This window comes from Brevibacterium mcbrellneri ATCC 49030, from assembly GCF_000178455.1.
Classification (GTDB): Bacteria; Actinomycetota; Actinomycetes; order Actinomycetales; family Brevibacteriaceae; genus Brevibacterium; species Brevibacterium mcbrellneri.
Window position 1 is genome coordinate 1 of record NZ_ADNU01000027.1, and the last position, 48,708, is coordinate 48,708.

The 48,708-nt window shown below is 57.6% G+C and carries 42 protein-coding genes and 1 tRNA gene; 15 read left to right on the forward strand and 28 right to left on the reverse strand.

What is annotated here, in order from left to right; genetic code table 11:
• Window positions 1-940: ABC-F family ATP-binding cassette domain-containing protein (locus tag HMPREF0183_RS04730; protein WP_040348119.1), on the reverse strand; the 940-nt coding region annotated here is incomplete at its 3' end.
• Window positions 924-1,571 (reverse strand): ribonuclease H family protein, encoded by a 648-nt coding sequence (locus HMPREF0183_RS04735; protein ID WP_005883359.1) that lies wholly within the window; start codon window positions 1,569-1,571, stop codon window positions 924-926. The genes HMPREF0183_RS04730 and HMPREF0183_RS04735, both read right to left, overlap by 17 nt.
• A gap of 51 nt (window positions 1,572-1,622) precedes the next feature.
• Here HMPREF0183_RS04735 and ypfJ point away from each other — a divergent pair, with 51 nt between their 5' ends.
• Window positions 1,623-2,498 carry a KPN_02809 family neutral zinc metallopeptidase gene (gene ypfJ / locus HMPREF0183_RS04740; RefSeq protein WP_005883361.1) on the forward strand — a complete coding sequence of 292 codons (876 nt, stop codon included), beginning with the start codon at window positions 1,623-1,625 and terminating at the stop codon, window positions 2,496-2,498.
• A 34-nt stretch (window positions 2,499-2,532) separates the two neighbouring features.
• Entirely contained in the window at window positions 2,533-3,384 is an 852-nt protein-coding gene (locus HMPREF0183_RS04745; protein ID WP_005883363.1) for a carbon-nitrogen hydrolase family protein, read from the forward strand.
• Between the two features lie 43 nt (window positions 3,385-3,427).
• Here the strand turns inward: HMPREF0183_RS04745 and HMPREF0183_RS04750 are convergent, their stop codons facing one another.
• From HMPREF0183_RS04750 to HMPREF0183_RS04785, 8 genes are read right to left on the reverse strand one after another with little or no spacing between them, the layout of a single operon-like run.
• Window positions 3,428-3,763 (reverse strand): metal-sulfur cluster assembly factor, encoded by a 336-nt coding sequence (locus HMPREF0183_RS04750; RefSeq protein WP_005883364.1) that lies wholly within the window; start codon window positions 3,761-3,763, stop codon window positions 3,428-3,430.
• Between the two features lie 40 nt (window positions 3,764-3,803).
• Window positions 3,804-4,250 carry a Fe-S cluster assembly sulfur transfer protein SufU gene (sufU, locus tag HMPREF0183_RS04755; protein ID WP_005883366.1) on the reverse strand — a complete coding sequence of 149 codons (447 nt, stop codon included), beginning with the start codon at window positions 4,248-4,250 and terminating at the stop codon, window positions 3,804-3,806.
• The gene (locus HMPREF0183_RS04760; protein WP_005883368.1) at window positions 4,244-5,488 is read right to left on the reverse strand and encodes a SufS family cysteine desulfurase; all 1,245 of its coding nucleotides are present in this window, start codon (window positions 5,486-5,488) and stop codon (window positions 4,244-4,246) included. Before HMPREF0183_RS04760 ends, sufU begins: the two co-directional genes overlap by 7 nt.
• Entirely contained in the window at window positions 5,488-6,237 is a 750-nt protein-coding gene (gene sufC / locus HMPREF0183_RS04765; RefSeq protein WP_005883371.1) for a Fe-S cluster assembly ATPase SufC, read from the reverse strand. Before sufC ends, HMPREF0183_RS04760 begins: the two co-directional genes overlap by 1 nt.
• A gap of 15 nt (window positions 6,238-6,252) precedes the next feature.
• A complete protein-coding gene (locus HMPREF0183_RS04770; protein ID WP_005883374.1) occupies window positions 6,253-6,555 on the reverse strand; it encodes a non-heme iron oxygenase ferredoxin subunit in 303 nt (100 codons plus the stop codon).
• Window positions 6,552-7,691, reverse strand: a complete 1,140-nt coding sequence (gene sufD, locus HMPREF0183_RS04775) for a Fe-S cluster assembly protein SufD (RefSeq protein ID WP_005883376.1) — start codon at window positions 7,689-7,691, stop codon at window positions 6,552-6,554. Before sufD ends, HMPREF0183_RS04770 begins: the two co-directional genes overlap by 4 nt.
• 20 nt (window positions 7,692-7,711) lie before the next feature.
• Window positions 7,712-9,112, reverse strand: coding sequence for a Fe-S cluster assembly protein SufB (gene sufB, locus HMPREF0183_RS04780; protein ID WP_050775347.1), 1,401 nt, complete (start codon window positions 9,110-9,112; stop codon window positions 7,712-7,714).
• A 32-nt stretch (window positions 9,113-9,144) separates the two neighbouring features.
• A complete protein-coding gene (locus HMPREF0183_RS04785) occupies window positions 9,145-9,870 on the reverse strand; it encodes a helix-turn-helix transcriptional regulator (RefSeq protein ID WP_005883380.1) in 726 nt (241 codons plus the stop codon).
• Window positions 9,871-9,990: 120 nt separating this feature from the next.
• Between HMPREF0183_RS04785 and HMPREF0183_RS04790 the strand changes: the two genes are divergently transcribed.
• From HMPREF0183_RS04790 to HMPREF0183_RS04810, 5 genes are read left to right on the forward strand one after another with little or no spacing between them, the layout of a single operon-like run.
• Window positions 9,991-10,911 (forward strand): ABC transporter ATP-binding protein, encoded by a 921-nt coding sequence (locus tag HMPREF0183_RS04790; protein WP_005883382.1) that lies wholly within the window; start codon window positions 9,991-9,993, stop codon window positions 10,909-10,911.
• Window positions 10,908-11,675 carry an ABC transporter permease gene (locus HMPREF0183_RS04795; RefSeq protein ID WP_005883384.1) on the forward strand — a complete coding sequence of 256 codons (768 nt, stop codon included), beginning with the start codon at window positions 10,908-10,910 and terminating at the stop codon, window positions 11,673-11,675. The genes HMPREF0183_RS04790 and HMPREF0183_RS04795 overlap by 4 nt, the downstream gene beginning before the upstream one ends.
• 1 nt (window position 11,676) lies before the next feature.
• A complete protein-coding gene (locus tag HMPREF0183_RS04800) occupies window positions 11,677-12,618 on the forward strand; it encodes a COX15/CtaA family protein (protein WP_040348124.1) in 942 nt (313 codons plus the stop codon).
• A 9-nt stretch (window positions 12,619-12,627) separates the two neighbouring features.
• Window positions 12,628-14,352, forward strand: a complete 1,725-nt coding sequence (locus tag HMPREF0183_RS04805; RefSeq protein WP_005883388.1) for an ABC transporter ATP-binding protein — start codon at window positions 12,628-12,630, stop codon at window positions 14,350-14,352.
• Window positions 14,349-16,133 carry an ABC transporter ATP-binding protein gene (locus tag HMPREF0183_RS04810; RefSeq protein ID WP_005883390.1) on the forward strand — a complete coding sequence of 595 codons (1,785 nt, stop codon included), beginning with the start codon at window positions 14,349-14,351 and terminating at the stop codon, window positions 16,131-16,133. The genes HMPREF0183_RS04805 and HMPREF0183_RS04810 overlap by 4 nt, the downstream gene beginning before the upstream one ends.
• On the opposite strand, the gene HMPREF0183_RS04815 is transcribed toward HMPREF0183_RS04810, so the two are convergent.
• Entirely contained in the window at window positions 16,130-17,122 is a 993-nt protein-coding gene (locus HMPREF0183_RS04815; RefSeq protein ID WP_005883391.1) for a heme o synthase, read from the reverse strand. The genes HMPREF0183_RS04810 and HMPREF0183_RS04815 overlap by 4 nt on opposite strands.
• A gap of 170 nt (window positions 17,123-17,292) precedes the next feature.
• On the opposite strand from HMPREF0183_RS04815, the gene tkt reads away from it, so the two are divergent.
• The 3 genes from tkt to HMPREF0183_RS04830 are packed head-to-tail and all read left to right on the forward strand — an operon-like array spanning window position 17,293 to window position 22,042.
• On the forward strand, window positions 17,293-19,371 hold the full coding sequence (tkt, locus tag HMPREF0183_RS04820; RefSeq protein WP_005883394.1) for a transketolase: 2,079 nt from the start codon (window positions 17,293-17,295) through the stop codon (window positions 19,369-19,371).
• 29 nt (window positions 19,372-19,400) lie between these two features.
• Window positions 19,401-20,525 carry a transaldolase gene (tal, locus tag HMPREF0183_RS04825; RefSeq protein ID WP_005883396.1) on the forward strand — a complete coding sequence of 375 codons (1,125 nt, stop codon included), beginning with the start codon at window positions 19,401-19,403 and terminating at the stop codon, window positions 20,523-20,525.
• Window positions 20,522-22,042, forward strand: a complete 1,521-nt coding sequence (locus tag HMPREF0183_RS04830) for a glucose-6-phosphate isomerase (RefSeq protein WP_005883399.1) — start codon at window positions 20,522-20,524, stop codon at window positions 22,040-22,042. The genes tal and HMPREF0183_RS04830 overlap by 4 nt, the downstream gene beginning before the upstream one ends.
• A gap of 42 nt (window positions 22,043-22,084) precedes the next feature.
• Here the strand turns inward: HMPREF0183_RS04830 and secG are convergent, their stop codons facing one another.
• From secG to HMPREF0183_RS04880, 10 genes are all read right to left on the reverse strand, one after another.
• Window positions 22,085-22,330 (reverse strand): preprotein translocase subunit SecG, encoded by a 246-nt coding sequence (gene secG, locus HMPREF0183_RS04835; RefSeq protein WP_005883401.1) that lies wholly within the window; start codon window positions 22,328-22,330, stop codon window positions 22,085-22,087.
• 25 nt (window positions 22,331-22,355) lie between these two features.
• Complete coding sequence (gene tpiA, locus HMPREF0183_RS04840; protein WP_005883402.1) at window positions 22,356-23,135, reverse strand: triose-phosphate isomerase; 780 nt, start codon at window positions 23,133-23,135, stop codon at window positions 22,356-22,358.
• A 26-nt stretch (window positions 23,136-23,161) separates the two neighbouring features.
• Window positions 23,162-24,382, reverse strand: a complete 1,221-nt coding sequence (locus HMPREF0183_RS04845; RefSeq protein ID WP_005883404.1) for a phosphoglycerate kinase — start codon at window positions 24,380-24,382, stop codon at window positions 23,162-23,164.
• The gene (gap, locus tag HMPREF0183_RS04850; RefSeq protein WP_005883406.1) at window positions 24,383-25,390 is read right to left on the reverse strand and encodes a type I glyceraldehyde-3-phosphate dehydrogenase; all 1,008 of its coding nucleotides are present in this window, start codon (window positions 25,388-25,390) and stop codon (window positions 24,383-24,385) included.
• Window positions 25,391-25,465: 75 nt separating this feature from the next.
• Window positions 25,466-26,449: a DNA-binding protein WhiA gene (whiA, locus tag HMPREF0183_RS04855; protein WP_005883408.1), complete on the reverse strand. Its 984-nt coding sequence runs from the start codon at window positions 26,447-26,449 to the stop codon at window positions 25,466-25,468.
• 11 nt (window positions 26,450-26,460) lie between these two features.
• Entirely contained in the window at window positions 26,461-27,465 is a 1,005-nt protein-coding gene (locus tag HMPREF0183_RS04860) for a gluconeogenesis factor YvcK family protein (protein WP_005883410.1), read from the reverse strand.
• Window positions 27,466-28,359: an RNase adapter RapZ gene (gene rapZ / locus HMPREF0183_RS04865; RefSeq protein WP_005883412.1), complete on the reverse strand. Its 894-nt coding sequence runs from the start codon at window positions 28,357-28,359 to the stop codon at window positions 27,466-27,468.
• On the reverse strand, window positions 28,352-30,265 hold the full coding sequence (uvrC, locus tag HMPREF0183_RS04870; protein ID WP_005883413.1) for an excinuclease ABC subunit UvrC: 1,914 nt from the start codon (window positions 30,263-30,265) through the stop codon (window positions 28,352-28,354). Before uvrC ends, rapZ begins: the two co-directional genes overlap by 8 nt.
• Complete coding sequence (gene uvrA / locus HMPREF0183_RS04875; protein WP_005883415.1) at window positions 30,265-33,132, reverse strand: excinuclease ABC subunit UvrA; 2,868 nt, start codon at window positions 33,130-33,132, stop codon at window positions 30,265-30,267. Before uvrA ends, uvrC begins: the two co-directional genes overlap by 1 nt.
• 56 nt (window positions 33,133-33,188) lie before the next feature.
• The gene (locus HMPREF0183_RS04880) at window positions 33,189-35,702 is read right to left on the reverse strand and encodes a DEAD/DEAH box helicase (protein WP_005883417.1); all 2,514 of its coding nucleotides are present in this window, start codon (window positions 35,700-35,702) and stop codon (window positions 33,189-33,191) included.
• A gap of 47 nt (window positions 35,703-35,749) precedes the next feature.
• Between HMPREF0183_RS04880 and HMPREF0183_RS04885 the strand changes: the two genes are divergently transcribed.
• Window positions 35,750-36,040 carry a YciI family protein gene (locus HMPREF0183_RS04885; protein WP_005883419.1) on the forward strand — a complete coding sequence of 97 codons (291 nt, stop codon included), beginning with the start codon at window positions 35,750-35,752 and terminating at the stop codon, window positions 36,038-36,040.
• Window positions 36,041-36,051: 11 nt separating this feature from the next.
• On the opposite strand, the gene HMPREF0183_RS04890 is transcribed toward HMPREF0183_RS04885, so the two are convergent.
• Together HMPREF0183_RS04890 and uvrB are read right to left on the reverse strand one after the other, a co-directional pair.
• The gene (locus HMPREF0183_RS04890; RefSeq protein WP_005883422.1) at window positions 36,052-37,044 is read right to left on the reverse strand and encodes a TerC family protein; all 993 of its coding nucleotides are present in this window, start codon (window positions 37,042-37,044) and stop codon (window positions 36,052-36,054) included.
• Window positions 37,045-37,180: 136 nt separating this feature from the next.
• Window positions 37,181-39,310, reverse strand: coding sequence for an excinuclease ABC subunit UvrB (gene uvrB / locus HMPREF0183_RS04895; RefSeq protein WP_005883423.1), 2,130 nt, complete (start codon window positions 39,308-39,310; stop codon window positions 37,181-37,183).
• 81 nt (window positions 39,311-39,391) lie between these two features.
• Here uvrB and HMPREF0183_RS04900 point away from each other — a divergent pair, with 81 nt between their 5' ends.
• Entirely contained in the window at window positions 39,392-39,823 is a 432-nt protein-coding gene (locus HMPREF0183_RS04900) for an OsmC family peroxiredoxin (protein ID WP_005883424.1), read from the forward strand.
• On the opposite strand, the gene coaE is transcribed toward HMPREF0183_RS04900, so the two are convergent.
• The 3 genes from coaE to rpsA all read right to left on the reverse strand — a co-directional run bounded on the left by coaE (window position 39,812) and on the right by rpsA (window position 43,765).
• Window positions 39,812-40,411, reverse strand: coding sequence for a dephospho-CoA kinase (coaE, locus tag HMPREF0183_RS04905; RefSeq protein ID WP_245527109.1), 600 nt, complete (start codon window positions 40,409-40,411; stop codon window positions 39,812-39,814). The genes HMPREF0183_RS04900 and coaE overlap by 12 nt on opposite strands.
• Before the next feature lie 27 nt (window positions 40,412-40,438).
• Window positions 40,439-42,208 (reverse strand): hypothetical protein, encoded by a 1,770-nt coding sequence (locus HMPREF0183_RS04910; RefSeq protein ID WP_005883427.1) that lies wholly within the window; start codon window positions 42,206-42,208, stop codon window positions 40,439-40,441.
• A gap of 90 nt (window positions 42,209-42,298) precedes the next feature.
• A complete protein-coding gene (rpsA, locus tag HMPREF0183_RS04915) occupies window positions 42,299-43,765 on the reverse strand; it encodes a 30S ribosomal protein S1 (protein ID WP_005883429.1) in 1,467 nt (488 codons plus the stop codon).
• 217 nt (window positions 43,766-43,982) lie between these two features.
• Between rpsA and HMPREF0183_RS04920 the strand changes: the two genes are divergently transcribed.
• Window positions 43,983-44,816: a class I SAM-dependent methyltransferase gene (locus HMPREF0183_RS04920; protein WP_005883431.1), complete on the forward strand. Its 834-nt coding sequence runs from the start codon at window positions 43,983-43,985 to the stop codon at window positions 44,814-44,816.
• Between the two features lie 28 nt (window positions 44,817-44,844).
• Here HMPREF0183_RS04920 and polA read toward each other — a convergent pair whose 3' ends face one another.
• Window positions 44,845-47,448, reverse strand: a complete 2,604-nt coding sequence (gene polA / locus HMPREF0183_RS04925; protein WP_005883433.1) for a DNA polymerase I — start codon at window positions 47,446-47,448, stop codon at window positions 44,845-44,847.
• A gap of 30 nt (window positions 47,449-47,478) precedes the next feature.
• Here polA and HMPREF0183_RS04930 point away from each other — a divergent pair, with 30 nt between their 5' ends.
• Window positions 47,479-47,919, forward strand: a complete 441-nt coding sequence (locus HMPREF0183_RS04930) for a PaaI family thioesterase (protein ID WP_005883435.1) — start codon at window positions 47,479-47,481, stop codon at window positions 47,917-47,919.
• 11 nt (window positions 47,920-47,930) lie between these two features.
• Here HMPREF0183_RS04930 and HMPREF0183_RS04935 read toward each other — a convergent pair whose 3' ends face one another.
• Window positions 47,931-48,551, reverse strand: coding sequence for an ANTAR domain-containing response regulator (locus HMPREF0183_RS04935; protein ID WP_005883436.1), 621 nt, complete (start codon window positions 48,549-48,551; stop codon window positions 47,931-47,933).
• A 69-nt stretch (window positions 48,552-48,620) separates the two neighbouring features.
• Here HMPREF0183_RS04935 and HMPREF0183_RS04940 point away from each other — a divergent pair.
• Window positions 48,621-48,702: transfer RNA gene (locus tag HMPREF0183_RS04940), tRNA-Leu, on the forward strand.
• Window positions 48,703-48,708 lie beyond the last annotated feature (6 nt).

The window sequence follows — 48,708 nt, forward strand, 5'->3', positions numbered from 1 at the left end:
GCAGATTCGCCACCTTGTCACTCTGACGCTCCTCTTCAAGCCCCGCCATCATACGTTCAGCACGCTTGAGCATCGACTGCGCCGCCACTGCCTTAGTGGCCTTCGCGCGCATCTTCTCGGCCTGGGCCACCAAAGCGGACGCCTTCTTCTCGGCATTTGCACGCTCACGCTTGCGACGCCGCTCATCAGCCTCACGTTGCTTCAAGTACTGCTTGTACCCCATCGCGTAAATGTCGATGACCTGCCGCGTCGCATCCAGATAGAACACCTTATTCACGACCTCCTCAATCAAGTTGAGGTCGTGCGAAATAATGATCAGCCCACCCGAATACTTAGCCAGGTAGTCACGTAGCCACTGCACCGACTCAGCGTCGAGGTGGTTCGTGGGCTCATCCAGAATCATGGTGTCTGGCTGGTGAAACAGAATGCGCGCGAGCTCCACACGCCGGCGTTGCCCACCAGACAGAGTTTGCAACTCCTGCCCCATCAGCTGCTCATCTAGCCCCAGGTTCGCCGCAATCGCAAGCGCCTCCGACTCTGCCGCATACCCACCGGCCGCAATGAACTCCGCCTCGATTCGCGGGTACTTGTCGATCGCTTTCGCCGCCACGTCCGGATCTGGATCACTCATGGCACGCTCGGCCTTCCGCATTCGCCGCGCAATCACGTCCAGGTCGCGGGCACCCAACACGCGCTCTTTCGCGGTCTCAGTAGGCCTGCCACTCCGCGGATCCTGTGGCAAGTACCCCACTGACCCGGATACCGACACCGTCCCTTCCGACGGCAGAACTTCGCTCATCAGCACCTTGGTCAGCGTGGTCTTTCCCGCACCGTTCCTGCCCACGAGCCCAACCCGGTCGCCCTTGTCCACACGGAAGTTGACCTCCGACATGAGCGTGCGCGAGCCCACCATGATTTCCAGGTTACTTGCCGCTATCACGGTGTTCCTTCCACCCCGTTTCAATGACCTGCGCTAAAAGCGCGTGCGGAGTCAATCCCAGCACCTTCGCACGCTCCACAATCTCGTCCGCCAAAGTCTTATCCAGAGGACACCACACATTCACCGTGTCCTCTCCCGTCACCTCGGTCTTCTTCTCAGTCCCCAACCCGGGCCCGAGGTGTGGCTCAGTTTTATCGCGAATGGCAGTTGCGACGGCACGGGCGCGTTGGTCTGCCGTTTCGTTGAGCTCATGGTTGGAGTGCCCTTTGACCCATTGGAACTTCAGCGTGCGCCCCGACTTTTCGAGCGCGTCCACCTGTTCCCACAGTTCCTCCATGAGGTCGCGGTTCAGCACGTCCTGCCCGTTAGCCTTTTTCCACCCTTTGAGCCGCCACACGGGCATCCACTTGGTGACCGAGTTGATCACGTACTTGGAGTCGGCCAGGATCAGTATGTCTTCGTGCGTGTGGGCGGTTGCTTTGAGGATTTCGATGACCGCTTGGAGTTCAGCCCGGTTGTTTGTCGATTCCTCCCAGCCTCCGGCTGCCCAACGTTCGTCGTCAATGACCCACGCCCAGCCGGCGGGTCCGGGGTTGCCTAAAGCGGAGCCGTCGCACGCGACTTCCAGCACATTACCTCCAAGTGTGAACGGAGTTGGTGGTCAGTCCAATACACTACCTCTATGACGTTCAATCCCAATTCTCAGCTTGATAGCTCCCAGGTTTCCCGAGGTCGTGGCAAGCCAGTCATGATCGGTGGTGGCATTGGTGGAGTTGCGCTTCTGGTTCTCGGTTTGATCTTCTTTGGGCCAGAAGCAGTCCTCAACCAGTTGGGTTCAGGCGAGCAGTCGCAGCAGACCCAAGACGATCTCGCTGAGAAGTGCCGCACCGGCGCGGATGCGAACCGTGATGTCGAGTGTCGCATCGTGGGCACGGTGAACAGTCTTAACGACTATTGGCCCACAGGTACACGCGAGTTGGGTAAACAATACCGTAATCCCAGCGTGGAACTCACGAGTGGCACGTGGAGCACCGGTTGCGGTCAAGGCAACAGCAACATGGGACCGTTCTATTGCCCGGCAGATGAAACCGCGTACTTCGACACGTCATTCTTCGAGTTGATGCGTCAACAGTTGGGTGCCAAGGAAGGCCCGCTCCCGGAGGAGTACGTGGTGGCGCACGAATTTGGGCACCACATTCAGAAAATCACGGGTGACATTAACCGGACCCGAGACGGCAAGACTGGCCCACAGTCCAATGCGGTACGCCTGGAGCTTCAGGCTGACTGTTACGCCGGCGTGTGGGCCGCCAACGCTACCAAAACACACGGGCCACAAGGCCAGCCGTACCTCGAACCCCTCAAGGACTCCGACATCGAAGCGGCACTGGGCACAGCGGAAGCGATTGGTGACGACCACATTCAAGAGACCTCGGGCGGTCGCGTCACCCCAGAGAACTTCACGCACGGGTCAGCGGAACAGCGCATGACTTGGTTCAAGCGCGGCTACGACTCCGGCTCCCCCACCAGGTGCAACACCTTTGACGTAGACCGCGTGTAGTGCCCCACGTCACAACTTCTCACATAGACTTGCGGTGACACGCGAGATAGGAGAAGTACAGCGACAAGAGTTGCAGTCGTCCAAGCCGGAAGTGTTCATTGGCGGGTATCCAAAGGGCCTTGCGTTTGGCGCATATGTAGGTTTCCGCACGGAAAAAGGTCGAGCTGAGTACGCGAGGTACGTCGCAGGATCAGTGGATCTAGAAGGCGAAGAAATCGCTCGGTTAACCGAGGCAGCTTCAGCTCACTCAATCAATGTTGTTATCGGGATCATTGAGCGTGCTGGCAACACACTGTATTGCACAGCTCTCATGATCGACCCTCAAAACGGTGTAGTTGGTAAGCACCGAAAGCTTATGCCAACTGGTTCTGAACGTCTCATCTGGGGCTTTGGCGACGGTTCTACGCTCGACACAATGGACACTCCAGCAGGGCGTACCGGAGCAGTCATCTGCTGGGAGAACTACATGCCCCTCCTACGCCAAGCAATGTACTCAAAAGGTGTAGAAGTGTATTGCGCGCCAACTGTCGACGACCGCGACACGTGGGTCTCCACAATGACTCACATCGCACTTGAAGGCAGAGTGCACGTCTTGTCAGCGTGCCAATACATCACGACGGACCAATTTCCGGACGATTATGTCCTCGACCACGAACTTCCCGGTGGCGACGTTGCTATACGCGGAGGAAGCCTCATCATTGACCCAACAGGCAAACTCCTAGCAGGCCCCGTCTTCAATGAAGAAACGATTCTTTACGCGGACATCGACCCTGTTGCTAAGACCCGTGGCCACCTGGACTTCGACTCCGTTGGGCACTACTCGCGCCCAGACGTGTTTAAGCTGCGCGTTGATACCTCGCCACAACACTCAGTTAACTTCGAGTGAGTAGCGAACAGGCACCAACGCTCAGCTTTTTAACGAATGCTACTTAAATATTGAAGCCCAACGCACGCATCTGTTCACGCCCGTCTTCAGTGATCTTTTCTGGACCCCATGGTGGCATCCACACCCAGTTGATCCGGAATGCAGGAACAATTCCGTCGAGTGCTTGAGCACACTGGTCTTCGATCACATCAGTGAGCGGACATGCTGCTGACGTCAGCGTCATCTCAATGATCGCAACACCGTCTTCGTCCACGGTGGCGCCGTACACCAGACCTAGGTCCACAATGTTCACACCCAACTCCGGGTCCATGACGTCCATGAGAGCGTCAATAACTTCTTCCGGAGTGGCGTTTGTGGGTTGGTCAACAACCTCGGTCATGTCGTGCCTCCTTTCTGCATGACTCCTATTACAACTTTTCCTATTTACTCTCAGCTTGCGACAAAGCGTCCTTCACGGCAATCCACGCGAGCAACGCACACTTAATGCGCGCCGGGAACTTACTCACCCCGGCAAACGCAGCTGCGTCAAACAGCACGTCCTCATCCGCCTCTACCGTGCCACGCGAATGCATAAGTTCATGGAACTCCGCCTCGGCACGGTCAAACGCCTCACGACCTTCATCGTCGTAGATCTCACACGCAACAGACGCTGACGCCATCGAGATCGAACATCCGTCGCCTTCCCAACGAACCTCAAACTTGCCGTCATCCCCAGCAACGACCTCGGCGGTAATTTCATCCCCACACATGGGATTCACCTGATGGGACCTACCCAACGCTTCCCGGTCATCAAACGGAACATTGCCGTGCCGCTGCTTGGAGTGGTCCAGAATCACTTGCTGATACAGCTGGTCAAGATTCACCATTCCACCCCAAAGTAGCCACGCACGCGCGCCAGTGAATCAAGGAAACGTTCACACTCTTCGACCGTCGAATACACGTACGCAGACGCCCGGGTCGAGGCACGCACACCTAGACGGGCGTGCAGCGGCATCGCACAGTGGTGCCCCACGCGAACGGCTACTCCGTCAGCGTCAAGGAACTGCCCCACATCGTGCGCGTGCACACCCTCAACATCAACGGCCACAGTCGACACGCTCCTGGACACCGGACCCAGCAACGTAACGCCCGGAATCTTCGTCACGCCTTCAACCAACAGCTGAGCCAGTTCGTGCTCATGCTCAGCGATCCGATCCATTCCCACATGCGACAAGTAGTCAGCCGCTGCTCCAAGGCCCACCGCCTGCGCGACCGGCTGAGTTCCAGCCTCAAACCTCTGCGGTGCAGGCAAGAACGTCGACTCCTCCATGGTGACGGTCTCGATCATTGACCCACCGGTCAACACCGGAGGCAACGCGTTGAGCGCGTCCTGCTTACCGTAGAGCAGACCAATGCCGGAAGGCCCCAGCATCTTGTGCCCGGAAAACGCAGCAAAGTCCACGTCCAACGCGGAGAAATCCACCTGCATATGTGGAACGGACTGGCACGCGTCAAGCACGGTGACCGCACCAATCTTCTTAGCGTGTTCAACCAACTGCTCAACAGGGTTCACCGTGGCCAGCACGTTCGACACGTGCGTGAACGCCATCACCTTGGTTGAGGCATCAGCGATCGAGTCCAAGTCACTCAGGTCCAGCGTGCCTTCGTCGGTAATCGGAATATACCGAAGTTCAGCACCCGTCCGAAGTGCTACCTGCTGCCACGGCACCAGGTTGGCGTGGTGCTCCATTTGGGTGATGACAATCGAGTCCCCCGGCCCCAATGCGTATGGGCCTTCAGTGGCAAATCCCATCCCCATGGCCACAATGTTGAGTGCTTCTGTCGCGTTCTTCACCCAGCTCACCTGGGATGGTTTCGCACCAACAAAGGCCGCAACCTTGGCGCGAGCATTTTCAAATGCGTCAGTCGCCTCGGTAGCCAGGGTGTGCGCGCCACGGTGAACCGCTGAGTTGTGACGCGTGTTGAACTCCTGTTCAGCGTCAATCACGCACTCGGGCTTCTGAGAAGTCGCACCGGAGTCCAAATACGCCAGCGGTGAACCGGCGACTTCCCGCTTCAAGAGCGGGAAGTCGCTACGTAAACGAGTAAATTCCTGCGTCGTCATCACTTCTGGAAACGGTCGTAGCCTTCAGCTTCAAGCTGGTTCGCAAGCTCTGGGCCACCTTCTTCAGCAACCCGACCGTCAACCAGCACATGCACGAAGTCAGGTTTGATGTACTGCAAGATACGCGTGTAGTGCGTAATGAGAAGAACACCTACATCGGTGTTGCTCTGCGCACGGTTAACGCCTTCAGAAACGATGCGCAACGCGTCAACGTCGAGCCCCGAGTCAGTTTCGTCCAGAATCGCGAAACGAGGCTTGAGCAGTTCCATCTGCAGGATCTCGTGGCGCTTCTTCTCACCACCAGAGAACCCTTCGTTGACGTTACGTGACGCGAACTCCGGGTCCACTTTCAATTCGCTCATCGCCTGGTTGAGCTCCTTGGCCCACGTGCGCAACTTAGGCGCTTCGCCATCGATCGCGGTCTTTGCCGAACGTAGGAAGTTCGTCACGGTGACGCCGGGAACCTCGACCGGGTACTGCATTGCGAGGAACAGGCCGGCACGTGCACGTTCGTCTACGCTCAAGTCCAGTATTTCTTCACCGTCGAGCGTGACGGAACCACCGTCGATGTGGTAAGCCGGGTGGCCCGCAATCGCATACGCGAGGGTCGACTTACCGGAACCGTTTGGCCCCATGATTGCGTGAGTTTCGTTGGACTTGAGTTCCAGGTTCAGGCCCTTGAGGATCTGCTTGGATCCCTTGTCGGTTTCAACACTGACCTTGAGGTCGCGGATGGAAAGTGTGGACATAAATCTCTTCCTTCTTTAAAGCTTGACGTAGATCTCGCCGTCGCGTTCCGTGCATTCGTACACAGCGACGGGGTCGAAAGCGGGTGGGTTTTGGGGTTCGCCGGTCCTAAGATCAAACGTGGAGCCATGCAACCAGCATTCGATTGCACACCCCATCACGTCGCCTTCGGACAGTGACACTTCACCGTGGGTGCACAGGTCGTCGATCGCGTGCAGTTCGCCGGACTCGGTGCGCGCTACGCACACGTCAATACCGTCAACCTTCACGCGAATCGCGCTCCCCGGTGTCACGTCAGTGGATTTCGCAACCGACTTCACAACACGCTCCGGGAAAGCTCTTCTTCAATCTGTTCAGTGAGCACTTCTTCGATCTGCTCGATGTCGATCTTCTGGATCACTTCGTTGAAGAACCCACGCACCACCAACCGGCGCGCAGTCTTTTCATCGATGCCTCGGCTCATGAGGTAGAACAGGTGTTCTTCGTCGAACCGTCCAGTCGACGATGCGTGCCCTGCTCCCTCAATTTCCCCGGTCTCAATTTCGAGGTTTGGCACGGAGTCCGCGCGCGCTCCCTCAGTGAGCACCAGGTTGCGGTTGAGTTCGTAGGTGTCGATTCCGTTTGCTTCTGGGCGGATGAGAACGTCCCCAATCCACACACTGCGCGCGTCCTTGCCTTGGAGCGCGCCTTTATAAAGCACGTCCGAGGTGGCATTCGGCGTGTTGTGGTCCACGTACGTGCGGTGTTCCAAATGTTGCCCGGCGTCGGCAAAGTACAGACCCAGCATCTGAGCCTCTCCTCCTGGACCGTCGTAGGACACATTCGAGTTCAAACGCACAATCTTGCCGCCCAAGGTGATAGCGATGTGCGTGAACTGCGCGTCCTTACCAACAACAGCGTCATGCTGACCGAGGTGGACTGCCTCGTCGTCCCACAGCTGCAGGGTGACGAGCTTCACGCGCGCTCCCGGTCCCACGATCACGCTGAGCAGCTCAGACAGCTGCGCGTGACCGGTGTGCTTGATGACGATGGTTGCGCTCGCGTGAGCTCCTACCGTCACCACCGTGTGATTGTGAACCGGGTTTTCGTTGCTGGCACCTTCTGTTGTGATGAAGGCTGGTGACTCTAGTTCGACACCTTCGCCGATGTCGTAGCGGGTCACGCTGGAAGCGCGGTTTGCTGCGATAACAGCTGGTAGGTCTTCTGGCGAGGGCACGCCCAACTCGCGTGCTTCGTCCAGGCTGATCTGTGACACGTCTACACCGGTTGGAAGTTCACGCGTAACTGAAAGTTCCGCTCCACTTTCCTCATCACTCAGCAGCTGGCTGAGCTGTTTGACCGGGGTGAACCGCCATTCTTCTTCGCGCCCGTTCACCTGCGGGAAGTCCGCCACGTTGAAACTCCGGGTGCGTTCGGAACGCGATTTAGCCGGAACGTGTTCTGTTGCAATTGTCATGTAATGCGTCTCCTCTGCGCTTAACCTACCGCGCCTTCCATCTGAAGCTCGATCAGACGGTTAAGCTCAAGCGCGTATTCCATAGGAAGTTCTCGGGCGATGGGTTCGACGAAGCCGCGCACAATCATCGCCATGGCTTCGGTTTCGTCGAGTCCACGACTCATGAGGTAGAAGAGTTGGTCTTCACTCACCTTTGACACGGTCGCTTCGTGTCCAAGCGCCACATCGTCTTCTCGAATATCGATGTACGGGTACGTGTCGGAACGCGAAATGTTGTCAACCAGTAGCGCGTCACACAGAACCGTGTTCGACGAGCCTTTAGCCCCCGGGTGAACGTGAACGAGTCCACGGTAACCAGCGCGCCCGCCGTTACGGGCCACCGACTTCGACACAATCGAGGACTGCGTGTGAGGTGCAGCGTGCACCATCTTGGCTCCAGTGTCCTGGTGCTGACCGTTTCCAGCGAAGGCAACCGAGAGGGTTTCGCCCTTTGCGTGTTCACCCGTGAGCCAGATCGCTGGGTACTTCATGGTGACCTTCGAACCGATGTTTCCATCGACCCATTCCATGGTCGCGCCTTCTTCAGCGATCGCACGCTTGGTGACCAGGTTGTACACGTTGTTCGACCAGTTCTGGATGGTCGTGTAACGAACGCGCGCGTCCTTCTTCGCGATGATCTCTACGACTGCCGAGTGCAACGAGTCCGACTTGTAGATCGGTGCCGTGCATCCTTCGACGTAGTGCACGTAGGAACCTTCGTCAGCGATGATGAGCGTACGTTCAAACTGCCCCATGTTTTCCGTGTTGATGCGGAAGTACGCTTGCAACGGGATTTCGACGTGAACACCCTTGGGCACGTAGATGAAGGACCCACCAGACCATACGGCCGTGTTGAGGGCAGCGAACTTGTTGTCACCAGATGGGATGACCGTGCCAAAGTACTCTTCGAAAATCTCGGGGTGTTCCTTCAGGCCGGTATCCGTATCGAGGAAGATCACGCCCTGACGTTCGAGCTCTTCGTTGATCTTGTGGTAGACGACCTCGGATTCGTACTGGGCTGCGACACCAGCAACCAGACGCTGCTTTTCTGCCTCAGGAATTCCCAAACGGTCGTACGTGTTCTTAATGTCCTCTGGAAGGTCTTCCCACGACTGGGCTTGGCCTTCGGTGGAACGGACAAAATACTTGATGTCGTCGAAGTTAATGCCGCTGAGGTCTGCTCCCCAGTGCGGCATGGGTTTCTTTTCAAACAACTTAAGAGCGCGGAGGCGACGCTCGAGCATCCATTCCGGCTCCTCTTTCAAAGCAGAAATGTTCCGCACAACGTCTTCGTTCAACCCACGTTTGGCGTCAGCTCCGGCGTCCGTTGTGTCATGCCAGCCATACGCGTAATTTCCAATGTCCTTAAGTTCTGGATTCATCTCCAGAATAGGATTGGATTCGGTGGTGTCAGTCACCTTTCTCCTCCTTTTTTAGGGTTGCTTTTCCCATCTTGGGAGCCAAGCAAGGGGCGATTCAGGGTGGATGTGGGAATGTGCGTGGTGCACACATGCGCTCCGCTAGCCAAAGTAGAAAGACGTCGTACGTCCACACCCAAGATCTCGCCGAACTGTTCGAGTTCAGCTTCACAAAATTCGGGATACTCTTCAGCAACATGCTGAATAGGACAGTGCCCTTGGCACAGTTGCATCGCTTCAAGCGGCGTGCCAACTGCTACTGGTGTCGCTGATGCCGCGTAACCTTCTTTGTCCAGAGCAGCCGCCAAGCCACGTGAGCGTGTGGACACGCTTCCGCCTTCTTCCACACGCGCTTCGAGTTTCTCTCTCAGCTCTTGCGCCCGTGTGCGGGCAAAACGCTCAACGGCTTCCCGGCCCAATTCAGAACTCACAAAGTCAAGCGCTTCGACCGCAACTTGATCGTATGCGTGAGATATCTGGGCGTGACCCGCCGAGGTGACAACGTAGTGGCGCGCAGGACGACCTCGGCCGACTTTCACTCCCGCCAACTCACGCACCTCGATGGCGTTCTCTTTCTCGAGTGCGTCGAGGTGGCGACGGACTGCCGCCGGAGTCAGGTCAACCATGCGGGCGATACCCGATGCACTAATAGGCCCCTGATCAAGCACGATCGCAAGCACCTGCTGGCGGGTGCGCAGATCTTGTCCTGGGCGTGCAGTCACGTAAGTCCTCTCTGAAAGCGGGCCATTCGCTATTCCACAACACTATTGTGCCCTAAATAATTCCCTGTAAAACCAGGGTCGCCTAAGTTCTTCAACTCGACCTCACTACACTGAGGAATCGTGACCAATCCAAACCACCCCTTAGAGCTTGACGCAGTGAGCGTTAGCTTTGGGAACGTCCGCGCAGTCGACAACGTTTCTCTCACTGTCGAACGTGGCACCGTCCACTCACTTCTAGGGCCCAACGGCGCGGGAAAATCCACAACCATCGCCGCCTCGGTGGGGCTTCTCAAACCCACCTCCGGTTACGTGCGGATTTTTGGCTACGATCCCGTCAAAGATCACACGTATTCGAGCGCGCTTGCAGGGGTCATGTTGCAAGACGGCGGACTGCCCATGGCATCGAAGCCACTCAGTATTCTTAAGAACCTTTCACGCATGTACGCCGACCCCGCTGACTATCACGAACTCGCCGAACGCTTAGGCATCACAGCGTTTGCCGACCGCACAATTCGCCGCATGTCAGGTGGACAGAAGCAACGTGTAGGAATGGCCGCTGCGCTGATTGGCAAACCCCAATTGGTGTTTCTCGATGAGCCCACGGCCGGCCTTGACCCCCAGTCACGCTTAGCGGTGTTCGCAATCGTCGAAGAACTGCGTGAACAGGGCGTGGCCGTTGTCCTCACCACCCACGACATGGACGACGCCGCTTCTCTGTCTGACTACGTCACCATCATTGACAAGGGACGGGTAATCTCTCACGGGACGGTTGCCGAACTCACCGGCGACGGCAGCTCAACCCTGACGGTCCGCGCCGAACAGCTCAACGAACAGCTCATCACCCAATTCCGCGCATACGGTGACGTCGACATCGCAAAGGACGGAACCGTCACAATTACAGGCGACTTCACCACGCAAAAGGTGCACTCGATCACCGGGCTTCTCAACGACGCTGACACTCACATCACCTCCTTGTCTCTGGCATCACGTTCACTTGACGATGTCTTCCTCGACCTGACAGGAAGGACGCTGCGCTCATGACTACTCCGCAGATTGCACCCTTGGCTCAGCGAGTGTGGGCACAGTCGCTCTTCGAGCTACGCACCACCCTGTCCAACGCAGAACAGCTCTTCTTGTCCTTCGCCTTGCCCATCGGCGCGCTCGTCGTGCTGGCAACAACCGACGTCGTCACCGTCTTTGGCTACTCCGAGGACCAACGCAACATTATTGCCGCGTCCGCCGGACTGGGCCTATCAATTGCGGCCTCGGCCTTCACCGGGCAAGCAATCGCTACCGGATTCGACCGTCGCTACGGCGTGCTTCGCCAACTAGCAACAACCCCCCTGGGCAGCACCGGGCTGATCCTTGCAAAGATCGTCTCCGTCTACATCGTGACCGCCGTGCAACTACTGGTCATGTTCATTGTCATCGCTGTTCTCCCCGTGAACTTCGAAATCACCGTCTCCCTCCCCCAGCTCCTCGGCATCTTCCTCTCGTGGTTTTTAGGTACTGCCGCTCTGACTTCCCTGGCGCTCGCATTCGCAGGTACTGCCCGGGCCGAGGCCGTGCTCGCTGGATCGAACATCCTCTGGGTTGCGGGCGCCGGAGTAGGCGGGCTCGTCGTCAAACATCCCGGCTTGTGGGGCACAATCGCATCGCTCACCCCTTTTGGCGCAATGGGCGATTCGTTGCGCACGGCACTGGTTTCCGGAGGTGTAGACTGGAGTGCCCAACTCGTCTTGTTGGTCTGGGCTGTGCTCGGTATTATCGCTGGAGCCACATGGTTCTCATTTGAAAGTAAGTGACATGTCGAAGTCGTCTTGGCAAGCAACCGAAGTCAACCGATACGTGTACTGGCTTGCTGTGGGTCTGTTGTTGTTGCAGGCCCTCATTGTGTTCACCGGTGCTGCTGTACGCTTGACCGGTTCGGGACTGGGATGCCCTAACTGGCCCATGTGTACGGATTCGTCTCTGACCAACACCCCTGAGATGGGTATTCACGGGTTCATCGAGTTCGGCAACCGTGTCCTGGGTGTCGTCCTTGGCCTGTATTCGCTCTTCGTCGTGATCGCCCTGTGGTCCCTCCGGTCCACCCGCTCTGACCTGTTTCGCATGGCCGTTCTACTGTTTGCAGTCGTTCCGTTCCAGGCCATTCTGGGTGGTGTCACGGTTCGCACCCAGCTCAACCCGTGGATTGTAGCTGCCCACTTCATTCCTTCTGCCCTGGCTGTTGCGCTTTCCGCGTACATGGTCAAGCGCACGCGTGACACTGGAGCCAATCCACGTCCCATCGCTTCGCGAACTCTGGTCACGGTCGCGTGGGCAGTAGGCATCCTCTGCGCAATCGTTGTTGCCATGGGAGTTCTTGTCACTGGCGCCGGCCCACACGCAGGTGACGAAATCAGCGCCCGCAACGGGCTGAACACCTTACTCATGTCACGACTCCACGCAATCCCCGTGTGGCTCATGACGGCTGGCACCATCTACGGCCTTGTCCTCGCGCGCAAAGAGAAACTCGCAAGCGCCACACGTGCATTCACCTTCCTGCTCATCGTCGAAGTCGCACAGGGAATCATCGGTTACACCCAGTTCTTCACCGGCCTTCCCGTTCCACTCGTCATGGCACACATCGCAGGCCTGTGCCTCGTCATCACCGCTGCCGTTTTCGTTGTCGACAGCGTCTACCAACGCGACCCGCTCCCCACCTCGGCAAGTCGCAACGCTCAACCGGAGACCACCTCGGCGTAAACTGACTTTGTGCTTTTTACGATCTTTAAGCGCTACGTCAGCGCTTATCCGGTAGGGCTCATACTCATTCTGATTTTTACGCTCGCCCAAGTAATGGGTTCGTTGTTGCTCCCTGCCCTCAACGCGCGCGTGATCGACGACGGCATCGCCCAAGGCAACCTGACACTAGTGTGGCAACTTGGCGGGGTCATGCTCATAGTTGCCCTCGCACAGCTTGCAACCGCGGTCATCGAGGTAGCGGCTGGTTCATACGTATCGATGTCGGTCGCCCGCGACATTCGCCGTGACTTCTTCGCAAAGGTCATGACCTTTGGACACCAAGAGGCACAGACCTTTGGGGTCTCCAGCCTCATCACGCGTTCCACCAACGACGTACGCCAAGTGCAACAGTTCCTCACCATGGCCATGACCATGATGGTCATGGCGCCAGTCATGGCATTCGGTGGACTCATCATGGCGTTCGCACAAGACCTCACCCTGTCGTGGGTGATCGTGGTGACAGTGGTGATTCTGGCCATCGTCATGGCGCTTGCTGTACGCGGCATGGTGCCGAGTTTCCAAGTCATGCAACGGCGCATCGATGCGATGGGTTCGGTGCTGTCCCAGCAGCTCTCAGGCACCCGGGTGATTCGCGCCTTTGTCAAGGAGGACGTTGAGAAGAAGCGCTTTGCCCAGACCAACCGCGACATGACGCGCGCGAGCCTCATCGTGGGTCGCTACTTTGTTGCGCTGTATCCCATTGTTTTTATTCTCATCAACGTGGGGACCGCAGCCGTCGTGTGGTTCGGCGCACACGGGGTTGAGGCTGGTACTTCACAAGTGGGTACCGTGGTCGCGTTCATCCAGTACCTCATGCTCATCATGATGGGCGTTCTCATGTTTTCGTTCATGTCCATGATGGTTCCCCGCGCCGAGGTGGCAGCCGGCAGGCTTGTCGACGTCATGGATACGCAGGTCCACCTTGATCGGGACAGTGGGCGCGTTGATGAGCTTCCCAGCCCGGGCACGTTCGAGTTTCGGGACGTGACCTTTTCCTACCCGGGTGCGGAACGGCCCGTTGTGCAAGAAGTGAGTTTTTCCGCCGAGGTGGGATCCACGGTCGCTGTTATCGCTGCTACCGGCTCCGGCAAGACCACGCTTGCCAAACTTCTCGTGCGGCTCCTAGAACCCACCTCGGGCACGGTATTCGTGGGTGGGGTACCCATCCAGGACATTTCCCGCGACACCCTGGGCACCCAGTTTGGTTATGTTGCGCAGAATCCGTACGTGTTTGGCGCAACGGTCGCCCAAAACCTTCGCTTAGGCAACCCCGCGACCAGCGATGAGGAACTGTGGGAAGCCTTGCACATCGCACAAGCAGACGACTTTGTACGCGAGCTCGACGGGCAGTTGGACTTTGAGATCAACCAAGGTGGAAAGAACCTCTCGGGTGGTCAACGCCAGCGCATCGCAATCGCAATGGCGCTTGCCAGACGCGCACCCGTACTTGTGTTCGATGACTCGTTTTCCGCGCTCGACACGGCAACAGATTTGCGACTACGACAAGCTCTAAGCAACGTAGCTGCAACCAGCCTCATCATTACGCAACGTATCTCTTCAGCCCGAACCGCCGACACCATCGTGGTGCTAGATCGTGGACGTGTCGTTGCACAAGGAACCCACGAGAACCTCATGGAGACCTCACCGGTCTACCGAGAGATCGCAGAATCGCAGGCAACCCAGGAGGCACTGTGAGCGAAGAACAGGAACCACACGAGAAGGCCCAGAACTTCTGGAAAACCGTTGCCACACTCACCCGCGAGTTTCGGTATGAGCGCGTGCCCATGATTCTTGGTTTCGTGGGCATCATGGTGGGAACATGTCTCACGATTGCAGGTCCTTACGTTCTGGGACTTGCAACAGACACCGTGTTCGATGGTTTCACTAGCGACACAGGTATTGATTTTGGGTTGCTCGCAAGACTCTTGCTCATCGTGGTTGTGTTGTACTTAATTGCAGAGTCTTTCACTTTCGCTGGCGGCTGGCTCTTCAACGAGGCCATTCAGCGGGTGCTCTACGCTCTGCGTGAGCGCGTCGAGAACAAGGTCCACCGCCTTCCGCTTAGATTCTTGGACTCCCAAAAACGCGGAGACCTTCTCTCGAAGCTCAACAACGATCTGGACAACATCAACACGGCTCTCAACCAAAACATGGAAACGATAGTGACGTCCATCATCACCGTCGTGGGTGTCCTGTGCGTGATGTTCTGGATTTCGTGGGAGCTCACACTCGTAGCGTTGGCCACGATTCCGCTCACGGCCGTTGTCATGGCAATTCTGGGTGTGAGATCGCAAGCTCAGTTCCGCATCCAGTGGTCGGAAACGGGCAAGCTCAATGCCCACATTGAAGAGTCGATCTCGGGGCACGAACTCTTGGCCATCTACAACGCCACGCCACAGGCCGCGGAAACCTTTGCCCGCTCGAACACAGAGGTCTACAACGCTTCACGCAAGGCACAGTTCTTGTCCGGGTCAATGATGCCGGCGATGATGTTTGTGTCGAACCTAGTGTTTGTGGGAATTGCAATTGTGGGCGCGCTGCGAGTGGCATCTGGCGCTATGACGCTGGGTTCCGTCCAAGCCTTTATCCAGTACTCACGTCAGTTCTCGCAACCGTTGGCCCAGTTGGGCGGGGTTGCGTCACAGCTGCAGTCTGCAGCCGCCAGCGCGGAACGCGTCTACGAGCTCCTCAATCAGCCCGAAGAGGTCGCCGACACTGGTCGCTACCCTGACTTCGCCCTCACCCACGGCAAAGTGGAGTTCCGATCCGTGGACTTTTCCTATGACCCAGAGCAACCATTCATCCGGGACCTCAACCTCACAGTTGACGGTGGGCAGACGGTTGCGATCGTGGGACATACCGGTTCGGGTAAGACCACTCTGGTCAACCTGCTCTTGCGCTTCTATGACGTCACGGGTGGCGCTATTTACCTCGACGGCGTGGATATCCGCGACATCGACCGTCATCAGCTTCGCTCCCCCATTGGCATGGTTCTGCAGGACACCTGGCTGTTTGGTGGAACCATCTACGACAACATCGCGTACGGCCGCGAGGACGCCACACGCGAAGACGTCATGGCAGCGGCTGAGGCTGCATATGTGGACAGGTTCGTGACCCACTTGCCTGACGGCTACGAAACGGTGATCGACGAATCAGGTGGCAATGTCTCCGCGGGTGAACGCCAGCTCATCACGATCGCGCGCGCTTTCGTATCCAACCCTGACATTCTCGTTCTCGACGAGGCGACCTCGTCGGTGGATACCCGCACCGAGGTGTTAGTTCAGGAGGCGATGAACCGTTTGCGTTCCGGTCGCACGAGTTTCGTCATTGCTCACCGGCTTTCAACGATCCGCAACGCGGATCTGATCGTTGTGATGGAAGCCGGGCGCATTGTGGAGTCGGGAACTCATGAAGAGCTCCTTGCCCGAGGTGGCAAGTACGCTGACCTACACGCAGCTTCCGTAGGTGAGGCTTAAACGAAGGGGTTGAGGAACGGGTCGATCGCAACGGCGAGGAACAACACCGAAAGGTATGTGATCGATCCGTGGAAGACCTTCATGGCACGCAGGCGAGTTCCTGACAGACCCTGCTTGGCGCGACGCACGAACGTGTAGCACTCGTAGAGGAACCACGCACCGGCCAGAACTGCAACGCTGATGTAGAGCGGCCCCATGGGTGCAAGAGGGATCAACGCCAGGCTGGAAAGAACCATGGCCCAGGCGTACAGAATGATCTGCTTACCTACCGAGGCCGGAGGTACCTTGGACGGCAACATGGGGACACCGGCAGCGTCGTAGTCGCGCTTGTACTTAATGGCTAGTGGCCAGTAGTGTGGTGGAGTCCAGAAGAAGACGACCAAGAAAAGAATGAACGGTTCAAGCGCCAGCGAACCGGTAACCGCGGACCAGCCAATAAGGACTGGCATACATCCGGCTGCTCCACCCCACACGATGTTCTGTGTGGTGTGACGCTTGAGCATGATGGTGTAAAACACCACGTACAAGAGGATCGCAATGGCTGTCAGACCGGCTGCTACCCAGTTGGTGAATCCACCCATCCAGAAAATGGACCCGATGCCTAACGCAAACGCAAAGACGAGCGCTTCCCTTGGGGTCACCTCGCCTGTGACGAGCGGACGGTTTTCCGTGCGGTGCATCTTGGCGTCGATGTCACGGTCCAAGTAGCAGTTGAAAACGGACGCCGAAGCAGCTGCTGCAGATCCACCGACGAGGGTCGCGAGGATCAGCCACCAGTCAGGGAGACCGCGTTGCGCGAGGAACATGACGGGGGCGGTTGTGACCAGCAGCAGTTCAATAACGCGAGGTTTTGTCAGCGCGATGTATGCCCTGAATTTGCTACGCGGTTTGCTGCCTCGTCGACGTTCGTCGATTACGCGTTGGAGCGGAGCTTCTTCAATTGCTTCGCTTCCGGCGGTCCTGACTACGTCACGGTGATGTGAACTCACCCACAGACTCCCTCCACAAGAAGATATGCACGGTGCGCATAGATAGAACAAGTCTACTCGGTTCTCAGCATATTGCCAGTCATAGCGCTACATGTCGTAGAACATCTCACTGACGGCTCAAACCTTGTACAGTTTGAAGTGAAAACCGCCTACAGGAGGAACGCCCTTTCATGAGCTCGCTCAACTGGTCCGACACTGATCGATTGGCGGTCGACACCGCCCGCCTTTTGGCCGCTGACGCCGTTCAAAACGCCGGCCATGGACACCCAGGAACCGCCATGAGTTTGGCGCCGGTTGCCTACTACTTGTACCAGAACGCTCTCACTCACGACCCTTCTGACCCCCACTGGTTGGGACGAGACCGTTTTGTTCTGTCAGCAGGTCACTCGAGCCTCACCCAGTACATCCAGTTGTTCCTCTCTGGTTACGGACTTGAACTTGACGACCTCAAAGCACTCCGCACTTGGGGCTCACTGACTCCCGGACACCCAGAAGTTGGGCACACCGACGGTGTTGAAATCACTACGGGTCCATTGGGCTCCGGGTTGGCTTCAGCAGTGGGTATGGCGATGGCGTCCCGCCGTGAACGCGGACTTTTGGACCCTGATACCGCGCCCGGTGAATCCGTTTTCGACCACTTCATCTACGTGGTCGCCGGTGACGGAGACATGCAGGAAGGTGTCTCCGGTGAAGCGTCGTCATTGGCAGGCACTCAGCGCTTGAACAATCTCATCGTCATCTGGGATGACAACCGCATCTCGATTGAAGACAACACGTCGATCGCGTTTACCGAAGACGTGACCGCACGCTACGACGCCTACGGTTGGCACACACAGCACGTGAGTTTCCTCGACGAAAACGGCGGTTACACAGAAGACATTGACGCGCTTCACTCAGCAATCGAAGCAGCCAAAAAGGACCCCCGCCCGTCGTTTATTCGTTTGTCCACCATCATCGCGTGGCCAGCACCCAACAAGCAGAACACCGGTGCTTCTCACGGAGCAGCGTTGGGTGACGAAGAAATCCGCGCAACCAAAGAAATCCTGAACTTCCCTGCCGACGAAACCTTTGTCGTTGCCCCTGAGGTTCTTGAACACACACGCCCCGTAGTCGACCGCGGCCGCGCTGCACACGAAGAATGGAACACCCGCTTCGAGGCATGGCGCACCGATAGTCCTGAACGTGCGCAACTGTTGGACCGCCTCACCGCACGTGAACTCCCGGCAGGATTGGAAGACGTCCTCCCAACTTTCGAAGCGTCAGACAAGGGTGTCGCCACCCGCGCGGCTTCTGGTCAGGTTCTCAACGCAATCGCCCCGCTCATGCCAGAGCTGTGGGGCGGTTCGGCTGACCTCGCCGGATCCAACAACACCCTCGTCAAGGGAGAGCCGTCCTTCTTCCCCAAGGACCGCAGCTCAACAGCGTTCGATGGCAACGAGTACGGCCGCAATCTGCACTTTGGTGTCCGTGAGTTTGCCGCAGGACTTGCGTGCAACGGAATGGCCCTCCACGGTCTCACCCGCCCGTACAACGGAACGTTCTTGGTGTTCTCCGATTACATGCGTCCCGCGGTTCGCTTGGCTGCTCTGCAGGAACTTCCCGTCATCTTCGTATGGACCCACGACTCGATTGGCCTGGGCGAAGACGGGCCCACCCACCAGCCAGTTGAGCACTTGAGCTCACTGCGCGCCATTCCTGGCCTGGACGTCGTGCGCCCAGCCGATGCCAACGAAACTGCGGTGTGCTGGCTCGAAATGCTACGTCGCACCGACGGCCCTACCGGACTGGTACTCACCCGCCAGGCAGTCCCCGTGCTCGACCGTACGGAACTTGCGGCCGCCTCGGGCGCGGCACAAGGCGCCTACGTCCTTTCTGATGAGGAGGACTTTGACGTCGTCCTCATGGCTTCCGGGTCCGAGGTGGCAATCGCCTTGGACGCAGCGCAACAGTTGCGTGCGCAAGGCACTCGCGTGCGCGTTGTGTCGATGCCCAGCCACGAATGGTTCGACAAGCAGGACGAGCAGTACAAGGAATCGGTTCTGCCTGTTACCGCGCGTGCACGTGTGAGTATCGAAGCGGGAACGGCGATGAGCTGGCACCGTTACGTGGGAACCGAAGGCCGGTGCATTTCACTCGAACACTTTGGCGCCTCGGCTGATTACCAGACGCTCTACCGTGAGTTTGGAATCACCCCTGGAGCTGTTGTCCAGGCGGCCCACGAATCCATCGCAGCAGTTCAGGCACTCTAGTTTCATCCCCCACCACCCAGAGGTAGGTCATGGCAACTCCAGTTCCGTCCCTTCAAGCACTCAGCCATGCCGGAGTTTCCGTGTGGCTCGACGACCTTTCTCGGACCCGGATCACGTCCGGAAGTCTGAACGACGCAATCGAAACCATGTCGGTGGTGGGGGTGACCACCAACCCCACCATCTTCGCGGCCGCTCTTGCAGGTGACGGCTATGACGAAGCTGTCGCTGAGCTCGCAGCTAAGGGCGTCAGTGTCGATGAAGCAATCGACGTACTGACCACGCAAGACGTTGCGGAAGCGTGTGACATTCTGCTTCCCGTGTACCAGGCAACTGGCGGTGAAGACGGGCGCGTGTCCATCGAGGTGCCTCCGCATTTGGCACACGACACGGAAGGCACGGTTGAGTACGCGAAGAAGCTCCACGCGATGGTCGACCGTGACGGTGTCATGATCAAAATCCCCGCAACCGAAGAAGGCCTTTTAGCGATTACCCGTGTGATTGCCGAAGGCATCAGTGTCAACGTGACCCTGATCTTCTCGCTGGACCGATACCGCAAGGTCGTCGAGGCCTACGTCAACGGCTTGGAGCGCGCGCGGGAACAGGGCCACGACATCAGTAGCATTCGGTCCGTCGCCTCGATCTTCGTGTCACGTGTCGACACGGAGTTCGATAACCGGATCGACGAGCTGGTGAACAGTGGCGCTGACAAGGAGCTCTTGGAGTTGAAAGGCAGGGCCGGGCTTGCGAACTGCCACTTGGCTCACCGTATTGCCTCCGAGATTTTCGACTCCGAACGCTTCACCGTGCTGGCTGCCGCCGGTGCTCACAAGCAGCGTCCACTATGGGCATCGACGGGAACCAAAAACCCCCAGTACTCCGACACCATGTACGTCGACGGCCTGATCACTGCAGACACGGTGAACACGATGCCAGAGAAGACGATGGTGGCTTTTGCCGACCACGGCGAAGTCAATGGTGACACGGTGTTTGGCCAGTATGAAGAGGCCGACCGGATTCTCGACGCACTGTCCGTTGCCGGCGTCCACTACGGCGACGTCATGGAGAAGCTCGAACGCGAAGGTCTAGAAAAGTTCGACGCCAGCTGGAATGAACTCGTTGAAACCGTGACTACTGCACTGGAGAAGGCTAAGTGACCACCACAGCAACCGTCATGAACGATATTCTCGAAAATCGGGTTGCTTCCCGCATCGCCGCTCAGGACGCCACCGTGTGGGGTCCAAAGGCAGAAGACGAAGCGAGCAAGCGTCTGGGGTGGGTCAACCTCCATACTCGCGCTCAGGATATCATCGATCAGGTCATTGAGCTTGCCCAGACGTGTGAGCACGACCGTGTTGTGCTGGCTGGTATGGGAGGTTCATCCCTGGCGCCTGAGGTGATGAGCAACGCATACGGAAAAGACCTCATCGTGTGTGACTCCACGCACCCGGACCAGGTCGCGTACACTGCTCAGGACCTCGACCGCACGCTGGTCATTATCGCGTCGAAGTCCGGCTCCACCGTCGAAACCGATTCGGCTCGCCGGTTCTTTACGCAGAAGTTCCGGGACGCGGGAATCGACCCCAGCTCGCGCCTCATCGCTATTACCGACCCTGGTTCACCCCTTGATCAGCGCGCTCAGGAAGAAGGCTGGCTGGCCGTGTTCCATGCTGATCCAACGGTTGGTGGTCGCTACTCTGCACTCACTCCGTTTGGCCTGGTTCCCGCTGGTCTGGTGGGCGTCGACATTGCTCAAGTTGTTGCTGATGCCGCGTCGATTGCACCGCAGCTCGAACAGGATTCTGAAGAGAACTTGGCAGTCCGCCTTGGGGCGCTTCTAGGTGCTGCCCATGAAAACGGCCACGAGAAGCTCGCCTTGGATCCGCATACCGAACAGTTCCAAGGACTAGGCGTGTGGATCGAGCAGCTGATTGCCGAATCCACCGGTAAGGATGGCAAGGGCATTCTCCCCATTGCCCCACAGGATTGCGAAAACGCAACTACCGTGGCCTTGGGAGCTTCGGATGTTCACGACGCTGATGCTCTTGTTGACCTTCCGTTGGGTGCCCAGTTCCTCCTGTGGGAGTACGTGACTGCGATCGCGTCCTATGTGATTGGTGTGAACCCGTTCGATCAGCCCAATGTTGAGTCCGCCAAGGCAGCGATGCGTGAGCTTCTGGCCGGTGGAGAACAGACGGGTTCTGCCTTGCCGGTTTCGTTCACGGACGGCGCGCTGACCGTATCGGGTCCTGCTGATCTGGTGGAAGGTGCGCAGTCCGCCGCCGAGGTCGTTGACCGTTTGCGTGCTGTTGTTCCGCAGGGCGGGTATGTGGGTCTGCAAGCGTTTGTTGACAGGATCGGTCGTTCTGACCTTGTGAAGTTGCGGCCTCAGTTCGCTCAAAGTCTAGGGGTTGCGACCACGTTTGGTTTTGGGCCCCGCTATTTGCACTCCACGGGCCAATACCACAAGGGTGGCCACGCAAACGGAGTGTTTGTTCAGATCACGGACGAAGCAACCATTGACTTTGACGTGCCAGAGACAGGGTTTACTTTTGGCCAGTTGATTGCTGCACAGTCACGCGGCGATGCGAATGTGCTCCACGATGCTGGGCGACCGGTAATCCGTTTCCACGTCACTGACGAAGACGGTTACGCGCAGTTGTTTGATCTATAAGCCAGTTACTGGTTTCTCTGTAAAAGCCAGCTTCGAGCCTGTTTAGGCTTGGAAGCTGGCGATCAGACCAAGCAGAACAATCGACGCTGCCCACACGATTGCGATCAGTGTGGTGTACATGTTGAGGTTCTTTTCGGCGACCCCGGAGGAACCGAGGTTAGCGCTCATACCGCCACCGAACATGTCGGACATTCCGCCACCCTTACCTTTGTGCAAGAGGACAAAGGCAATCAGGATGAAGCTGGTAAGGATGAGCACGCCAGTCAGAATCCACGTCAAAATTTCCACGTCGCCTACCTTAGCATTGTTCGGTTCACAAGCGAACCGACGCGGCGATGAGTCGCGCGAAAGTGTCGGGGTCGAGGCTGGCGCCGCCCACAAGGGCACCATCTACGTGTTCTGACTGCATAATCTCAGACACGTTTTCAGGCTTCACGGACCCGCCGTACAGAATGCGGGTCGACTCGGCAACTGATGAATCGTAGCGCTGAGCCAACCACCCACGGATCTCCTGGGCCATCTCGTGCGCATCGTTAGCTGTGGCTGTTTTTCCTGTACCGATCGCCCACACAGGTTCATAGGCAATCACGAGTTCTTCAGGCGTATCGATCTCTGCAAGCGCTTCTTCACACTGGCGAAGTGTGAAAGCAACATGTTCACCGTTTTCCCGCTCAGTCAGTGATTCACCCACGCACAGAATAGGGGTGAGCTCATGGTCCAAGGCAGCCCGCACTTTCCGACCCACCAAGGCGTTGTCTTCGTGGTGGTCGCTTCGCCGTTCGCTGTGCCCCACAACCACAAACTCACAGCCGAGCTGTTGCAAGAAGCGACCACTGATGTCGCCCGTGTGAGCGCCTTCCGCATGTTCGGAAAGATCCTGGGCCCCATACCACAGTGGAAGCTTGTCGCCTTGAACGAGGGTCTGCACAGAACGAATGTCGGTAAAGGGCACAAGAACAGCAACCTGGGCTGACTCTTTACTGATCTTTGCGTCGCGCAGAGCCCACGCCAACTTTTGGACAACAGAAATCGCTTCCAAATGGTCGTGGTGCATCTTCCAGTTTCCGGCCAATAGCGGAAGGCGGTTCGTCACGGTGTCTCCTCTGTAAGAGTTCTGCTCTAGTCCAGAACGGTCAGTCCGGGAAGCTCTTTGCCTTCGAGGAACTCAAGGCTAGCGCCTCCCCCGGTCGAAATGTGACCGAAGTCGTCATCACTAAATCCTAGTGCTCGCACAGCGGCCGCAGAGTCTCCTCCACCGACAACGGTCAGGCGACCCTGGTCGACTCCCCCGTGTGCGGTGGACAAGGCTTCTGCCACAGCTTTGGTGCCTGCTGCGAAAGCTTCGAACTCAAAAACACCCATGGGGCCGTTCCAGAACACGGTCTTAGATTCGGTAATGGTTTTCGCGTACGCCTTGGCGCTTTCGGGCCCAATGTCCAGACCAAGTGCAGACTCGCCGGCCGGCGTGTTCTCCAGTTCGTCAACGCCTACTGTCCAGTGCTGGGCATCAGCGGCAAACTTTTCAGCCATCACGATGTCGGTAGGCAACATGATGGTCACGCCCTTGTTCTGCGCGGTCTCGAGGTAACCCTTGACCGTGTCGATCTGGTCTTCTTCCAGCAACGAAGCACCAACGCCCTTACCCTGAGCCTTGAGGAAGGTATACACCATGCCACCCCCAATAATCAGAGTGTCCGCACGTTCAAGCAGGGACTCGATAACACCCAGCTTGTCTGAGACTTTTGAACCGCCCAAAACAACCGTGTACGGACGCTGGGGGTCTTCCAGAAGCTGGCGACTCACACGCACCTCGGCCTCAACGAGACCACCTGCGTAGTGCGGGAGCTTCTTCGCAATGTCGTACACACTGGCCTGCTTACGGTGCACAACACCGAATCCGTCAGACACGAACACGTCTGCCAGGCTGGCCAACTGCTGTGCGAACTCGTCCCGCTCAGCATCGACTTTTGACGTCTCGCCTGGGTTAAAGCGCAGGTTTTCCAGTAGCAGAACCTCACCGTCAGTGAGCTGTTCAGCCTTGGCGCGCGCGTCCTCACCCACGGTGTCAGAGGCGAACTTCACGTCGCGTCCCACTTCTTTTGCGAGCTCTTCAACCACAGGGGCCAACGAAAACTCGGGCTTCACTTCACCCTTGGGGCGACCCAGGTGAGCCATCACGATCACCCGGGCGCCCGCCTCGGCGAGATCACGAATGGTAGGAGCCGACGCCTTGATGCGGCCCGCATCCGTAATTGTGTCGCCGTCCATGGGCACGTTCAGGTCACTGCGCACCAAGACGCGCTTGCCGGCAAATTCGCCGAGGTTGTCAAGAGTTTTCATTTACTTCTCCAGTTTCGCTGCTACCAGTTCGACCATTTCAACGAGGCGTTCGGAGTATCCCCATTCGTTGTCGTACCAAGCAATGACTTTAATCTGGTTGCCCACCTTGCGGGTGAGTTCCGCGTCGAAGATCGACGAGTGGCTGGCCATGACAATGTCAGAGGACACGATTGGGTCTTCCGTGTATTCCAGAATGTGCCCGAGGTCGCCGCTGGTTGCTTCCTTCACCGCCGCGTTGACTTCTTCGACCGACACGTCTCGGGACGGAACGAAGGTCAAGTCAACCAACGAACCCGTAGGAACCGGCACGCGCACCGCGAAACCGTCGAGCTTGCCGTCCAGTTGTGGCAACACCTTCCCCACAGCTTTCGCAGCACCTGTTGTGGTGGGAACGAGGTTAACAGCAGCCGCGCGTCCACGGCGCAAGTCCTTGTGCGGACCGTCGACCAAGTTCTGTCCGCCTGTGTATGCGTGAACGGTGGTCATGATTCCCGATTCGATTCCACAGAATTCGTCAAGGACCTTAGCAACCGGAGCCAAGCAGTTGGTGGTGCAGCTCGCGTTGGACACAATGTGCTGGTTTTCCGGGTCGTATTCATTGTCGTTGACACCCATGACGAACATGCCGTCAACGCCCTTACCAGGTGCGGAAAGCACGACCTTCTTGACCGTTTCACCCAAGTGCAGAGCCGCCTGGTCGCGCTTCTTAAACTTCCCAGTACACTCAACAACCACCTCGGCGCCGGCAGCTGCCCAATCGATGTCAGCGGGGTCCTTGTGGGCTGAGGCAACGATACGCTTACCGTTGACGGTCAGCGACTCGTCGTCATATGACACTTCACCGTTAAAGCGACCCCACACGGTGTCATATTTGAGCAAGTGTGCAAGCTGTCCGTTGTCTGTCAGGTCGTTGATTGCCACGACCTCCAAATCCAAGTCATTTTCCAAAACGATGCGAAGAAATGAACGTCCAATACGACCAAAACCATTGATGCCAACGCGAGTCATGTCACTCCTGATGAGAGGGATTGTCGTGCTCTTCTATCGTAGTACGCCACATGTGCGTGGCAGGTGTGTAAAAGGTTAAACGTCTTCTAACATTTCGGGAGTCAAATTAGCTTCGGTGTCCGGGATCCCCAGCTCAGCAGCCTTTTTATCAGCCGTTGCAAGGAGCCTACGGATTCGCCCAGCGATCGCGTCCTTGGTCATCGGAGGTTCGGCCAGCTGTCCCAGTTCTTCAAGCGACGCTTGCTTGTGTTCGAGACGAAGTTTGCCCGCGTACTTGAGGTGTTCAGGAACCTCGTCGCCCAGGATCTCAAGAGCACGTTCAACCCTGGCACCAGCGGCCACGGCGGCACGTGCCGACCTGCGCAGGTTCGCGTCGTCAAAGTTTGCGAGCCGGTTGGCTGTCGCCCGGACTTCCCGGCGCAGGCGGCGTTCTTCCCACACCAGGCGCGTCTGTTCAGCGCCCATCGAGGTGAGAAGAGCCCCAATGGCTTCGCCGTCACGGATCACGACACGGTCAACGCCACGTACCTCGCGGGCTTTGGCTGAAATCCCCAAACGCCGCGCCGCACCTACCAGCGCAAGGGCAGCTTCTGGCCCTGGGCACGTCACTTCAAGGGCAGACGAACGTCCAGGTTCGGTCAGCGACCCGTGCGCTAAGAACGCGCCTCGCCACGCGGCTTTAGCGTCGGTGAGCGAACCGTTGACCACGGCAGCGGGCAGGCCTCGCACGGGGCGACCTTGAGCGTCGATCAGACCAGCTTGACGAGCAAGTGCAACCCCGTCCGTTCCAACCCGGACCATGAAGCGCGAACCCTTCTTAAGACCCGAGCCGTTGATCACGATGATTTCGGCAACGTGTCCGTACAGGTCCTTAATCTCAGAGCGGAGCCTACGCGCTGCCACCCCAGTGTCGAGTTCAACTTCAATGACGATTGAGCCGGCAACGATGTGCAGTGCGGAAGAAAACCGTAGCAACGAGGATACTTCTGCCTTGCGTGCAGCGGTTCGCGGTTCGACGAAACGCGCAAGTTCATCCTTTACTTGTGCTGTCAGAGCCATGCCATTCCCTTCTACCACTGCTCGTTTGTTGGAATCCCCGCATCGGACAAAATGTCACGGTAGCATGCGGCGAGTTTGAGGCTGTCGTGAACTCCTGGCGTGCTCGATTCTACTGAGGCGAACCATGTGCGGGCTCCAAAGAGGTTCGACGCGGTGGTTGCCAGTCCGGTCTGCCCGCACGCGGCCTCTTCGTCGGCAAGTACGTAGTCGATACGAAGATCAGGTGCATGCTCATGCAGGACGCGCACAAAGTCACGCATCTGCATTCCACGCCCTTCTTCCGTGTCGCCGGGGAGGTTGAGCGTGAGAATCTTGACCGCGTCGCTGTCCCGGATCGCCTGCTGCAACTGAGGCACCAGCATGTGAGGCATAACCGAGGTGTACCAGGACCCCGGCCCCAAATTCAGTACGTCTGCGTTGGTGACGGATTCGAGCGTTTCGCGGCGGGCTGGCGGGGACTCAGGTTCTAAGTGAACCTGTTTGACCGTGCCCGAGGTGGTTGCCACGGTGCACTGTCCTGACACCTTTTCGATGTTCCCGTATCCGTCGTCGACATCAGCGGTAATGGTGAGCGGAATGCTGGACATGGGAAGGACGCGCCCTTGAGCGCGCACCAACTGGGCCATCCAGTCCAGACCGTCTACCGGGTCCCCGAGGTGTTGCCACAGCGCTGTGATGAGAAGGTTACCGGCGGAGTGGTCGTTGAGTGGGCCGTCTGAGACGAACCGGTGTTGAATGACGTCGCGCCAGGTTTGGCCCCATTCGCTGTCCCCACACAGGGCAGCAAGCGCCATGCGCAAGTCGCCGGGTGGCAAAACGTCGAACTCTTCGCGCAAGCGACCGGAAGATCCTCCGTCGTCGGCAACCGTGACAACGGCAGTGAGGTTCTTAGTCAGTAATCTGAACGCACGAAGCGCAGAGTAGAGTCCGTGACCGCCACCAAAAGCGACGATTTCCGGCCCGGCCATTTTTGACCGGGGGAAGAATACTGGGAGTTCAGTAGTAGGTATTTCCATTTATTCCCGCCCCAAGTCTCGGTGGCGCACGTTCACGCGAGCCTGGGTGCGGTCGGCTAAGCGGCGTGCGAGCTGTTCAGAGATGGCTACTGAGCGGTGCTTTCCACCCGTACAACCGATTGCGACGGTGGCGTACGAACGGTGTTCGCGCAGATAGCCGTGAATGATGACGTCAAGCGTACTCAAGTACCGGTCAACAAAGGACAGTGCCCCCGGCTGGGACAGCACGTAACTGGAGACTGCTTCGTCTTCACCGGTTTTGGATCGCAGGTGAGGAATCCAGTAGGGGTTCGGAAGAAAGCGCACGTCAACGACGTGGTCAGCATCTTTTGGCAGGCCATACTTAAACCCGAAGCTCATGACGGTGATTCGGAGGGCCGACACGTTGTCTGTGTCAAAAATGCGCTTAATTTCAGCACCCAACTGGTGAACGTTGAGGTCTGACGTATCGATCCGATAGTCCGATTTGCTACGGATCTCAGCAAGCAGTGTGCGTTCTGCGTCGATCCCGTCGATGAGTGTCCCGTCTTCTTGCAGAGGGTGTGGACGACGCACAGATTCGAACCGCCTGACGAGTACCTCATCGGATGCGTCAAGAAACAGGATTTTGATGCGTACGCCTTGGTCTTGGTAGTCGGCCACGGAGTTCTCGAGTTCGCTGAAGGTGTAGCGACTGCGCACATCGGCAACGACCGCGACCTTGGGGAGCTTTCCGTCAGCTCTGGCGACAAGTTCCACCAGCGGAATGATCATCTGTGGTGGGAGGTTGTCAACGACGTACCATCCCAGGTCTTCCAGCGTGTTGGCCGCCGTAGACCTGCCGGCTCCGGACATGCCGGTGAGAACAAGAACTTCGAAGTCGCCACCCAAGATTGGTCCGGTCTGTTCAGTCATGCGCACGCCCTTCTGTCGGTTCTTCTACCGTACCCGCATTTTCCTCATCTGGTTGTGCTTGCGTGAAGTGACCATGGATCTTGTCAGCTAACTGAGGGCCGATCCCACGTGCTTGCATCAGTTCCTCAACGGACGCCGCTTTGATCTTCTTCACGGAACCGAAATGCTTCAACAGCGCTTTTTGTTTCGCTGCTCCGAGCCCGTCGATCGCGTCGAGTTCAGAGCGCGTCATGGATGCCGAACGTTTCTGCCGGTGATACGTAATCGCAAAACGGTGGGCTTCGTCGCGAATGCGTTGAAGCATGAACAGGCCTTCGGAGTTGCGTGGAAGAATGACCGGGAATTCGTCCCAGGGCACCCAGACTTCTTCTAAGCGTTTCGCAAGTCCCACAACCGTGATGTCAGGGATGCCGAGGTCGTGCAGGGCTTGCGTAGCTGCGTGGACTTGGGGAAGCGCCCCGTCGACCACCAGGAGCGACGGACGGTATCCGAATCCAGTGTCGTCCTTGCCCATGTTCTCCAGGTAGCGTTCAAAGCGCCGGCTGACCACGTTGTACATCGCCGAGGTGTCATCCCGGGCAGCGTCCCCAGTCACCGAGAAGCGTTTGTAGTCCTTTTTCTTAGGCAGGCCGTCTTCGAATACGACAAGTGAGCCCACCACGTTTTGGCCCGCTGTGTGCGAGTTGTCGATGCATTCGATCCGCAGCGGTGGCTCCGTGAGGTCGAGTGCTTCGTGAATTTCGTTGAGTGCTTGGGAACGCGTAGTGAGATCAGACGCGCGCCGGGTCTTGTGAAGGGCCAACGCCTTGTGTGCGTTGAGTTCGGCGGTCTCGAGGACTGCTTTCTTTTCTCCGCGTTGCGGGACGCGCATGTCGATCTTGGCTCCGCGCACCGATCGCAGCCACTCCCCTAGCAGTTCTTTGTCAGCGGGTTCGTGACTCGTGAGGATTTCTGTGGGGATCGCATGGGTGTCCACATCGGTATACGCCTGCCGGATCGCGTCCTCGATCAGTTCACCAGGCGTTTTGTCTTCCATGCGTTCAATGATCCAGCCCCGCTGCCCCCGGATGCGTCCCCCGCGAATGTGAAATACCTGCACTGATGCTTCTAGTTCCTCTGCGTAGAGTCCAAAAACGTCTGCGTCGGCGTTTTGGGACAGCACCACGGCGTTCTTGTTCAGCACGGTTTCCAAGGCTGTGATCTCATCACGGAGGCGTGCAGCTTCTTCAAAGTCGAGGTTGGCGGAGGCTTCTTTCATGGCCTGTTTGCGCACCGAAATGAACTTCCCGGAGTTTCCGGACATGAACTCGATAACGCTTTTCACCAGTTCCGCGTATTCATCCTTTTCGATCTTGCCCACGCACGGCGCGGAACACTTGTCGATGTACCCCAGAAGGCATGGCCGCCCTTGGCGCTGGGCCCGGTCGAACACCGTCTTGGCGCACGTGCGTACGGGGAACGCTTTCAGAAGAAGATCCAAGGATTCCCGGATCGCCCACACAGCGGTGAACGGGCCAAAGTACTTCATGCCCTTTTTACGTTTGCCTCGGGTGACAAACACGCGAGGGTACTCATCGCGCACCGTGATCGCTAAGTACGGATAGGACTTGTCGTCCCTGAACATCACGTTGAACCGCGGATTGAATTCGTTGATCCATGTCCATTCGAGTTGCAGCGCCTCGACCTCAGTTTTCACCACGGTCCAGTTCACACTGGAAGCCGTGTGAACCATGGTGAACGTGCGAGGATGCAGGCCCGCTGGGTCGGCAAAGTACGAATTCAACCTGTTACGCAGGTTCTTCGCTTTACCAACGTAGATCACGCGCCCGTCGGCATCGCGAAACGTGTACACACCGGGGTCGGTGGGGATCTCCCCGGTTTTAGGCCGGTAGAGCTGTGGGTCCACTACAGCCGTTCCCGAATCGCCGACATGTTGGCAAGGAACCTACCCGTGTGGCTGGCTTCTACCCCAGCAACCTCCTCGGGCGTACCTGTAGCAACCACGGTGCCACCACCTCGGCCGCCTTCTGGGCCCATGTCAATGATGTAGTCCGCAGACGCGATCACATCCAAGTTGTGCTCGATGACGATGACCGTGTTGCCCTTGTTCACCAATCCCTGCAGGACACCCAAGAGTTTGCGGATGTCTTCAAAGTGCAGTCCCGTGGTGGGTTCGTCGAGGACGTAGACGGTGCGACCTCGGGAACGTTTCTGCAGCTCAGCTGCCAACTTAACGCGCTGCGCCTCTCCTCCGGACAGCGTGGTCGCTGGCTGGCCCAAACGGACATAGCCAAGCCCCACCTCAGCAAGGGTCGACAGGTGGCGGTGGATGGCAGGGACTGCGGAGAAGAATTCGGTGGCTTCTTCGATGGGCATGTCCAGAACATCGGCGATCGACTTGCCTTTGAACTTCACGTCCAAGGTTTCACGGTTGTAGCGCTGGCCCTTGCACACTTCACACGGGACGTAGACGTCTGGCAGGAAGTTCATCTCGATCTTGATGGTTCCGTCACCGCTGCAGTTTTCGCAACGCCCTCCCTTGACGTTGAACGAAAAACGACCGGGCTGGTAACCGCGGATGCGGGCGGTTTCGGTTTCTGCAAACAGTTTGCGCACGTGGTCGAACACGCCCGTGTAGGTGGCTGGGTTGGACCTAGGGGTACGCCCGATGGGTGACTGGTCCACGTGAATGACCTTGTCCAGATTATCCAGGCCAGTCACGCGTTTGTGCAGGCCGGGAACCTGTTTAGAGTTGTTGAGCTCATTGGCCATCACCGTGTACAAAATGTCGTTAACCAGCGTTGACTTGCCGGAACCCGACACTCCGGTCACGGCGGTGAACACACCTAGGGGGAAGTCAACGCTAATGTTCTTGAGGTTGTTCGCGCGCGCACCTTCAACCCTGACGATCCGTTTGGTGTCACGTGGTCGCCGGGCCTGTGGAATCTCAATCGATTTAGCCCCGGACATGTACGCGCCGGTGATGGACTTCTTTTCTTTGAGAAGTCCTTTGTAGTCGCCGGAGTAAATGACCTCACCACCGTGTTCCCCGGCGCCGGGACCAATATCCACGATCCAGTCGGCGGTCTCGATGGTTTCTTCGTCGTGTTCGACCACGATGAGCGTGTTACCCAGGTCGCGCAAGCGCTGCAGAGTTTCGATGAGGCGGCGGTTATCGCGTTGGTGAAGCCCAATCGACGGTTCGTCAAGAACATACAACACTCCCACCAGACCTGAACCGATCTGGGTGGCCAAGCGAATACGCTGCGCTTCACCACCAGACAGGGTGCCCGCCGTGCGGTGAAGTGTCAGATACTCGAGTCCCACGTCGAGCAAGAAACGCATGCGCGCGCCGATCTCTTTGAGCACTTGCGCTGCGATTTGAGCGTCACGCCCATCGAGTTCCATGTTCGTCAGGAAGTGGGCGGATTCGTCCAGCGGCATGTTGCTGACATCCGCAATCGACTTTCCACCCACCAGCACATGAAGAGCTTCTGGTTTGAGACGTGTTCCGTCACATTCGGCACACGGGACCTCACGCATATATGACTCATAGCGTGCCCGCGAGTGTTCCGATTCGGTCTCCTGGTGCTTGCGCAGAATGTAGGCGAAAACGCCCTCAAAACCGGTGGAGTAGGTGCGTTCGCGCCCAAACCTGTTGCGGTATTTGACATGGACTTGATAGTCCTTGCCTTCCAGAATCGCGGTGCGGTGCTTCTTGCTCAAGTCCTTCCACGGGGTGTCCATGGAGAAGCCGAGGTCGTCCGCAAGCCCCTGCAAAAGTCGCGTGAAGTACTTGGCTGTTGTCTTCCCCATGCTCCAGGGAGCGATCGCACCCTGGGCCAGACTCAGGTCTTCGTTGGGGACGACCAGCTGCGGGTCGACGTGGAGCCGGGTTCCGATTCCATCGCACACGGGACATGCGCCAAACGGCGAGTTGAATGAGAACGTGCGTGGTTCAATTTCGTCGGTGGTGAGCGGGTGCTCGTTGGGGCACGAAAGGTGCTCCGAGAATGTGCGCTTCTCCCCTGTTTCTACCAGCTCCACATCCACGCGGCCGTTGGCCGTAGCAAGAGCAGTTTCGACGGAGTCGGTGAGTCGCTGGTGGATCCCGTCCTTGGCAATCAGGCGGTCGACGACAACAGAAATGTCGTGCTTGTACTGTTTTTTGAGGGTGGGTGGTTCAGTCAGGCTGACGGTTTCGCCGTCGACAACAGCCCTGGAGAACCCTGCCTGTTGGAACTGCTGAAACAGATCCGTGAACTCACCTTTACGTTGACGCACGACAGGTGCCATGACGATGAACTTGGTGCGTTCAGGGAGAGCACTGAGCTGGTCAACGATCTGTTGCGGGGTTTGGCGTGTAATCGCTTCTCCGCACGTGGGGCAGTGAGGTTTACCGATTCGCGCCCACAGCAGACGCATGAAGTCGTAGACTTCCGTAATCGTTCCCACGGTCGACCGGGGGTTGCGTGAGGTGGATTTCTGGTCGATCGAAACAGCAGGCGACAGACCTTCAATCAGATCGACATCCGGTTTGTCCATCTGGCCTAAGAACATGCGAGCGTATGACGACAAGGACTCGACGTAACGCCGTTGTCCTTCAGCAAAAATCGTGTCAAAAGCCAGCGAGGATTTCCCAGAGCCCGAAAGCCCCGTGAACACCACAAGAGAATCACGAGGAATCGAAACATCGACGTTCTTCAGATTGTGCGCGCGTGCGCCTTTGACCAGCAACGTATCCAGATGCGAAATACCTTTACTCACACTCATTAGTCTATGCGCTTTCGAATATATATTCGATGTGAGATGCCTGACCTATGTACACCTCAGTTCCCGGTCAGCGGTCCCACATCCAGGATCTCCACAACGACCTCGCCGGCTTCGTCACTCGCAGGCAGATCCACGCGCGCAGTAATCGCCCAGTCCATGTCCCCTTCGGGGTCGTCGAGGATCTGACGAACTGTCCACGCTTCGTCTTCTTTGTCGAGGATGTTGAAGAACTTGGGCCCGCGCGAATCGTTGCTCACGCCCAGGTCACCGTATTCGTCGTAGAAGTCTTCGATCGCGTCTTCCCACTTCTTCTGCGTCCAGCCGGATTCGCCGTCTAGGTCACCCAGAGCGTCATATGCAGCTCGTTCGGCCAGAATGACCCTGTGGAACATGGCATTTCGCACGGCCCTCGTGAACGCCTGGGTGTCTGCCGAAAACGTGCGAGACATATCCAAGGCGGGCAACACCTCGGCCTCATCCCCAGCATTCTTGAGCGCTTCCCACTCTTCTACCAGCGAGGAATCCACCCGCATCACGGTGGCACCCAACCATTCGATGATAGCCGTGAGCTCTTCATTACGCAGGTCGTGGGGAACGTTCTGCACGAGCGAGCGATACACGTCCGTGAGGTACCGCAGGAGCCCACCCTCAACGCGCGCCAGCCCGTAGTAGTTGACGAACTGGGAGAAGTTCATCGAGTGCTCCACCATGTCCGCAACCACGGCCTTGGGGGTGATGCCGATTTCGCGCAGCCACGGCGCGCTGTGGGTGAACGCGTCGAAGGCTTCTTCAAGAACCTCACCGTTGGGTTGCGGGTAGGTGATTTCGTCCAGAATCTCCATGCGTTCGGCGTAGTCGACACCGTCGGCTTTGAGCGCTGCTAACTCTTCGCGTTTGATCCGGTTGAGTTGGCCTTTGAGCACTGCGTAGGACACCTCGGTGGTCGCTTCGATCACCGACAGCACGTCCGTCGCATACGTGTCGGATTCGGGGTCGAACAGTTCCAGCGCGGCAAGCGCGAACGGCGACAGCGGCTGGTTGAGTGCAAACTGAGGCCCCAAATCGTTCACGGGCGCATATTCGACTCTGTCCCCCACCACGCGACGTTCGATCACGCTGGCGTCGAGCAGGTTGCGCCCAATGCGCAAGGCCCGCAGATACATATCGAGGGTGTTTTCGTCGTGGCTGGAATCGATAAAGTCCTTGACGGTATCCACGCTGGCGTGGGGTCGGCTGAGCAAGTTGATTACCGTTGAGTGGGTAATCCGCATGCGGCTCTTAAGCTCTTCCGGCTTACCTTCTACCAGGTGGTTGAACGTGGTTTCCGACCAGTTCACGAACCCTTCCGGAGCTTGCTTTTTGACCACTTTGCGGCGTTTCTTGGGGTCGTCTCCGGCCTTGAGAAGCGCCTTCTTGTTCTCAATGACGTGTTCGGGGGCCTGGGCGACCACAAAGCCTTCCGTGTCGAACCCGGCGCGCCCGGCACGACCCACGATCTGCTGAAATTCACGGACTCGCAAACGTCGCTGGCGGAACCCGTCGAACTTGGTGAGCCCGGTGAGCACAACGGTGCGGATGGGAACGTTGATTCCCACTCCCAGCGTGTCGGTCCCGGAGATCACCGACAGTTTTCCACTCGACGCTAAGTGTTCAACCAAGCGGCGGTATTTGGGGAGCATTCCCGCGTGGTGGACGCCCACACCTGCCAAGAGCATCCGTTTGAGCGTCACCCCGAACCCTTTAGAGAACCCAAAACCTCGGATTTCTTCCGCGATTTCTTCGCGCTGTTCACGGGTTGCCAGGTTGGCGTTGACCACACTGCTGGCCAGTTCAACCGCCGCCGCTTGAGCGAAAGACACCACATAGATGGGGGCTTTGTTGTCCCGCACCAACTTGCTGAGTGTTTCGTGAAGTGGTTCTTCTGAATAGGCGTAGCTCAGTGGCACCGGACGGTGGGCAGACGTGATGAGGGAGCAGTCGCGTCCGGTGAGTTCGGTGAGAGATTTTTGAATCGCCGAGGTGTCCCCCAGGGTCGCTGACATGAGGACGAACTGCGCGGCAGGCAGGGTGAGGAGAGGTACTTGCCACGCCCACCCGCGTTGCGGGTCACCGTAGTAGTGGAATTCGTCCATGACGATCATGCCCACATCTAAAGTGGCACCTTCTCGCAGGGCTTGGTTCGCCAGGATTTCTGCGGTTGCGCAGATGATGGGGGCATCCGCGTTTACGGTGGAGTCCCCCGTCACCATTCCCACATTGTCAGCACCAAAGATATGGGTGAGGTCAAAGAACTTTTCGCTCACGAGCGCTTTAATCGGCGCGGTGTAGTACGTGCGTTGTCCGCGACACAGAGCAAAGAAGGCAGCCGCCAACGCAACCATTGACTTCCCTGACCCTGTGGGTGTCGCCATGACTGTGTTGTCGCCGGTGAGGATCGCCAGAATCGCTTCTTCTTGTGCCGGGTACAGCGTGATGCCGGTGTCTTTTGTGTATTCGACAAATGTCTCAAAAAGCGTGTCGGAATCTGCGAATTCTTCCGGGACACGATAAAGATGTGGCAAGGCGAACAACTTTCCATGGATTTCGTCGACACATCGACCCTAGCAGGGAGGCACACATGGCAACTTTTGCCGTTGTTTACGAATACGGACCCGACACCGAGACCCGCATGAACGCGCGTCCTGAACACCGCGCGTGGCAGAAGCGGTTGAACGAAGCGGGCGTTCTGCTCGCCTCCGGACCACTGGAGTCAGAGGACCAGCCGGGTGGGCTCTTGATCTTCCGCGCGGACGATCAAGCGAATGTGGAGGATCTGTTGGCCCAGGACCCCTACGCGGAAATCGGTGTGATTGCGTCCACGCAGGTGCGCCCCTGGAACCCGGTGTTCGGACCGTTTGCTGAGGCTTAGTCGATGCGGGCCTAGCTGTGGTCGTCTTCGTGATGCCTCATCGAACCGAACGTAATACGGTCCGGGGTACGACGTGCCTTGATCAAACTTGCGATCGTGGCGATGAGCATAGCACAGACGATAAAGCCCAGTGATACCCACGTGTTGATTTCAGGAACACCTGGGAACCATGTTTCGTGCATCGCGTGCAGAATGAGCTTGACGCCAATGAACGCGAGGATCGCAGCAATCCCGTATTTGAGGTATTCGAGCCTGTCCAAAAGGCCACCCAGCAGGAAGTACAGCTGACGTAGCCCCATGAGAGCAAACAGGTTCGCGGTAAACACAATGAACGGACTCTTGGTGATACCGAAGATCGCGGGGATTGAGTCCAAGGCGAACATGATATCGGTAGTTCCAATAGCAAGGAACACCAGCAACATGGGCGTCCAGTGTTTCACGCCGTCTACTGTGGTGCGAAGTTTATTGCCGTCGTATTCGTCGGTGTAGTTGATCCGCTTCTTGAGGAACTTGACGAAGCCGGTATCTTCGTCACTCTCTTCTTCGTCACCAAATGCCTGCTTAAAGGCGGTGTACAGAAGGAAGATACCGAAGATGTAGAACACGCCCACGAACATCTCGATGATCCACGCGCCGGCAAGAATAAAAGCTCCGCGGAAGATCAAAGCAACAATAATGCCCACCATGAGGACTTCTTGTTGATACTTCTTGGGGACCGAGAACTTGCTCAAGATGATGACGAACACGAACAAGTTGTCGATCGACAGCGAGTATTCGGTGAGCCAACCGGCCAAGAACTCAACGCCGTGGTCTGTGTCGCCAATTGCGAACATGAGTCCCGCGAAGATGAGTGCCAGCGTCACGTAGAACACCACCCAGCCGGTGGCTTCTTTCATCGAGGGAATGTGTGGTCGCTTGAGGATGATCAGAAGATCGAAGATCAAGAGGAGCACGAGGACGATCAGCGAACCGACCTCGAACCACAAGGGTAGAGCTGTGGACATGCGAGCCTTTCGTCGATTACTCGAAAGTCTCTCCCGCGTGCGTGACGCCTAGACTCCGGGTGCCTGTGCACCGTGATGACGAAGTCTTGTTGTGGGATACTCCCCTTCGCAAACCTCTTCAGTGTAGCTGATCCTTTTAGGATTCGCGTTGCATTGTGCGCAGTTCCTTCTTGATGTCTTGGAGTTCGTCGCGCAAACGGGCAGCCAGTTCAAACTGAAGCTGTTCGGCGGCTTCGTGCATTTGTTCCGTCAGTTGGGCGGCCAGTTCTGCGAGGTTTTCACTGGGTGCCGTCGTGACATCAGGTTTGAGCGTGTCAGATTTTACGGAGTTGAAGCCACGTTTGCCCTTGCCGTAGTCAAATTCGGTAAGCAGTTCACGCGTGTCAGCGTCCTCGCGTTGCAGTCGTTCCGTGATGTCGGCGATCTTCTTGACAAGAGGTTTGGGGTCAATTCCGTGTTCTTTGTTGTACGAGATCTGAATTTCGCGACGACGGTTGGTTTCGTCGATCGCTTCCCGCATGCTCGGGGTGATGGTGTCCCCGTACATGTGCACTTCACCGTTGACGTTACGGGCGGCACGTCCAACCGTCTGGATGAGGGACTTGGACGACCGCAAGAACCCTTCTTTGTCGGCGTCCAGGATCGCTACGAGGCTCACTTCGGGAAGGTCGAGGCCCTCACGGAGCAGGTTGATACCCACGAGCACGTCAAACACTCCGGCGCGCAATTCACTTAAGAGTTCAACGCGTTTGAGCGTGTCCACGTCCGAATGCAGGTATTGGACTTTGATGTCGTGTTCGAGCAGGTAGTCGGTGAGGTCCTCTGCCATTTTCTTCGTGAGAGTGGTGACCAGGACACGTTCGTTCTTCTCAATGCGGTCGCGGATCTCCCCTAGGAGGTCGTCGATCTGCCCCCGCGTGGGCTTGACGGTAACCTTGGGGTCCACGAGGCCGGTTGGACGAATGATCTGCTCGACGACACCTCGGGACCGTTCGAGTTCAAAGTCACCCGGGGTCGCTGACAGGTACACGGTCTGGCCGATCCTTTGAAGGAACTCGTCGAACTTCAACGGGCGGTTATCCAAGGCGCTGGGCAGGCGGAAACCGTGCTCAACCAGCGTGCGTTTGCGCGACATGTCACCTTCATACATGCCACCAATCTGCGGAACGGTGACGTGAGATTCGTCAATGACCAGCAGAAAGTCTTCAGGGAAGTAGTCCAGCAGACAGTTGGGGGCGGTGCCTGCCGCGCGCCCGTCGATGTGCCGGGAGTAGTTTTCAATACCCGAGGTGAACCCCATCGACTGCATCATTTCGAGGTCGTATGTAGTGCGCATTTTCAGGCGTTGCGCTTCGAGCAGTTTGTTCTGTTTCTCAAGTTCCGCCAGGCGCACCTGCAGTTCGTCCTCGATCGCTGCGATCGCCTTACCCATCCGGTTTTCACCGGCCACATAGTGTGACGCGGGGAAAATGTGCACGATGTCTTCGTCACGAATCACTTCGCCCGTGAGCGGGTGCAGAGTGTGGAGCGCTTCGATTTCATCGCCGAAAAACTCGATACGGATGGCGAGTTCTTCGTACTGCGGGATGATTTCGACCGTGTCGCCACGTACCCGGAAGGTTCCGCGGGTGAACGCCATGTCGTTACGGGTGTACTGCATTTCGACGAAACGTTTGAGCAGCTCATCGCGGTCGACCTCTTCACCGACTTCGAGCGAAACCATCCGGTCCACGTACTCTTCTGGGGTTCCCAGACCGTAGATACAGGACACGGTGGAGACCACGACGACGTCGCGTCGGGTGAGAAGTGAGTTGGTTGCCGAGTGGCGCAGGCGTTCGACTTCATCGTTGATGGACGAGTCTTTTTCGATGAATGTGTCGGTTTGTGGAACATACGCTTCTGGCTGGTAGTAGTCGTAGTACGACACGAAGTACTCGACCGCGTTGTGGGGCAGAAGCTGGCGGAACTCGTTGGCCAGCTGCGCGGCCAAGGTCTTGTTGGGCGCCATGATGAGCGTGGGTCGTTGGACTTTTTCGATCAGCCACGCGGTGGTTGCCGATTTACCGGTACCAGTGGCACCCAAAAGCACGACGTCTTTCTCGCCGTCGTCGAGCCTGCGCGCGATCTCCGCAATCGCAGTGGGCTGGTCACCCGATGGGCTGTACTCGCTGACCACCTCGAACGGGGCGACGCGCCGCTGCACGTCAGGGCGGTGCCCAATCGCCGGAACGGGAATATTGGCAGGAGTGCTCGGCTCAGTGCTCATTCTCCAAGCCTAACGCGTGAACACGCACATCGCGCCCGGTGACGTTAGCATGAAAATAGCTCTCTAACAGAAAGGCTTCTTATGTCCGTCATTTCTAAGGCTCAGGCAACGTGGACGGGTTCACTTGCGTCCGGCAACGGAACCGTGTCGCTGAGTTCGTCACAGCTGGGCAACTTTCCTCTCACCTGGAAGGCACGTTCAGAAAACGCGCCATCTGCCGACGCCACGACTCCAGAAGAACTGCTGGGCGCGGCTCACGCCAGCTGCTACAGCATGGCTCTGGCAAACCTGCTGGCTCAAGAAGGCGTCGCAGTCGAATCAATTTCCACCGGTGCAGATGTCACCTTCGACCCGGAAAAGGGCATCACCAAGATTCACCTGTACACCGTGGGTCGCGTTGAAGGGCTCGCGACAGCGAACTTCGAAACGATCGCGCAACGAGCCAAGAAGGACTGCCCGGTCTCACGTGCCCTTAAGGGCGTTGACATTGACGTGACTGCGTCACTCGCGTGAGATGAACCGCTCCCACATCTGCTCGAACTGGGCGCGCAGGTGTTCGATGTCTCCCGAATTATCGAGAGCAACATCGCACACCGCACGCCTTTGTTCATCCGTGGCCTGAGCTGCGATGCGTTTCTTCGCGTCTTCGGGATCCATACCACGGAGCTCCGTGAGCCGCTGCAAACGAACTTCAGCCGGGGTATCAACGAGGACAGTCAGGTCATAGTTCCCTGCCAAGCCGGCTTCTACCAGGAGTGGAACGTCGTGAACGATCACCGGGTGGTCGCCACGTAGCACGTCGATTCGCTTTGACGTTTCTGCACTGATGGCAGGGTGCATGATGGCGTTGAGGGCTTCGTGCGATTCAGCGTCCGCGAACGCCACTTCTGCGAGCTTCCCACGGTTGAGTTCCCCATCGGCGCCCAAAATACTTTCTCCAAAGTGTTCCACCAGCTCGGCAAGTGCGGGTTCCCCCGGCTTCACCACGTCGCGGGCAATCGCATCCGCATCGACAATGGGTACGCCCCGCTCTTCAAACAGCTGAGCCACTGTGGATTTTCCCGCGCCGATTCCGCCTGTCAGGCCAATGAGCATCACCATGCACACCATGGTAGACGCTCCACCCGCCTACAACCGGATCACGTACACCCCGCCCACAAACTGGACTTGAACGTTGGAAGATTCCGAAAGTACGCGCGCAATATCACTGGCTGGGTGTTTCAGCCCAAAACCTGAGTCCGTCACCGCGACGTACTCCACGCCTCGCCCGCGAAGATCTTCTAACGCTTCACGCACCTGGTGCGTTTCCGGCATGGCGTCACCGTTCATGATGTCGTCCAGCTGGGTCGTTTCCGACTGGTACGCCACCGGTACGTTGTCACGTGATCCAATGAAATAGCCGTCCACCTGTTTGAACCACATGCCGGACACCGCCTGCCCCACGAGCGATTCGTTGCTGTGCGCGGCTGCAGACGCCACCGGCCGGGGCATCATTTTCACGGTCGCACCCCGCGGAATGTGTTCGCGGACGGCGTCGTCATAGAAGCTGGGGTAGGCAATGTTGCGTACTTCTACCGTTCCCGAGGTGGTTGTCACCGCAATGATGATCGTCGCCACGGCAAGGAGCGGGGTGAGACGCGGGCGCACAGAGTGCCAGGCGATCGCCAACAACAGCGCGCACATGAGCGCAACGTGAACACTCATGCGCATCGGGAGCACGTTTTCCAGAACAGGCGTGTTTTCAACCAAGCGGAACGGACCGGTGTTCACAGCAGCAGTTCCGTTGACAAACATGGGTGAACCCATCGACAAAATGAACATCACAACGGCAACCACCGCGAATGTGCGCACGCGAGCCGACATCGCGTGGTGAATACCAAGAACCACCACGATCACGGCAACCGTCAAAAGCCACGGCCACCCCAGGTATCCCCCGATCTCAGCGTCGTCGATCCCGATCACGCGCTGGATCTCTCGCCCCGCTGATATGAGGGTGAACTTACCTGGTGTCACCGGGTCCAACAGGTCATTGTTCCAGATTCCGTGCGGACGAATCGGGCCTTCAGGCTTCCCCGGAAGCGCAAACATCGTGATCAACAAGGGCAGTCCGCACACAACGGCAACGCCTACTGCGCCCGCGCCACCTACAGCGATGCGACGCGCTCCTTCACGCACTTCCGTCCACCGCAAAGCAACCGTAGCCAAAAGAAATACCACTGTCATGAGGAACGTGTGTGCCAAAAGTTCGTTCGACAGATAGAACTGCCACCCCACAGCACAGCCCAGCACAACAGCGTTGACCCAGGTGCGACCTCGGCCGGTCACTAACCTTTCCACGAACCCAACTACCAACGGCGGCAACACAGCAAATGCCAGGTTTAAGTGGCCGGCAGACTGAGCGATGACATACGTGGAAAAGCCGTATGCGATTCCTGCGACAAAGGCCGGCCGACGAGACACAAGCTGCGCAGCAGCCCACGCGGCAGACAACGCGCACGCGACCGGGGCACACATGATCGCCACGTTATACGCAACAACCGGACCCCATATCAACGTCACGGGAGCCAGCGGCACGGCCAATCCCATGACCGAGGTGTTCCACCCTCCGTTGACCCCTGCTGGGTAGTTCATGGAGTTGCTGTAGAGCAAATTGCGTTCTCCAGACCCCAAACCAATCCAGGACAGCACCACGTCAGCGGCGTGAGCAAACCAGAAGATGAACAGGGACGAGTCGTCGTTGCTGGCAAACACTCGGTGTCCCATGTCGCCCACCAAGCGCCCGTATGTGAGAACGGACAACAGAACGCAGACTGCAAGGAACAGCAGCCATTCCCGGCGTGAATCAGTAAACCAGGAACGCACCGCTGGACGCGAAGAGATCCATCGGGTGAAAGTCATGGGCACTCCAAGAGGTCGGAGGTGGGCGCGAAACTTATGGGACGCAAAAGGCCCCCGCACCGCAGTGCGGGAGCCTTTTATACAGAGCTATTAGTTACCAGCGAGCTTTTCGCGCAGAGCTGCGAGAGCTTCGTCGGATGCCAGCGTGCCTTCGTCAGCGGCTTCTTCCGAGCTGTAGTTAGCTGCAGGCTCAGCTGGAGCTTCAGCAACGGCTTCTGCGTCGGCTGCGATTGCACGTGCAACCTGCTTCTTGTGCTCTTCCCAACGGGCCTGAGCGGCAGCATATTGCTGTTCCCAAGCTTCGCGCTGTTCTTCGTACCCTTCCATCCATTCCTGGGTTTCTGGGTCGAAGCCTTCTGGGTACTTGTAGTTTCCGTCTTCGTCGTATTCCTGAACCATTCCGTACAGGGCTGGGTCGAGGAACTCTTCAGCGTCAGGGTCGACACCTTCGTTAGCCTGCTTGAGCGACAGCGAGATGCGGCGACGCTCGAGGTCGATGTCAATGACCTTGACGTACACGGTTTCGTCAACGGTAACAACCTGTTCAGGCAGGTCAACGTGGCGAACGGCCAGTTCAGAGATGTGAACCAGACCTTCGATTCCGTCTTCGACGCGAACGAACGCACCGAATGGAACGAGCTTGGTGACCTTACCAGGAACGATCTGACCAATGACGTGCGTGCGAGCGAAGTGCTGCCATGGGTCTTCCTGAGTTGCCTTGAGCGACAGGGAGACACGTTCGCGGTCCATGTCCACGTCGAGAACTTCGACGGTGACTTCGTCGCCAACGGTGACAACTTCGTTGGGGTGGTCGATGTGCTTCCAGGACAGTTCGGAAACGTGTACCAGACCGTCTACGCCACCCAGGTCCACGAATGCACCGAAGTTGACGATCGAGGAAACAACACCTGGGCGAACCTGGCCCTTCTGCAGGGTCTGCAGGAAGTCGTGGCGAACAGTGGACTGGGTTTCTTCCAGCCATGCGCGTCGCGACAGAACTACGTTGTTGCGGTTCTTGTCGAGTTCGATGATCTTAGCGTCGACCTTCTGCCCGATGTAAGGAGTGAGGTCACGGACGCGACGCATTTCAACAAGGGAGGCAGGAAGGAATCCGCGCAGTCCGATGTCAACGATGAGTCCACCCTTGACAACTTCGATGACGGTACCGGTGACGACACCTTCGTTTTCCTTAACCTTTTCGATGTCTCCCCAAGCACGCTCGTACTGTGCGCGCTTCTTGGACAGCATGAGGCGACCGTCTTTGTCTTCTTTGGTGAGAACCAATGCCTCGATGGGGTCTCCCACCTCAACGACCTCTGCTGGATCTACGTCGTGCTTGATCGACAGTTCGCGCGAAAGGATGACACCTTCCGTCTTGTAACCGATGTCGACCAGAACTTCGTCGCGATCTACTTTGACGATGGTTCCTTCAACGATATCTCCGTCATTGAAGTACTTGATGGTTTCGTCTACGGCCGCGAGGAATTCGTCAGCAGAGCCGATGTCGTTAACGGCAACCTGCGAGTTCTTCGCCGTTTCCGGCGTGGTTGTGGTCATAAAGGTAGGGACTCCGTAAATGGACTTACACCCAGTAATTCACGGTCACCCGTGAGTCACCAGGAATATGGTTGACAACATGGACAATGTATGACGTAAACGGCGCATGTTGCACAGTTCGCGCATACACTACGAAAGTGTAACACTAACTGACAGTTCTTGACAGCGACACTGTCGACCACCTCGGCAGTCATTTGAAGTCCTCGAAAGGTGAAGCGTGAACGAAACTGAAAGCACAGCAGAGATCATTTCCGGGGGCTACATCCCTATTGATGAGGAGACCTCGGTTCGCGCGAATCGTTCATACTGGGATGGCTCAGCTTCTGAGTATCTCGCGGAACACGGCAGCTTCCTTGGCGCGTCCGATTTCATTTGGTGCCCGGAAGGCGTCCACGAATCCGAAGCGGGGCTTTTGGGCGATGTGTCCGGCAAGTACGTTCTGGAAGTGGGGTGCGGTGCCGGTCAGTGTTCGCGGTGGGTCGCCAAGCAGGGCGGTTTTGCCACCGGCGTGGACTTGTCTTCTGGAATGCTCGAGCAGGCGTCGCGCCTAAGCCGTGAGCAACCTCTCACCGGCGGTGCTGTTGAGCCCACGTTCTTGCAGGCGGACGCACGTTCGCTGCCGTTCCCGTCTGGCTCGTTTGATATTGCGTTTTCTTCCTATGGGGCGTTGCCGTTTGTGAAGGACGCCGAGGTCGTTCTCAGCGAGGTTGCCCGGGTCCTGCGTCCGGGTGGCGCGTGGGTGTTTTCCGTCACCCACCCCCTGCGGTGGATGTTCCCTGACGTGCCTTCAGAGGCGGGGCTCACTGTGGAGTATTCGTACTTCGACCGGACACCCTATGTGGAGCTCGACAGTTCCGGTAACCCAATCTACGCGGAACACCACCGCACTATTGGCGACTGGGTGAAACTCATTGTGGACGCAGGTTTTGAACTGCGTGGCATTACCGAACCCGAATGGCCCAAGGACAACCACACCGCATGGGGTGGCTGGTCACCACTGCGCGGTGAGCTCATGCCGGGCACTGCGGTTTTCTCGACTGTTCTGCCCTGAGAAGTTCCCTTAGTGCGCGGCGCGTGTCCTAGTGTGCGGCGTCTTGCCAGTTGGGGCCCACGCCCACGTTGACGTCGAGCGGAACGCTTAAGTCTGCCGCCTGGCTCATGTTTTCACGCACGAGCTTTTCAACCTGGATCGCTTCGCCAGCCCAGATCTCGAGGATGATTTCGTCGTGGACCTGCAGGAGCATGCGTGACTTCAGTTCGGCCTCACGCAAAGCGTCGTCGACCCGCTTCATGGCGATCTTCATGATGTCGGCGGCGCTCCCCTGAATGGGTGCGTTGAGCGCTGCGCGTTCTGCCATTTCCCTGAGCTGGCGGCGGTCTGAGCGCAACTGTGGCAGGTACCGGCGTCGGCCGTACATGGTTTCGGTGTATCCGCGACCGCGCGCTTCTTCGACGACTTGGTCCAGATATTCCTTCACGGCCCCAAAACGTGCGAAGTAGTCATCCATGAGGGCACTTGCTTCACCCGTTGGAATACCCAGCTGGCGCGACAGCCCGTATGCGCTCAAGCCGTACACCAGGCCGTAGGACATGGCCTTGACCTTGGAGCGCTGCTGGTCGGTGACGTCCTCAATGGGCACTTCAAACACCTGCCCGGCCACGTAGCGGTGGAGGTCTTCACCGTCCTTAAAAGCCTGGATGAGCGCTTCGTCGCCTGACAAGTGGGCCATGATCCGCATTTCGATCTGCGAATAGTCCACGCTCATGAGGCTTTCGTAACCGTCGTCCTGGGCGGCTTGGAACACGGAACGGATGCGCCTGCCGGCGTCCGTGCGGACCGGAATATTCTGCAGGTTGGGGTCCTTTGAGCTCAGCCGCCCGGTTGCTGCCACCGTCTGCAGATACGTGGTGTGGATCCGCCCGTCGTCTGCGACAACCTTTTGCAGACCCACCACGGTTTGTTTGAGTTTGGTGCGGTCGCGGTGGGCCAAGAGGTGTTCGAGGAATGGGTGCTGCGTTTTGACCAGCAAGTCCGCAAGCGAGTCGGCGTCCGTGGTGTACCCGGTTTTGGTGCGCTTGGTCTTTGGCATGTTGAGTTCGTCGAAAAGCACGGTCTGCAACTGCTTAGGCGAATTCAGGTTCACTTCGTGCCCAATAGACGCATACGCTTCCGACGCGCTCTGCTGCGCGGCGGCCTCGAACTCGGTGATGAGTTCGTTCAACACCGACTGGTCAATGGCGATCCCTGCGATTTCCATACGCGCCAAGATTTCTTGCGTAGGTATCTCGATGCCGTCGAGAACATCCTGCAAGTGATTGCGTTCCAGGTCCTGACGCAAACGCGGGTACAGCGCCACTGTGACCCACGCGCGGTGCCCTAACTGTTCTCCCACATCGGTGAGCAAGTCGCGGTCTTCTTCCAGGACCACGCCGAGGTCGCTTGCCATGTCCGCAAGGCTGTAACCTCGCGCGTCGGGGGCGAGAAGGTAGGCGGCAAGTTCGGTGTCCATGATGGGCCGTGGTTGTGTAAAGCCCCGCTCGACCCACGCGTGCACCTGCGGCTTGACGTCGTGTGCGACTACCTTCTTTGTAGAGATGAATGTGTCGAGGGCGTTGAAAGAGTTTTCGTCGAGGTCGGTCAGGTCGACCCAGATCGCGGAGTCATTACTGGCAAGCCCCAGCGTGTCGTCTTCAAGGGCGAATCCCACGGGTTCTTCTACTGCGTCCAACCACGCTCGGAGGTCCGCTCCCGAAGTGGCAACGACCTCGGGCAACTCAACCTGCGGAACCTGCTCAACGTCACCGAAAAACAGAGCGTTCACCCGCTCTGCCAGCTGGCGGAACTCCAACTGATCGAAAAGCGCGGTGACCTCGTCGAGGTGAGCACCCTCTCCCACCTGGGTGTCCAGCGGGTTGGTGCTGAGCTCGAGGTCGTCGACGAGTTTGTTGAGGCGGTAGTTGCGCTTCACATCGTCGAGGTGATCGCGCAGCTTCTCCCCCACTTTTCCGCCGATGTCTTCAGCGTTGTCGATGATCGCGTCGAGGTCGCCGTACTTCGCTAACCACTTCGCCGCAGTTTTTTCACCTACCCCGGGAACGCCGGGGAGGTTGTCGGCTTTTTCGCCTACCAGGGCTGCCAGTCCCCGGTAGTTCGCAGGTGTGACACCGTATTTTTCTTCGACTGCTTGAGGAGTGAATCGGTTGAGCTCTGTAACCCCGCGTTTAGGGTACAGAATCGTCACAGTGTCCGAAGCCAACTGGAACGAGTCTTTGTCGCCGGACGCGATTTTGGTGGTGACACCTCGGTCTGTTGCCTGCAGCGCAAGTGTTGCCAGAATGTCGTCAGCCTCGTAGCCCTCCAAGGTGAGGACCGGAATATTCAGCGCTCGCAGCATGTCCTGAATGAGGTCAACTTGGCCGGGAAAATCTTCCGGGGTGCGGGCGCGACCAGCCTTGTATTCGGGGTATTCGTCGAGTCGGAAAGTTTGTCGCCCAAGGTCGAAAGCGACCGCAACGTGGTCAGGCTTTTCATTTTCGAGCACAGTGAGCAACATAGAGAGGAAGCCGTACACTGCGTTTGTGGTTTGCCCGGTTGAAGTGGAAAAGTTTTCAGCAGGCAACGCAAAGTAAGCGCGGTAGGCGAAAGAATGTCCGTCAATTAGAAGTAGAGAGCTCACACTCACACGATAGCTCACAGGCCCAAAGGAGTAGCCATGCCAATGCTCACACCCGATATGACCCCAGAAGAGTTCGACGTTTTACTGGAGAAGGTCGGCCATATTGACGAAGACACGATCATGAAGCGCACAGGCATGAAGTTGACGAAGATTGGGTTCGACTTCGCTGAAGGGACCATGCCTGTGGCCGGAAACTTGCAGCCCATGGGCCTGTTCCACGGGGGTGGCCACGTGGTATTGGCTGAGTCGCTGGCTTCAATGCACGCGTTTGCCCGCAACGATGGGCAGCCCGTGGTGGGTGTGGACCTCAACGCAACCCACGTGCGCGCCGCACGTGAAGGCACGGTTCATGGTCGCGCAGAGGTTATTCACGCAGGACGCACGATCATCAATCACGAAGTGCGCATGACCAACGACGAAGGGAAGCTCCTGTCGATCGTGCGCATCACGAACTTCCTGCGACGCGGGTCGAACTAGTTCTTTTAGAGCTAGTTCTTTTCGATCTGGTTGAGAACCGTTTCGGCGACTTCTCGCATGGTGAGGCGACGGTCCATCGAGGTCTTCTGGATCCACCGGAAGGCTTCGGGTTCCGTCAGCCCCATGTTTGAAATCAACAGGCTCTTGGCACGTTCTACGAGTTTACGGGTTTCGAAACGGTCGGTGAGATCTGTGATCTCGGCTTCGAGGGCCGTGATTTCAGCGTGACGCGACAGTGCGATTTCTAAGGCTGGAACGAGGTCTGCTGCAGTGAACGGTTTGACAACGTAGGCCATTGCGCCTGCGTCCCGTGCCCGGTCAACCAGTTCTTTTTGCGAGAAGGCGGTGAGCAGGACCACTGGGGCGATACGTGCTTTTGCGATGTGTTCTGCGGCCGTAATGCCGTCCATCTTAGGCATCTTGATGTCCATGACCACGAGGTCTGGTCGCAGTTCATCGGCGAGGTGGATAGCGGATTCGCCGTCGGCAGCTTCGCCCACGACGTCATAGCCAACTTCACGGAGCATCTCCACAATGTCGAGACGAATGACAGATTCGTCTTCTGCTACGACTACTCGTCGGACTGGATGCGATTCTGCTGACACGTTTTCTGAGTTAGACACGCTACTCATCCTAGATCACATTGGTAAGGACCGTAAATCATCTGATAGTGTTACTAAGGTTCTCATCGAGAACACCTTGCCGGATTGGCGGAATTGGTAGACGCGACGCACTCAAAATGCGTTGTCGAAAGACGTGTGGGTTCGAGTCCCACATCCGGTACACATG

Bases quoted from the DNA above. Each gene is read 5' to 3' on its own strand.
- HMPREF0183_RS04845 (WP_005883404.1), bottom strand. From the start codon at position 24,382: ATGAAAACTCTTGACAACCTCGGCGAATTTGCCGGCAAGCGCGTCTTG.
- HMPREF0183_RS04760 (WP_005883368.1), bottom strand. From the start codon at position 5,488: ATGACGACGCAGGAATTTACTCGTTTACGTAGCGACTTCCCGCTCTTG.
- sufC (WP_005883371.1), bottom strand. From the start codon at position 6,237: ATGTCCACACTTTCCATCCGCGACCTCAAGGTCAGTGTTGAAACCGAC.
- HMPREF0183_RS04795 (WP_005883384.1), top strand. From the start codon at position 10,908: ATGACTACTCCGCAGATTGCACCCTTGGCTCAGCGAGTGTGGGCACAG.
- sufD (WP_005883376.1), bottom strand. From the start codon at position 7,691: ATGACAATTGCAACAGAACACGTTCCGGCTAAATCGCGTTCCGAACGC.
- uvrB (WP_005883423.1), bottom strand. From the start codon at position 39,310: ATGAGCACTGAGCCGAGCACTCCTGCCAATATTCCCGTTCCGGCGATT.
- HMPREF0183_RS04900 (WP_005883424.1), top strand. From the start codon at position 39,392: ATGTCCGTCATTTCTAAGGCTCAGGCAACGTGGACGGGTTCACTTGCG.
- tkt (WP_005883394.1), top strand. From the start codon at position 17,293: ATGAGCTCGCTCAACTGGTCCGACACTGATCGATTGGCGGTCGACACC.
- HMPREF0183_RS04860 (WP_005883410.1), bottom strand. From the start codon at position 27,465: ATGGAAATACCTACTACTGAACTCCCAGTATTCTTCCCCCGGTCAAAA.
- uvrA (WP_005883415.1), bottom strand. From the start codon at position 33,132: ATGAGTGTGAGTAAAGGTATTTCGCATCTGGATACGTTGCTGGTCAAA.
- HMPREF0183_RS04930 (WP_005883435.1), top strand. From the start codon at position 47,479: ATGCCAATGCTCACACCCGATATGACCCCAGAAGAGTTCGACGTTTTA.
- HMPREF0183_RS04910 (WP_005883427.1), bottom strand. From the start codon at position 42,208: ATGACTTTCACCCGATGGATCTCTTCGCGTCCAGCGGTGCGTTCCTGG.
- HMPREF0183_RS04885 (WP_005883419.1), top strand. From the start codon at position 35,750: ATGGCAACTTTTGCCGTTGTTTACGAATACGGACCCGACACCGAGACC.
- tal (WP_005883396.1), top strand. From the start codon at position 19,401: ATGGCAACTCCAGTTCCGTCCCTTCAAGCACTCAGCCATGCCGGAGTT.
- gap (WP_005883406.1), bottom strand. From the start codon at position 25,390: ATGACTCGCGTTGGCATCAATGGTTTTGGTCGTATTGGACGTTCATTT.
- ypfJ (WP_005883361.1), top strand. From the start codon at position 1,623: ATGACGTTCAATCCCAATTCTCAGCTTGATAGCTCCCAGGTTTCCCGA.
- rpsA (WP_005883429.1), bottom strand. From the start codon at position 43,765: ATGACCACAACCACGCCGGAAACGGCGAAGAACTCGCAGGTTGCCGTT.
- whiA (WP_005883408.1), bottom strand. From the start codon at position 26,449: ATGGCTCTGACAGCACAAGTAAAGGATGAACTTGCGCGTTTCGTCGAA.
- sufU (WP_005883366.1), bottom strand. From the start codon at position 4,250: ATGGTGAATCTTGACCAGCTGTATCAGCAAGTGATTCTGGACCACTCC.
- rapZ (WP_005883412.1), bottom strand. From the start codon at position 28,359: ATGACTGAACAGACCGGACCAATCTTGGGTGGCGACTTCGAAGTTCTT.
- HMPREF0183_RS04750 (WP_005883364.1), bottom strand. From the start codon at position 3,763: ATGACCGAGGTTGTTGACCAACCCACAAACGCCACTCCGGAAGAAGTT.
- HMPREF0183_RS04800 (WP_040348124.1), top strand. From the start codon at position 11,677: ATGTCGAAGTCGTCTTGGCAAGCAACCGAAGTCAACCGATACGTGTAC.
- HMPREF0183_RS04935 (WP_005883436.1), bottom strand. From the start codon at position 48,551: ATGAGTAGCGTGTCTAACTCAGAAAACGTGTCAGCAGAATCGCATCCA.
- sufB (WP_050775347.1), bottom strand. From the start codon at position 9,112: ATGAATCCAGAACTTAAGGACATTGGAAATTACGCGTATGGCTGGCAT.
- HMPREF0183_RS04890 (WP_005883422.1), bottom strand. From the start codon at position 37,044: ATGTCCACAGCTCTACCCTTGTGGTTCGAGGTCGGTTCGCTGATCGTC.
- coaE (WP_245527109.1), bottom strand. From the start codon at position 40,411: ATGGTGATGCTCATTGGCCTGACAGGCGGAATCGGCGCGGGAAAATCC.